The following is a 43,106-nucleotide window of genomic DNA, read 5'->3' on the forward strand; positions in this document are numbered from 1 at the left end:
ACCGTGAATGTTGATAGGGTCATCCATTAATCCTTGCGCATCGCAATTATCGATGATGAGTTCCCCTTTACAACCCATAAAGTGCAACCCATCATCATGTCCACTTAGGTAGCGATTTTTATGAGGATTAGGAATCATATTGACATTTCTCATTTCTATATTTTCACAGTATTGGGATAAGATGCCCAAACCAGAAGTATGATAGACATTAATGTTCTCTAGTTTGGTGTTTTTACTATGAAATAAAAACATGCCAGCGTGATCGCGAGTACCATGTCTTAGTACAAGGAAGTTCCCAACAGCAGGAGTTTTGGTAAAGTTTCCTTGCATTAAAACCAAACCAGGTTTTACTTCACTGTATTTTACATTTTTTAAATCCCCTTTGACACAACCATTATCTCCAGTATTGGCTGGAATAATATGATTTTTGTCAAACTCAATTAACCATGAACCACTGGATAAGGCCCAGTTTTCATTGGCTCCTTCACCTACGAAAGTCAAACCTTTTTCGTGGATTTTATAGGGAGATTGTGTGATGTCAATTTTCATCAAAATATGATTTTGATCGGCCTCTATCACTTCACTTTCAGACGTTAAAGGAACATCCCAATCAATGTTCACATTTTTGATTGTGATGTTTTGTGAATTATCTAAAGTGAAAGGTTGTATGTGCTGGTGGTACACAAAATCAGACTGCTGGGCATCGATGGTGATGTTTTTTTTGTCTTTGATTAGTATAGCCAATTTTCGTGTGTCTGCATCGTAGGTATTACTCTCGTAATAAGTTCTATAGTACTTTGGATCAGGATAGAAATCATAGCGTCCTTTTGGAAAAATGATTTGTACCGATTCGTTACCCAACCCTTCGATGAGCTGATTGACCTTGGCTGTTAGATTTTCTTTCGTATTGGCCACAATACCATAATCTGTAACATTTATTTTTTTGACCTTATTTTGGGCGGTACAAATCGTTAAAAGAGAGAATAGGGTGAAGGTGAGAAAATGTTTTGTCATCTGGGTTTATTTTTTTTGCTTTTTGGATGGTTAATTTTAAAATAGTTAAGTTGTGTACTAAAGACCGATATTGGTCTTTAGTACACTCCCTATTTGATTCTAATGGTAAAGAACTGACGAACTATTTTTGATTACTAAATCTTTTGATCAGTGGTGTTATATGCTTTTTAGTGTCTTGGTCTAGTGCGGATAAAGCTTGATCTGCCTCAGCTGCGGAATACTTAGTTAACCCTGTTATACCTGCTGCAATCACATTGTAAGATTCATTTTTGATACTTTCCTGCATCAAGGCTTTATAGGAGGCATCACCCGTTGCAGCCAATTTTACAATTGCCGCTGCTCTGCTAGCGGTTTTCTTATCATTTTGGGCAATAGTGAGTAAACTTTTTAAAGCTGTTTCTTTAATTTGGGTATCGCCTAAATCAATGGCTTTAATACTTAGTATTCTTAAGTCATCTTGTTGATCTTCTAAACCAGCTAATAATATAAGTTGGGCCTCATGACTTTTTTCTTTTGCCGCAAATTTTATCGCTTCAATTCTGTTGTAATACGTAGGAACATTTTTGTATTGATACAGATAATCGGCTATTTTTTTGTTGTCGTTCACTTGACCTACTAAAATTTTATCGGGATCAAGATCTATAAAATTGGGTTGAGCAGGAACATCAAAACTAAAATTCTGTTCTCTTTGATCAATCAAAATATCCTTTCTTATTTTGGTCCCATTTACATAAAAATCAACTTTTAATGGTAAACTGAAGGTTTGTATAGAAGTGTCTTGTGTTTGTTTTACTCCGATGCTTGCTTTTCCGTTGGCATAACCATATTCCACATTCAAAATAGGATTACCTCCCACGTAGTACCATTGGTTAAAGTAAGGATTCCAATCTTTTCCAGTTACTTCCTCCATTGCCAAACGCAATTGATGTGTCTCTCCTGATTTAAAGGCATTGGTGGTTAAGTAACGATTTAGCGATTTAAAAAAGGCAGCATCTCCCATTTGATTTTTGATGGCATACAAGATAATTGAACCTTTCGAATAACTGATATTATCAAACATATCGTCCCTATTTTGGTAATGAAAACGAGCCAATGGCGGACTTATCCCATTTTTAGAAGAACGCAAACAGTTTTGTAATTTTTCATAACGAGATCTGTCCTCTGCATCTTGACCAGCATCATGTCCATGTCAAAGTACTTCACCGAAAGTAGCAAATGATTCGTTCATCGTTAAGTTTGACCAAGATTCTGCTGTTACATAGTCCCCAAACCATTGGTGAAAAAGTTCGTGAGCTATAGTACTTTCCCCATTATCATCGAGCAATTCTCTAGCTGTTTTTTGCACCTGCTCACCATGTAAAGTGGCTGATGTATTTTCCATCGCACCCGAAACATAATCTCTAGCGACTATTTGGGCATATTTGACCCAAGGATAGTCTACCCCCAACATCTTGCTGTAGAAATTCATCATATCGGGGGTCTTTCCGAAAATTTGCTTGGCATAAGGCGCATATTTTGGTTCGAGGTAATAACTTACTTCTTTTCCATTATAACTGTCTTTGTATATTTTAAAATCCCCTACGGCCATCATGAATAAATAGGGAGAATGCGGTACATCCATCTTCCATGTATCGGTGCGAGTGCCGTTTTTGTTTGCTTTTTGTGAGGTTAATTTTCCATTAGACAACGAGGTGTATTTGGCATCAACAGTCATGGCAATTTCAGCGGTTGTTTTCTGATTGGGTTTGTCTATTGTAGGGAACCAAGCCGAAGAAGACTCCGTTTCACCTTGTGTCCAAATTTGAATTGGTTTGTCGTCTTTGCCATCTGGATTGATGAAATACAATCCTTTAGCATCGGTAATGGCAGCACTTCCTTTGGCTTTTAGCTCATCTGGTTTTGCAGTATACTCAATAAAAATAGTATAGGATTCTGAACCTTTATAGGTTTTGTTTAAGGTAATGAAAAGCTGCTCGTTGTCATAGGTGTATTTAAGAGGCGTTTTTATCTTTCCATTGATGATCGCAATTTCTTTAAAATCCATCCCTTTGGCATCTAGTGTAAGAGAATCGGTTGTATAAAAGTGTGGTTTGAGTGTAAGCCAAGCTTTTCCGTATAAATAGCGCTTACCATAATCAAAAGAGACGTCCAATTTGGTGTGTACTAAATCGTGAACTTTTTGAGGAGTAACTCTATAAATAGCCAATTCATCTTTGTTTTGATTTGCTTGCTGCGCGACTGTTGTTTGACAGGCTAAAGCAACCATACTCATAAGGGTACATTTAAAAAAAAGTGTATTCATTTTGTTTGATTTACTAGTATTATTCTTTGATCGACCAAAAGGTCTTTTTTCTTTTTTGTTTACTTATTGTTGTAAAGCTTCAATAATGCGAACCTCTCCATCTTTTTCATCTTCTGTTAAGTTAGGGCTTAGTTTTTTAGTATAAACGGCTAAACACCACTGCACAATTTTATGGTTAGGATACGCATTGGCTTGCTCTTGTAACCACTGTTGCGCTTTAGAAGCAGTAGCCGTTTTTTCGATCGCCCAAGCGGAAACGAGTTGATTGGCGGGTAAGAAATTCATCACTGTATTGTCAACTTTAGGCTTGAAAACAATGATTTTTTGCAATGATTGGAGCGCTCTTTCTTGATCTTGTAGACCACTGTAACATTGATAGTCCAACCAATTTTCAAGTCTTTCATCAATATCGGTTTCATAGGGTTTTCCCACACCTAAATTTTCAGGCCATAATTTGGCATCGGCAATAAATTGTAGGGCTTTTTTGTATTGCTTGTTTTTGATTTCTTTCACAGCTTGCATCAGTTTAGCTTCATGATACAATTGTCTTCCTGCTGTAGCTCCTTCAAAAGGAAGGATTTCTAATCGGGTTAGAAAAGCATCAGCTACAACGTATTTTTTGTTTAACAACAATGCTTTGGCATATAACATTCCCATGACATAATTTTCGGGGTGTTTTTTATAAAAACGCTCTGAAATAGTCAAAGCCTTGTCGTATTGTTTCTGTAGGATGTAATGCTCGGCTAAGAGTTTTTGATACCTCCATCCTTGAGGAGCCAGTTCAATAGCTTGTTGAAGACTCTTCAATACCAATGCTGCATCCTCTTTCATCAAGGAAGCCTTGGCTGCATAAAAAGCAGGGTCATTGGGCTGCGTACCACATTGTAAAAACAATTCTTTTGCTTTTACAGTGTTGTTGCGATTCCATTCGATTAAGGCCAGATGGTATTTGAGTTGCCATTGCTTATTGTTAGGCAATAAATTTTCCAAAATAAGGGCCGTTTCTGCGCGAAAAGGGAAACTAATTCCAGGTTGAATACTACTTAAATCAACAGTTTTATTGGTCAAGTAGGCTCTCCAGTAGAGAACTTCAGCATTGGGAACTGCAAGAGAAAAGATTTTTAAAGCTTCTTCTTTTCGTCCCAATTGCTGATACCATATTCCTAATTCTAAATAGGTTTGTTCCGGCATTTCGTTTCGTATGTTGGAGGTGAAATGCAGTTGTGATGCAGGAGAAGACTCCCAAAGAAATTTTTCAAAAGCAATAAAATGATTTAAAGGATCAATAGTACTGATCTTATGGGCTATTTCGGCTGCTTTATCAGCATTGTTTTGTACGCGATACAGTACGGCTAACAATTGTAAACTTTCTATATTATATTGATTGTTGAGTAGACTTTTTTGTGCATATTCGATCGCTTTTGTAAGGTCGTTTTCAGTAAAATAAAGTTTACTCAAGGCCGTATAAGCAGTACTGCGATATTCAACACTTGAAGCGGCAATATCAAATCCGTCTTTAGCATCAGTGCGGTTTCCTAAATGTAAATTAGCAAGACCGTAATAATAATTTGCCGCAGGGTCGTAGGTGTTTATAGCCAAGGCTCGACTGGCCAAAGCAAGGGCTTCAGCGTATTGTAAATTTCTAATGCGTAAGCCTGCTAAGTCCGATAAAGCTGGAGCGTAGTAGGGATCTTTTTTCAAGCAGTCCGTCAGAAACTGAGCTGCTTTTGTATCGTCTTTAAAACTGATGTAATTTTTTCCTTGTAGATACAGACCATAAACCGAATTGTTATCAAAATCTTTTGGCATTTCTACGGGGCGGGCCAAATCTCCATCTTCTGGAGCTGAATTCCAAACAAGTTTGTTGCCTCCCAAGATGAGTTTTAATTTATTGGAATCAACGGCAATGCGAATCGAGTCTTTGAATGTTTCTAAGGTTTTTAGCACTATGTCTTTAGAGTAGACTTTTTGATCACCATTGAAAATTTCTAATTTTTCATTTAATTTTTGTAGTGGAGAAAAATAGATTTTCAACCATCCATCTTCATTAATCACATTGGCTGCACCATAGTCATTGGCTTTTACAAAGCCTTTAGTTTGTTTTACAGGAAACCAATATTCTGTCCAAGAATCGGTTTGATATGGGGCAAATGAACGTTGTTTAAAAGGGGTGTAGATACTAGTCTCACCAGCTTGATTAAATAATCTTCCACTTTGTACCTCTACATATTGACCATCAGTATCGGTTAGTAATTTTTCCCAAATCATACCCTGGCCAGAGAGTCCCCAAATCCATATTTTTTTACCTGGTTTGTCATCATGATTGCTGTATCTTCCCATTCCAAAGTCTTCGTCATGGTAGTATCCACCAAAGAAATCGTTGTATTTACCAAATACATGGTAGGATTTGTAACCCCCAAAATTATTGTTTTTATAAAAGGATAAATCTTTATTCGTTTCCTTGTCAATTGGCCAGGCACTGTATTCACCATTATGACCTAAATACTTTTTTCCAGGATAAATAAATTGCAAATCTTTTCCCGCTTTAATACCCGTATTCATCCAGGTGTAATAAGGCTGTTCCATTTCAGTGGAATTAAACCAAAAGGAAGAGGTGGTAAAATAGGCTTTGTCTTTGGGTAAGTTAATGTCTAATTTCCAAGAGGTACGGGTGAGTAAATCCAAAACGCCAATTATACAGCTGACGCTTCCGTCTGCTCTGGTTATGGTGGTGTAATCCACAGGAGTAGCACAATTGGGCGTATGACCAATAATGCCATAATTGCCTTCCACACCGCCGCTGGTCCAAGGACCACGCATGGCAATATCTCTGAACTTGATAACATGATTGTTATAAACAATGTCTTTTCCTGTTGCTTTTTCTATTGCAGACCAAACTTTTCCGCCCACTTCTGGCAGTATCGTAAGCTTGATATAATCGTTCTCCAACTCAATTACCTTCCATTCTTTTTGTACGGCTTTAGCAGTAAAACCATCAAAACGGTAGTACGGGTAAATTTTGGTGTCCGGCTTTGGAATCGGATCTGGATCCGAAAAAGGATAAGTAGTAAATACTTTTTTGTATTCCTTTATGGTGGGGTTGTTTTGCGCATGAATAAACAGACTTCCAAAGAGCATGATCGATAAAAGTGGTCTAAGTTTCATATGGAAGTATGGATTAGGGTTAGGGAAGAGTATAATTTGGTTGCTTTTTAGTCCGATAAAAAGCAACCAAATGGAGTGGGAGAAGGGGTTATTGTTTAATAATAAGCAACCATCCTTTTCCTTTTGTTACAGGTAGTTCGTCCTTTACAGTAAAGGTTTGCGCTGATTGGAAATTTTTCACTTCAGGAGCCACTATGCTTGCTTTAGCAGGATTGATTCCTAATTTTTTCCAATCGATGTTTAGTTTTACTTTTACATCTGTATCGGCCCAGCTTGCAATAGAGATTAAGGCCGTTCCGTTCTTTTTATAAACCGTTGCGAGTACTTTGTCATTTGATGTTTTTACCGGACAGTTTTCGCTCCAATATCCAATCATTTCAGAACCTTTGATACCGAAATCATCCCATAATTTCCAGATTGGTCTTGGATCTGCATTATGACTCCAAGGCATTCTGTTGGTCATTCCGTAAACCATTCCTCTCCAAGGATTACCGCCATCTTGTAGCATTTCACCCATTAATCCAAAAGGGATTCCGCTTACTTCAGTTAAGAAAAAGTCAGGTTGGTTCTTTTCGTAATCAAAATATTCTCCGAACCATAGTTTATTGATGTATGGAAAGTGCTCCATATATAAGTTGGCACTATTGTTAAATCCGTCACTTTTATTGTATTGATTAGCACTGTGTAAGTCGATAATTCCAGCGTGACCATCTTTAGTAAGAACTCTTTTGATACGTTTCATGGTGATTCTATCAAAAGCCACATCGTCTAGATAAATACCGTCAATACCCACGTTTTGTGTTAACCAATTCATACCTTCAACATAATAATTATGCCAACGATTCATACCACTGTTGACAATGGCAGCATCTTTAACTTCAGGAACAAACCATGCAGCAATATAATCATCACCTACGTGTTCTTGCAACCAGGAGAATCCACCACCTTTACCAGGAGAATAAATTTCGTGACCTAAACTTTTTAAGGCAAAAGTTTCATAGGCTTTATTGGAAACTTCTCTTACCGTATTGTAGATTTTTACTTTTAAGCCTTTTTCATGAGCCTCATCGATATATGTTTTCATCTTTTTATATTCAATAAAAGGATAATTTATATAGGGGTTGATGGCATTACCATGATGAATATTAATGATAGAAGCTCCTGTTTTAACAATAGTATCTATGCTACTGTAACTGTGATAGAATTTAGTGTTCCATTGAAAATCAGTATCTATTTTATGGAATGGGGTAATCAATAAATTAAAGTTGTAATACAAGACCTCTCCTTTTTTCATCGTACGAGCTCCACTATAAGCATTGACTAAAACGGACTTTTGGTTGGGCGTAATGCTAATTCCTCCTTTGTTTTCATTGCCCCATGAAGTAGGTAATAATAAAGGTTTTTGTAAATAGAAATTCGTGTTTAAGGGACGGCTGTATTTTTCATCTCTTAAAGAAAATTGCAATCCTGAATTAACGTTCCCGATCCAGGCACCATCTTGATTTTTATTGGCTACATCCCATTTCCAGTCGAAAGTGGCAGGACGATCGCCACCTTTCTGCCCCAATCCCATCATGTATTTTGCAGAAGTAGGAGCCATAGGTAGTTGAAAATTAATATCATTAAAAGTGACTTCTTCTAAAGCTGTAACTTTAACGGTATAATGTACAAAACCGTCAAATTCAACAACAGCATTGACATCCATTTGAACCGATGGAGTCGTAGAGGTACTTTCCCAAGCTACAGTTCCGGCTTCTTTTTTAGTGAATTTTAATCCTGAATTTTTCCATTGTGTCACTTCTTTTCCTGAAGCATCTATAAAATGAAATGCCACTGGAGCAGTCAAAATATTGTTGGCTTTTGTACCGATAACGGTCATTTCTGGAGTAAAGAAAGTTTGAATCTGTGTTGGGAATCCATTTGGACCGACCGTTAATTTTCTACCTAGTAAAGCTATTTCGTTGTCTTTAACTACAAGGTCAGTATAAGGGGCAATAACGGTATTTTCTTGCGCTAAAGTAGAATTCAGCCATTTCAAACGTGTCATTTTCTCTGGAGAATCAATTCCACCATTTTTAGTAACTTCATTAGTTACTGTAATTTGAAGCGTAATTTCTTTTGATTTACCATCAGCATTTACGACAGCTTTTCCCGTGTAAGTACCCGCAGTAGCTGTTTGTGGAACATCGATTCCACACCACATCGCCTGTACTTTTCCTTTTGATACCAAAACGGTATTGTTAAAATCAGACCCATCATATCGTGTACCATCGGTATTGATGCAGCTAATATTCTTGGCTGCAATGATCTCTCCAGTACTACTCTTTAAGTCAGAAAAACTAATCTTTACATTGGCTAAATCCGTTAAGGCATAAATACCTAATTGAAAGGCTAAATATTCTCCTTTTAAGGCCGTATCTGAAAACGTATTTTGGACTCCTTTTTGAATCCATCTTTGCGGTAAATCGTTTTTCATTCGGATAGAATATACTCTGTCCTCAGGGAAAACTAAAAAGGAATTGCCACTATTTTTGGCAATAATGTCTTTTGTTTCTGCTGCAGTAGCAATGACATCCATTGGGTAAAAGCTGTTGAACGCATTTATACTTTGAATTTCTGTAAGTGAACAGTTATTGGCTAAATTAGGTTTGATTTTCGACAACCATTGTACGTCTGCTTTATTTTCTGGTTTTACATAAACCCCTTTAAGATAGTTGGCGTCCCCTTCATCAATATAAGGCATATAATAAACATAATAAGTTCCGTTACCTGAAACAGGCTCAAAGAAAATAGTACCGTTTTCTCTATTGATATCTATTGTCTTGATATTGGTTATGGTGTTACCGGTTTTAGCATCTTGAACAATGATTTGTTTTTGCTCCGGATTCGGATCTCTTCTACGCCATTCGATAGTGGTCTTGGCCACCGGTCCTTTACCCGTAAATTGCACGACAGCGCGATGGTTTCCAAGTTGATTCGGATTCCAACTGTCATTACCATCGGTATATTTGATTTGTTGTGCCGCTAAGGGAATACTAAAAATGATCAAACATAGGATCAATAGTCTACTCAAAAGCGGTCTGTTTTTTAGGTGTGGTCTCATTTTTATGATGTTCAAGTTAAAAAGTGTACAGGTATTTTAATCGTTAGTAAACGGCCTTCCAACCCATCTTTTTCCAGTAGGCGATAATGGGTTTATAAGGACCGTATTTGTGTTGTTCTTTTGAAAAAGGATCGACAAAAGGAGTGTGAGCGTAGTCAATAGGTTTGCCCATTTTATCCGGATAATCTAAGGTTTTAGGATTAGGTCTTGTATGTAGAGCATCATCATTTACGAAGGCCGCAATGTCCAATGCTTGAGCATCGGTAAGATAAGGTTTTCCTAGCGTTACTTTGTCATAAGGCATATTGCCTTTTAGCCATTGCGCTTGTTTGATTACGCGGTGCATACTTGATCCTGGTTGGTAAGCATATTTGCCCCAAAGAGGAGGGTAGGTGTAGCCAGACTGATCCGCATTGTATATTCCTTCACCATTATTGCCATGGCAACGTGCACAGTTTTCGACAAAAAGAGCTTTTCCTCTTTCCGAGCTAGCCGCTACGTCTGGAAATGCTACTTCTAAGTTTTTGGCTCCTTTGAATTGTCCATCTTTAGGAACAAATTTGCTGATCCACTTAAAGTACGATAAAAAAGCAACCATTTCTTTGGAGTCAAGTGGAAGTGGTTTCCCAGAATGTGGACGCATGACACAGTTATTAACACGCTCGGCAAGTGTGAGCACCTTATCTTCTCTACCGCGATATTGAGGATAATTATCGTGTGAAGACATTAAGTTGAACGCATGCGGTTTGGTACCAGCCTCTTGATGGCAGTTGGTACAATTCATTTTGTTACCTAAATATTTTCCATTAATACCATTTGGACCTATATAGTAGGCTGTTTTTAGCATTAGTTCTCTACCGTAACGCACCGATTCTCCAAATTGATCATTTGGGATCTTCGCCGTATCAATAGTAATATATCCTTCAGTATCCGCCTCAGTAGTTTTTGCAGCTAAAGTTTGCGAATTTGACTTTTGGCAAGAATTGAAAACAACAATCGGTAATGCGGCAAACAGACCTATAAGAATTATTTTTTTCATGTTTAAAATTTTTAATCGGACCCTCGGACTAGTAAAAAATCAATCTCGATGGTCAATGTTTTTAATTTAGAAGGAAAGGTTTCATTTTTTCCTCCGGGATAAACTGGGTGCGGTAAGGCGGGATTTCAGATTCTAAGGCCCAAAGTAAAACGCCTTTTCTATTGGTTAAAACCGTTATGTGTCTTTTAGAAGAACAAACTAATAGGGCATCTTTAGCAATCATATAAGCACTACCCATTCGGTCATTGTAAATATCGGTAGGTAATTTTATTTGAAAATCCAGTTTTACGCTTTTTCCTTTTTCGTCTATTTTCAAAGCAAAAACGGAGGATTGTTTTTTATCGACTCCATTATCAAAAAACAGTAAACTACCTTCTTGATCAATATGTGCGGCATGGGCTTGAGAGAAATAGCTATCTTTAGTCATCGTCAGTGTTCCCCCTTTTCCTAATTTCCAGATTACTTTTCCAGTTTTGGCATCCACTTTCCAAATTTGACCATTGTTATAAAAAGAAATCAGGAAATTACCATCTTTATCATAATTCAAGCTGTTGGCGTGCATCCAATCTTTTTTGGTGGTCAGTAGTTTTTTGTCTTTCATAGGATCTAAATCATCAAAAACACTCCATTTCCAGAGCTGTTTTCCTTTTCTGTCCAAAATCAAAATGCCGTCTCCATTGATGGTATCTTGCTTTTTTCCTCCAATTGCCGTCAAATCGCTTATCCTTTGATCCACAAATAAGGTGACGATTTCGTTGGTTGATTTTTTGATAATTTCATGATGAATCACTTGTTTAAAATCACCTTGTCCTTTTTTTAGGTGTGTTAAGGTATCGCCTTGTAAATTAATTTCTAAAATTTCGCTACCATAACTTGTTGGTTCATCGTTGGTTCCTAAAATAGCCAGTACAGTTTGATCATTCGTAAAATGGGCCACCTTAAATCCAGTGTCTTCTACGGTATGATACCATCTCAAATTCCCTTTGTAATCTACAATATAGGCCACTCCGGGAGTTTCTCTTTTGGCCAAGAGCATGAAACCTTTTTTGAAATTCTCAGGTAAGAGTTCTGGTTTTGGACAATTGGCTTTGAATTGATTTTGCAGCCATTCGGGTAATTTTCGTGATTTAAACGTATATACTTTACTGGTGTCTTTTACTTGGTCCTGAACAGTAACCAATTGATAACTGTAATTGGTTTCTGGAACAATGTTGCAGAGCACTAGTGAATGTGAACGACCTATTTTTGAAATTGGAGAAACTATCTTGTTTTTAGTTCCGTTTTTATCAGACCAATATGTGGCATATACCTGTACATCGTCATTCGTACTAACATCGATTTGAATCTTCAATTCGTTGTTGCTATGAGTCCCAATGTGGATATTTGTTATATAATTGCCCTGCTTTTTAGAACAACTTGCCAGTGCAAGTAGTACCCAAATAAAACTCCATTTTAAAATTAATTTTTTAATCATCATAAGGCTTCTTTAATGAAACAGCAAAGTAGTTCTTTTATAAATAATCAAGAACAGGCAGCCATAGGCTGGCCTATTCTTGATTGGGTATTCTTTATTCTCTATCGGCGTTGCTTAACTTAGGGTTAAGGTTTACCTGACTTAATGGATAGGTGTAATATTTGTTTTTCGGCATCTGGATTTGTGCTGCTTCACCCACTCTAAGGTGGTAAGCATTAACCAAAACATCGTATTTGTTCATTCTAATTAAATCTTGACGACGTTTTCCTTCGTAGAATAATTCCCATCCTCTTTCTTGTAAAATAGCATCTCTTAAGCTAGATTGATTATGATCGGCTAAAACCAAGAGTTTCGCATGTGATCTACCTTTAACTTGATTGATAAGACCAATAGCTTCAGAAGTTGGACCGCTAATTTCATTTATTGCTTCAGCTCTGCTTAACAATACATCAGCATAACGCAAGATATTGACACTATGACCATCATAATAGGTGGTGGTTTCGTCATCTGCATATTTTCTGGTGGCTACATCGGGCATGTACAATTCACCCTTTGGTGGTTGAGCACCTAGAGTAGGAGCTTGTTTGTGCAATAAACCATCAGAACCCATGAATTCAGGGAAAAAGCATTGTTTTCTTTCGTCTTCATTACCAAAAGTGTTGTAGAAATCCCAGTTCACCGTATAATACTGCCATCTGTTTTGAACAACAGGATGATCAGTTGGACCAAAGTGATTCAATAACTCCGTTCCGTTTACATTAGCATCACTTAGGGAAGAAAAGATGTTTTCGCTACACCATTTGTTGCTTTCTTTGAATAATCCCAAATAAGATGGGAAAAGACTGTATTGATTCAGGTCCATTACTTGTTGGGTAAGGCTAACCACTTTTGCCCAATCATGTTTGCGTAAATACAACTTGGCTAATAAAGTTAACGCAGCTCCTTTGGTAGCGCGACCTACATCATTACTGCTGTAAATAGCATTGGATACGTAATTTTTAGGCAATACATCAGCTGCGTCAGTCAAATCTTTGATTAAGAAAGCATCAATTTCATCCACTGAGGTTGGAGCAGTTTGATCTAAATAATTTGGATTGGCCAAATTGGCTTCGGTTACTAAAATAACAGGCCCCCAAGCATCTGTTAAATCCATATAAGCGGAAGCTCTTAAAAACTTAGCCTCAGCTATAAATTGCGCTTTCTCTGCCGCAGTAATCCCCTGCATTGGTGTAATGTTGAAGATCGAGAAGTTGGCATTAGCGACCAGCTTGTACATCGCATTCCAATCTTCTAGAAGCAAACCATTACTAGAACTCCATGTTCCTAATGATAGTTGTCCTGGATCGCCTCCAAACTGACAATGCCCTAAATCGGTAGCAATGTCTGTTAGTGCGAAGTGTCGTGTTGCCCAATAGGAAAAGTTATCTCCTACAGAAGGTCCTTTAAGTCTACCATAAATGGAATTGATAGAGGCTATCGCATCCGACTTGGTCTGAAAACCATTGGTATTGGTTAAACTACTGTATACCTCAGGATCAAGATCCTGATTGCACGAAAATTGTGCACTGGCAGTAAGTAAAAGAAATAGTATTGTGTATTTTTTCATTTTGATAAATTTAGTGTTACTAAAAAAGCTTTTAGACTAATGTATGGTCATTTTGATCCCTAGAATAAACGTTCTTGATGCTGGGAATGAGTTAAAATCAATTCCTCCACCTAAGTTTTGTTTTGTTGGATCGCTAGTAAAATGTCCATTTACTTCGGGATCATTTCCGGAATAATTGGTAACAGTCAGTAAGTTTTGTCCAATGGCATACAATCTAATGTTTTCAATGAATTTGGCTTGTTTTAATGCACTTTCCGGGATCGTATATCCGATTGAAACGTTCTTCAAACGAAGATATGAGGCCTCTTCAACAAATTTTGAATTGACATAACTACCGTATTTACTTTTGTAGTAACCATCTCTTGGGATATCCGTGTTTTCATTTGTACCGGCAACCCAACGATTTAATGCATCTGTACTAGTAGTCGATTCACCCACCATAGCGGTCATATTATAAACCGAGTAATCAAAAGCACCTTGGAAAAAGATGTTCATATCAAAATTCCCTAATTTAAAATCATTGTTAAATCCACCAGTAAAGTGCGGTGTTGAATTGCCTAAATAAGTTCTGTCATCTGCACTAATTTTTCCATCTCCATTGACATCCACATATTTTGGATCTCCAGGAACAGAAAGAGGTTGTGGTGCATAGGTTTCTCCTGTTTTAACAACTCCAGCATATTTGTAACCAAACAGTACGCCCATTTCTTTTCCTGGTTCTAATCGGGTGAATTCTTGACCAGAAACTGTTCCACTAGGGTTAGAGGTATTGTTACTAATGATTTTTACATTGTCTGCAAGAGATATAATTTCTTGTTTGTTGTAAGCCATATTCAATGAAGTGGTCCAAGTAAATTTATCAGTTCTAAAATTAGTACTGCTAATACCTAATTCAATCCCTTTATTGTCAATAACGCCTGAGTTAATTCTTTGGGTGCTAAATCCCCACCATCCACCAACAGGCACATTAAGTAGCGCATCAGTAGTTCTTTTTTTATACACGTCAATAGTGGCAGTAAGTTTGTCATTAAAGAATCCCAGATCTAAACCAATGTTGGTTTGTGCCGTTTCTTCCCATTTTAGGTTAGGGTTAGCTAAATTTGCAGGCTCATTACCTCCATTAAAACTACCATCTCCAATGGTAACTCCCCAAGGTGTTAATCGGTTCATGAAGGCATAATCGTCAATTCCATCACTACCTGTAATACCATGACTCACTCTTAGTTTAAGATCAGAGAAAGTGTTTAAATTTTCAATAAATTTTTCATTAGACAATCTCCAAGCAATAGCTCCAGATGGGAAATAACCAAATTTATTGTTTGGACCAAAACGAGAAGATCCATCTTTTCTAATGGTAAAAGAAGCTAGATATTTATCGCTATAAGCATAACTTAACCTTCCAAAATAAGAAGTTAGTTTGGTTTCTAGTTTTTGAGTTTCAGGTTTTAAATAAACCGCTGCAGCCTCCAGTCTGTGGTAGGTTAACAAGTCGTTCGAAAAACCAGTACCCGCGGCTTTTACTCTTTCATAAGTGTCTTTTTGATTAGAAGTTCCAATCATAGCCGTTATAGAATGTTCTTTGATGTCGAATTTATAGGTTAAATATTGATCCGTATTCCATCTAAAATAGGTTTTGTTTTCTTTTGATCCAGAACCTTTTAGAGCCGCTCCAGCCACCAAAGTACTAGGAGTATATTTTCCTTGAATATTTTCCTGCCACTCAGCACCTGCACCAAAATGATAGGTTAGGCCTTTGATGATTTGATAGTCTAAAAACATATTCCCGTTCACTACTCTGTTGATCGTATGATCAGTAGGCTCTAACAAGAGTGCTAAAGCGTTATCTCTTCCTTTGAATTTATAATAAGAACCATCCGCATTATAAATGGGAAGTGCAGGAGCAGCGGTTTGAATGGAGAACATCGGCGATAAGATATTGTCTCCAAAATCGCTGTTGTTTCCTTCACTTGCAGCACCGTAAAAATTGGTACCTACGGTTAGTTTTGGACTGAATTTCTTCTCGCCACCCATTCTAACACTATATCTTTCGAAGTTGGTGTTTTCAATTGCACCCGTTTGTTTGATGTAATTTCCAGAAAGGAAAAATTTAGAAGTAGCATCACTTCCACTAAAAGTAAGACTTCTGTTTAACACTTCTCCAGGGCGAGTTGCCGCTTTAAACCAATTGGTATTAGCTATAGGAAAACTTGTTGGAAAAATAGGAGGTCTCCCGTTTTCAGCTTCGATGGCATTTTGAATATTGGCATATTGTTGTCCAGTTAAAGTAGAAGGTTCTTTGATGATGTTTTGAAAACCATCGGAGATTTCAGCTTCCACTTGCATTTTCCCCGCTTTCCCTTTTTTAGTGGTAATCATGATAACGCCATTTGCACCTCTAGATCCGTAAATTGCCGTAGCAGACGCATCTTTCAAGACCTGAATATTTTCAATATCATTAGGACTAATAGAAGCTCCAGTACTTGTAATAAAACCATCTACCACATACAAAGGGGCATTAGATGTATTAATGGAGTTTCCTCCTCTGATGACAATAGAAGGACTGCTTCCAGGAGCATAACTGTTTTGTTGCACTTGAACTCCAGAGGCGCGTCCTTGCAAGGCTTGACCTACATTAGAAATAGTTCCGCCTAAGTTTAAATTGTCTTTACCAATGGAGCTCACCGAGCCAGTAAGATCTTTTTTCTTTGCTTTACCGTATCCGATTACGATTTCTTCTAATTTTTGTCCTACTTCTTTCAAGACAATTTTTAGAGGAGCGCTTCCAACGGTAACTTCTTGATCTTCCATACCAATGTAAGTCACAATAAGTTTGGTAACATTATCACCTACAGTGATTACAAAACTTCCGTCAACATCGGTTTGTACACCTGTGGAGGTGCCTTTTACAATTACATTAGCTCCTGCTATTGGTAGTCCGTTTTGATCGACGACTTTACCTTTTACCGTTTTTTCAACAATCAAGGAAGTGCTGATCTTGTACGGTGTTGGAATTGATGAAGCTGCAGAAACTTGAAATGTCAAGGCTAACAAGGAAAGAACAGTAAGTTTGACTTCTTTACTTGATAGATTGTTAATCCGAAAATCCCTAGGTTTTTTTTGGGTTAATAATTTCATACTTTTAATGGTTTTGGTTAATAATACTTATTTTTAGTTTGTAGGATTTAGGCTTCTTTTTTTTGGATTTGAGGATTTAGGTTTGGTTTTATTTGGTTTTTAATGGAATGGCTTTTTTTTTAAATAATCCAAATGTTTTCAATTTTAGAATCAAGTATGAGCTCCATTTTTAGTCATTTTTAGAATGTCAAAATGATTTTGTGAAGCTGTAATTAACTTAATTTTAAGATTATTGTCTAACGAAACTATTGATTATATTTTTATTAAACAAGAAAAAATCACAAAATATGTGCTCGAACACACATAAAATATGTTATCGAGCACATAAAAGTGCGATAAATCTTTTTTTAACCTTAAAAAGTTAGGAAGTTTATAAAATATTTTAAAAATATTAGCCCTAGTAAAAATGCGCTTTTTTGAATGTAAACTGTTTAAATACGTGTTATGTATAGTGTTTTTGTTAAAGTTTATTATTTTTGTGGTGCCGATAGTGTGTGGAAAAAGGAATTAAACAGGCTTTTCCTATTGTTTTGTTTTTCTCCAAGAAGAATTATTTTTCTATACTTTTAAACTATCTTAGTAATCTGAAAAAAAAGAAGGAAAAAGAGGCGATTTTTTAGATCGTTTTCCATTTTTTCCTAAAACATAAATTAACATAATTTAAGAATTTAATTGTGAAAGAGTATCAAGTAGTTTTAGTCGATAAAAAACAGCAAAATGCTGACGGATTTTTAGAGAGCCTTTTATGGGAGAAAGCCAATTGTTTAACAGATTTTTGTTCTCCTTGGGAAGAGGAAGCTTTTTCTAAAATGGAATTTAGAGCCCTTTGGGATCTAGAAAATCTGTTTTTTAAATTTAGGGTTTTTGATACAGACCTATACATTGACAAAAAAGACGATAGTATTGATTCAATTGGCAACTCGGATCGAGTAGAGCTGTTTTTCAGAACAGATAAGGAACTAAGTCCGTATTATTGTCTGGAAATGGATACAGCGGCTAGGTTAATGGATTTTAAGGCTTATCCAGATAAGAATTTTGATTTTGATTGGAAGTGGCCTAAAGAAGATTTGGAATTAAAAGCTTCTCAAGATGCTGTTTCTTATAGCGTGGAGGGGAGGATTAGTTTGAAATCGTTGCAATCGTTAAATCTAGTTCATAACAATAGTATTGAGACTGGTGTTTTTAGAGCAAAATTCAGTCCTGATGAGCATCAAGAGTATCAGCCGACTTGGATGCCTTGGGTGAACCCAAATACAGAAACACCCAATTTCCATATTGCTTCTTCTTTCGGGAAATTTATATTGATGTCTTAAGTTGTATGTAATGATTGCTTGGCGTATAAGGTGTTGGTGTATGCCGGTGGTGCTGTTTGTATGCTAAAGACGCTTTAATTTTAAGTGAATCCTTAACTTCTTTGAATGATTTAACTAGTCGCTTTTCTTTGTTTTTTTGATAAAGAAAAGCGACTATTATTTTTTGTATGGAGAAGGGCCAATGGTTTAAGTGTGAAATTACCCGACGTAAAAAGAAGCATTTTCTACATTGATGATGTCGATCGGTAGTAAGATTGTCTCTGGTATTGCTTTGCCAAATAAAAAGTGTTCAACAAGTGCGCAAAGCCCTAAGTAAACTTGTCTTTTTTGATTTTGATGGATTAAAAACTGAATGGAAGCTTGATTGAGGAAGTTTACATTCTTTTCAATTAAATCGTAGCCAATAATGGCAATTTTTTTCTCTTTTACAGTAGCTAAAATGGAGGCAATTTGATACGCTTTAGAAGTAGTAATAAAAATGCCCTTTAAATTAGGGTTTTCTTCTAAAAAATGAAGCAACTTGCTTTCTACGTTTTGATGTTTTAATTTTAAAGTAATTAAGGAGAAAGTGGAACTGCTTTTTTCTTCAAAATAATTTCGAAAGCCTTTTTCTTTTTCTTGCATGTGAACAGCATTTTTAAGGCTCTCGTCTATATGGATAATGGCAATTTGACCAGAAGATAAAATTAGTTGCATTAAACTCGCTGCTACACGACCACTCTTGTATAGATCTTGTCCAACAAAACTTTTAATAGAAGGAGATTCAACTTGATTGTTGAAAGTACTGACCATGATACCTAGTTCATCGTATTGTTTTACGATTTCTAAGGTCTCTTTGTGGAATAAAGGAGCTAGTAAAACAGCATCTGGCGCTTTTTGGATAATGGTCTCATTTGTTTGTAAAAAGGACTTGGTACTTTCTGGATTGAAATACAGCGTTTCAATAATAATGCTATAGGCTTTGAATTCATTTTTGGTATCTTGAATACCATTGATACAAGGAAGCCAATAGGGATCGATTTCAGGATCGGGTAACAAGACACAAATACGATAGACTTTATTGTTTTTTAAATTCCGTGCAATTAAGTTGGGTTCGTAGTTGATAACGTTTAAAATCTCGTTTATTTTTGCAAGTGATGTAGGAGAAACCTTTCCTCTCTTGTGCAAAACCCTGTCTACAGTTCCCTTAGAGACTCCAGCCATTTTTGCAATATCTTTGATGGTGTATTTTTTGTCCATGTAAACAAATATAGGACTTTGATTTAATTATTGAAAAAAATTTATGCAAATCATTTAATGTGCTCGAGAACAAATAAAAAGTGTGTTCGAGCACATTTTTTATTTTTTTCTTGTTTTATAAAAATATAATCAATAGTTTCGTGGAGTTGAAAAACCAAAAATAATACTTAATTTATAACCAAAATATTTTGTAATTTATTGAATTACAAAAGATTAATGTCCTTTTTAAATGAGAAAAATTGTATCATTAGCTCCAGGTCGAACGTGTCTCTTTGGGGATCACCAAGATTATTTAGGATTGCCTGTTATAGCCTGTGCTATAAATCGAAATATAAAATTAACAGCCCAAGAGAATCAGACGGGTACTTTTGTATTGAATATGATTGATATCAACGAAATTCGTGTTATCGATATCAACGCTACTTTTGAAAAATTAGAATCTCGCGATTATTTTGCATCCTCTTTGCGTGTTTTACGCAGACACGGTTGTATACCAACAGTGGGGTATGATATTACCATTACTGGAGATATACCGATTAATTCAGGGACATCAAGTTCTTCTGCTCTGCTGATGGCTTGGATACAGTTTTTAATTACGGCTTTCGGTGTAAAGGATGAAGTGACTCCTGATTTTATTTCACAAATGGGTTATGCTTCTGAGGTTTTGGAACATGGAGAGCCAGGTGGAATGATGGATCATTTTAGTATAGGTGTTGGGAATATTGTTCACATTACCACTAAAAAACCTTTTTCATATAATGTCGTTGGAACAGGATTAAAAGGACTTATTACTGGGGTTTCAGGAGTGCCAAAAGAAACCATTGGTTTGATTGGAGAGCTCAAAGGAAATGCTTTAATTGCTATTGATACGGTGAAACAAAATTTCCCGGATTTTGATTTGAATGCTGCCGAGATAGAAGATTTAGATCGATACCGTAGCTGTTTGCCAGATCGATTGATTCCGTATTTTGAAGCGGCTATCAAAAATTACCATTATACCAAAGGGGCTTTAATAGAGTTTGAAAAGCCTACTTTAGACCTTAAGAAAATTGGAGAATTGATGAATGAGCATCATGCAGTTTTGCGTGATTTGTTGAAAATTACAGTTCCTCGTATTGATGATATGATTAATGCTGCTTTACGTGCAGGTGCTTACGGTGCAAAAATCGTTGGTTCTGGTGGAGGAGGAAGTATCGTAGTGATTGCCGATCCTGCAAAAGAAGATGCAGTGATTGAAGCAATTTTAAAAGCTGGCGCACAAGAAGCGTACGGTGTAACGGTTGATCCAGGTGTGAGAATTATAGAAAATATTGAAATTTAAAAAAATAAAGATGCATAATAATTTAATTATTCTAGCAGGAGGAGCCTCTTCTAGAATGAAAAAGGAAGCGGTTTTAGATAATTTGACTGCGGATGAAATTGCTCAAGCAAACGAAAGAAGTAAAGGTTTAATCGGGGTAGGTGCAAGTGGACGACCTTTGTTGGATTATCTTTTGTTAAATGCAAAAAAAGCAGGGTATAAAAATGTTTATATCATCATTGGAGAGCAAGGAGAGTTGTTTAAGGAGTTTTACGGAACTCAAAATAAAGACAATGATTTCCATGGATTAAATATTTCTTTTGCAGTACAGTACATTCCTGAAGGAAGAGTAAAGCCTTTTGGAACAGCAGATGCTTTGTTTCAAGCAGTAGAACAATTTCCAGAGTTGAATCAGCAAGTGTATTCGGTTTGTAATAGTGATAATTTGTATTCTGCCAAAGCGTTGTTAGCGCTTAGAGAAACAGCTAGTCCTAATGCTTTTATCAGTTATGATAGAGATGCATTGGAATTCCCTTCTGAAAGAATTTCGCGTTTTGCTATTGCTAAGCTGGATCAAAATAATCAGTTATTGGATATCTTAGAGAAACCTACAGCTGAGGATTTGGAACATTATAAAGATGTAGAAGGAAAAATAAGAGTGAGTATGAATGCCTTTAAATTTAACGGTACTATTTTATATCCACATCTTAAAAATTGTCCTGTTAATCCAGAAAGAGATGAAAAAGAATTACCTACTGTACTTTTAAATGCGGTGAAGGTAAATCCAAATACGACTTTAGGAATTCCATTTTCTGAACATGTGCCAGATTTAACAGCAAAAGAGGATATTGCCGATGTAAAAGACTATCTTCAAAAGCATTATCCGGTGTTGGACTGGGAGGCATAATGCAAAAAATTTAACAAAATAGTCATTTTAATTTGCAAATAAGTGGAACTTATTTCAATATTTTTGCATCGTATTGCAAATTAAACGCATATATTTGCGCTAAAATTGCAAAGAGAACAAGAAGTATTGATGCTATTTTAGATGATAAACCATAGAATCTATTAACAATCAACCAAAAAAAAATATGTCAAACATTGAAACTGCAATACAAATGGAAAAGAGGAGTGCTATTATACCGATGGTCATCTTAACCGCATTATTTTTTATTCTTGGATTTGTAACTTGGTTAAACGGGCCTTTAATTCCCTTTTTTGAATTAGCCTGTGAGTTGACTTCTTCTCAAGCGTACTTTGTAACTTTTGCTTTTTATATCGCGTATTTTGTAATGGCGGTTCCTTCTTCGTGGGTTATCGAAAAAGTAGGATATAAAAATGGTATATCATTAGGTCTATTGATCATTGCGGCAGGAGCTTTTATGTTTTATCCAGCAGCGGAAAGTAGAACCTTTCTATTGTTTTTACTCGCTTTATTTATCATGGGTACCGGTTTGGCAATTTTGCAAACTGCAGCCAATCCTTATGTAGTGGTTATCGGGCCTAGAGAAAGTGCAGCAGCTAGAATTAGTGTTTTAGGTATTGCTAATAAAGTGGCAGGATTTGTTGCGCCGCTTATCTTAACGGCTTTGGTTTTGTCTAATATGCAGGAGTTTACGGCAGATAAAATTGCCCTTTTGGATGCAACAGCAAAATCAAATGCATTAAATGCATTGGCTTTACAATTACAAAGACCTTATCTTTATATGGGATTAATTATTGTAGTTTTAGCCGCATTGGTAAAACTGTCTCCACTTCCAGAAATTGATTTGGATGAGGAAGGGGATATCACTACGATGAGCATTTTTACGCAGATTAAAAATGCCTTTAAACGCCCTCAGTTGGTTTTAGGAGTAATCACTTTAATGTTGTATTTGTCAGCGGAAGTTTTAGCTGGAGATTCCATTGGAGGTTTTGGAAAACAATTAGGTGTTTATGGTGCGGAAGGAAACTTTTATTTGAAATTAACATCCTTTACCATGTCAGCCATGGTGGTTGGGTATATACTAGGAATAACATTAATCCCGAAATACTTATCACAGGTAACGGCTTTAAAAGCATCAGGAGTTTTAGGAGTAATTTTAGTTTTGGCTATAGTTTCGATTTCTCCAACAATAATGGTTCAGTTACCAGGAATTCCAAATTTACCAGTAGTAATTCTTTTAGTAGCACTACTTGGATTAGCCAATGCACTTTGTTGGCCAGCAATTTGGCCAATGGCACTTGAGGATTTGGGAGGTTATACGAAGATTGCAAGTGCAATTTTAATCATGGGTATTATTGGAGGAGCGATTTTTCCTTTGTTTTACGGAATGATTACAGAATCTATAAATGAAGCAAATATTGCCCAAGGAACTCAAGCAGTTTCTAAAAGTGGTAACCAATTGGCTTATTTGATGTTGTTACCTTCTTATCTAATGATTCTTTTTTATGCTATCAAAGGGCATAAATACAGAAGTTGGAGTAAATAATCGACAGGAATTTAAAAAAAATATATCATGTTAAAAAGTACAATCGACAAAGCAACAGGCTTCGAAAAACGATTTGAGAACATCAATACGGTTGTTTTCGAAAATTCAACAGAAGCATCAAAAGCAGTAGCTAAAGAAATTGCCGCTTTGATTCAAAGCAAGCAAAATGAGAATAAGCCTTGTATATTAGGTTTGGCAACTGGTTCTTCTCCAAAAGGATTGTATGCAGAATTAGTACGTTTGCATAAAGAAGAAGGTTTAAGTTTTAAAAACGTAATTAGTTTTAACTTGGATGAGTATTATCCAATGGAGCCTAATTCGATCAACAGTTACGTTCGTTTTATGAAGGAATTGTTGTTTGATCATGTCGATATTTTACCTGAAAACTATCATGTGCCAGATGGTCTTTTGTCAAAAGAGCAGATTGCACAGTATTGTGCCGATTATGAAGCTAAAATTGAATCCTTAGGAGGTATTGATTTGCAAATTTTAGGGATTGGTGGTAATGGACATATTGGTTTTAATGAGTCAGGTTCATTGCAAAACTCTAAGACACGTTTAGTAGCTTTAGATCACATTACAAGAGTAGCGGCAAGTAGTGACTTTTCAGGGTTAAGCAATACGCCTAGAACTGCAATCACACTTGGAGTTAAAAAGATAATGGAAGCCAAACAAGTTATTTTAATGGCTTGGGGTGAAGGAAAAGCGAACATTATTAAAAAATCGGTAGAAGATGAAGTGACGAATCTAATTCCAGCTTCGTTTTTGCAAGAGCATAACAATGCGGTTTTTGTTTTAGATAAAGAAGCTTCTTCTAAGCTAACGAGAATCAACAGTCCTTGGTTGGTTGAAAAAGTAATTTGGACTGATAAGTTGACTAGAAAAGCAGTTTTAGGATTAGCCTTAGAGCTTAAAAAACCAATTTTAATGTTAACCGATGCGGATTATATTGAAAACGGAATGAGCGATTTATTGGCTGATTCAGGTCCTGCATATGATATCAATATTAAGATATTTAATAAATTACAAAATACCATCACGGGTTGGCCAGGTGGAAAACCAAATGCTGATGATGCAAATCGTCCAGAAAGAGCAGAGCCAGCAAAAAAACGTGTTTTACTTTTTAGTCCACATCCTGATGATGATATCATTAGTATGGGAGGTACTTTCATGCGTTTGCAAGAGCAAGGACATGAAGTGCACGTAGCGTATCAAACCTCAGGAAACATTGCAGTTGCTGATGATGAAGCATTGCGTTTTGCAAGGTTTGTGATTGATTACAATGAGAAGTTTGGAATCAAAAGCGCTGAAGCGGATAATATCTATCAAAAAGCGCAAGCTTTCTTAGTTAATAAAAAGAACAGTGAAATTGATATTCCTGAAGTACGTTATATCAAAGGATTGATTCGTAAAGGAGAAGCTAGAGCAACAAGTCATTTTGTTGGTTTACCTGACGAGCAAATTCATTTTATGGAATTGCCATTCTACGAAACTGGTACTATTGAGAAAAAACCAATCGGAAAGGAAGATATTCAATTAACGATGGATTTAATTGAAAAAATTAAACCGCATCAAATTTATGCTGCGGGAGATTTAGCAGATCCACACGGAACGCATAAGGTTTGTTTGGATGCTATTTTTGAAGCAGTGAAAAACTTGAAATCTAAATCATTTATGGATGATTGTTGGTTATGGTTGTATCGTGGAGCTTGGCAAGAATGGGGAATTGACGAGGTTGAAATGGCAGTTCCAATGAGTCCTGATCAGGTTTTAGCGAAACGTCATGGAATTTTCAAGCACCAATCACAAAAAGATGGTGTTGTTTTCCAAGGAACCGATGCTAGAGAATTTTGGCAGAGAGCTGAAGATAGAAACCGTGAGACGGCTGCTATGTACCAACAGTTAGGTTTAGCGACTTACGCTGCAATGGAAGCTTTTGTGAGATGGCATTATTAAAAAATGCTCGAAGCTAAGTTCGAAAAAAGATAGTAATTTTAGTTTTTCATAAAGTTTGGTGGAGGTGATTGGTTATAAAAATCAACTCCGCTTTGATGAAAAAGTAAAAAAATAGAATAGCTTTGTATCAAATTAGAAGCAAGGAAAGAGAATGGGTCTAAGTTCTTTTTTCTTGCTTCTTTTTTATTTTAAAAATGGAACAAGACAAAAAACAGCTCATCAAATTAGCGCATACCAAAATGCCTTTCGGGAAGTACGAAGGCCGTTATTTAATTGAATTACCTGAATATTATGTGGTTTGGTATCATAATAAGGGGTTTCCAAAAGGAGAATTGGGACAACAGTTAGCATTGATTTACGAATTAAAGTTAAATGGATTAGAAGAATTGATTTGGAATATTAAAAAGCAATATCCTAAGCCTAAATAAGGGCAGGAGGTAGAGAAAACAGCCAATTAAAAGTTAAAATTAATGATTGCGTAAACGGCTAATGGGAGCATTTAAAAATTTGCAAATTATCTCATTCTCTAATTGATAAATTATCTAATTAAATTTGTACTTTTGCCAAGTTTTTTACACAACTACAATACAAACAACAACAGAATGAATCAAACGAAATATATTTTTGTTACAGGTGGTGTGACTTCTTCTTTAGGAAAAGGAATTATTGCAGCATCTTTGGCGAAATTGTTACAAGGAAGAGGTTACCGTACAACTATTCAAAAATTTGATCCCTATATCAATGTCGATCCAGGTACTTTGAATCCGTACGAACATGGAGAGTGTTATGTAACAGATGATGGAGCAGAAACAGATTTAGATTTAGGTCACTACGAGCGTTTTTTGAACGTTCCAACTTCTCAGGCAAACAACGTAACGACAGGAAGAGTATATCTTTCAGTTATTGAAAAAGAGAGAAGAGGAGAGTTCTTAGGAAAAACAGTTCAGGTAGTTCCTCATATTACCAATGAAATCAAAGACAGAATGCAATTGCTAGGAAAATCTGGTGATTATGATATTGTCATTACTGAAATTGGTGGAACTGTGGGTGATATTGAATCATTACCTTATATTGAATCTGTTCGTCAATTGGTTTGGGAGTTGGGAGAAAATAACGGAATTGTTATTCACTTGACTTTGGTGCCTTATTTGGCTGCTGCAGGTGAGTTAAAAACAAAACCGACACAACACTCTGTGAAAACATTGATGGAGAGCGGTATTAAAGCTGATATCTTAGTTTGTAGAACTGAGCATGAGCTTTCGGATGAATTGCGTAACAAATTGGCTTTGTTTTGTAATGTGAAGAGAGAAGCGGTGATTCAATCTATTGATGCTTCTACTATATATGAAGTACCTAATTTAATGCTGGAAGAAGGATTAGATGTAGTGGCTTTAAAGAAATTAGATTTACCTAAAAAAGCAGCTCCGGATTTAAAAAACTGGAATACTTTTTTACGTCGATTAAAAAATCCAAAACATACTGTAAACATTGGTTTGATTGGAAAATATGTAGAAATGCAGGATTGTTACAAATCTATTTTAGAGGCGTTCATTCATGCAGGAGCTTCAAACGAAACTAAAGTAAATGTTATCTCGATTCATTCAGAGCATATCAACAGTGATAACATCGCCGATAAATTAGGATCTCTTGACGGAGTTTTAGTAGCACCTGGTTTTGGAGAAAGAGGTATTGAAGGTAAAATTGAAGCGGTTCGTTATGCACGTGAGAACAATATTCCATTCTTTGGAATCTGTTTGGGTATGCAAATGTCGGTTATCGAATATTCTAGAAATATTTTAGGATATGCAGACGCCAATTCAACAGAGATGAACGATAAAACGGCTCATCCAGTGGTGAATTTAATGGAAGAGCAAAAAACCGTGACTGATAAAGGAGGTACTATGCGTCTTGGAGCTTGGAAATGTGATATTAAACCAAATACATTGGCACATAAAATCTACGGACAAACGACTATTTCAGAGCGTCACCGTCACCGTTATGAGTACAATAACACGTATAAAGAGGAGTTGGAAAAAGCGGGTTTAATGGCTTCTGGAATCAATCCGGATACAGGTTTGGTAGAAATCGTAGAGCTTGAAAATCACCCGTTCTTTATTGGAGTACAATACCACCCTGAATACAAAAGTACGGTAGCAAATCCACATCCAATTTTCGTGAATTTTGTAGCTGCTGCTGTAAATGCACATAAAAAATAATAATTAATATTCTAAAGGATGTAACTTTTGGGGCAAATGCATCACTAATAATCTTTAACGAATACCTTTTTTAAAATTATAATGGAAGAAAAAAAATTTGACTTTAATTCAATCATTGGTTTTGCATTGATATTTGGAATTTTGATTTGGATTATGTACCAAAATCAACCTTCTGAGAAAGAAATTGCCGCAGAAAAAGCTAAAAAAGAAATAGTAGCGAAACAAGAAGCGCAAGCTAATGTAGCTAAAACAGCTACTGTAGCGGTTGCTGCTGTTACCCCTGGTGATGCAGTTCAGTTGGCGCAATTACAAAAAACATTAGGAGGTTTTGCTTATTCGGCTACACTTCCTTCTGCAAAGGATACTGTTACTACTATTGAAAATGATAAGTTAATACTAAAAATCTCCAATAAAGGTGGGTATATAGTAGAAGCTACTCTTAAAGAATTCAAAAGATTTGAGAAAAATTCTGGACAATTAGTAGAATTGATTAAAGACAATAATGCTCATTTAAATATCCAGTTGCAAACTACGGATAACAGAACTTTAAACTCTAAAGATTTGTTTTTTGAGCCAACCTTGACTAAAAACGGAGAGGATCAAGTATTGACTATGCGTTTGAAAGCGGGTGCTAACGAATTCTTAGAATACAAGTACATCTTAAAACCAAATGATTATTTAGTTGGTTTTGATATTCGTTCTCAAGGATTGAATAAAGTTTTGAATTCTTCTAAGCCATTGGATTTGGTTTGGGATATGAAAACCTACAGAAACGAGAAAAGTATTTCGTATGAAAATCGTTATGCTCAAATTGAATATGAGTATGGTGATGAGAAATACAGCGCAGTAAGCGACGGTGTAGGTAAAGAAGATACTCCTGAAAAAGTAAGTTACGTGGCTTTCAAGCAACACTTTTTCACGACTATTTTAGCCACTGATAAGGCATTCGAAAAATCTAGATTACAATCAGATAATTTAGTTAAAGACGAAAAGATAGATACGGTTTTTACCAAACAATTTAAAGCTACTGTTCCTTTAGCGTTTACAAACGGAGAAGTAGATTATAAAATGAGTTGGTATTTTGGACCTGCTGATTATAAAATCTTAAAGTCATACGATAAGAACTTCGAAAAAATTATTCCATTAGGTTGGGGGATTTTCGGATGGATTAACAAATGGATCTTTATTCCATTATTTGGATTCTTGAGTTCAACAATTGGATTGTCATTTGGTATTGCCATTATTATCTTTACAATTCTTATTAAATTGGCTATGTCGCCAATTACCTATAAGTCATTCTTGTCTCAGGCTAAAATGAAAGTTTTGCGTCCAGAGATTACAGAGTTGGGAGAAAAGTTCAAGAAAGACCCAATGAAGAAACAACAGGAAACGATGAAGTTGTATAATAAAGCAGGAGTTAACCCAATGGCAGGATGTATTCCGGCCTTGATCCAACTGCCGTTTATGTATGCCTCGTTCCAGTTCTTTCCATCGGCTTTTGAGTTAAGACAAAAAGGTTTCCTTTGGGCAGATGATTTGTCTTCATTTGATGCAATTGCAAAATTGCCTTTCCATATTCCATTATACGGAGATCATATTAGTTTATTTCCAATTTTGGCTGCCATTGCGATTTTCTTTTATATGAAAATGACTTCTGGAGACCAACAGATGGCTGCGCCTCAACAAGACGGTATGCCGGATATGGCTAAAATGATGAAAATCATGATTTATGTATCGCCATTAATGATGTTGATTTTCTTCAATAGTTATGGTGCTGGTTTGAGTTTGTATAACTTTATCTCGAACTTAATTACCATCGGAATTATGTTTGTCATTAAAAACTACATTGTAGATAGTGATAAGATTCATGCTCAAATTCAAGAGAATAAATTAAAAGAGCCTAAAAAGCAAAGTAAGTTTCAACAACGTCTTCAAGATGTGATGGAACAACAAGAAGCTGCTAAAGCTCAGAATAAAAAGAAATAAAACAAGTAAAAAAATCTCGATTTATCGGGATTTTTTTATATCTATACGATACTTTATCAAACTGATTTTCGTTTAAGATTAAAACTAACTATACCATGATTTATAAAAAAATAGTGATCGGATTGTTGTTCTTGCAGACCGTTTTAGTATCAGGGCAAGAGGTGAATAGAGTGGACGCAAGTGGAAAGAAAGATGGACTTTGGAAAGGTACCTATGAGTTGTCTAAGAGAGCTCGTTACGAAGGTACTTTTACCCATGGGAAAGAGTCGGGGATCTTTAAGTTTTTCGATGACACCAAGAAAGGAGATGTTGTGGCGACCCGTGATTTTACGGCTAATGATGGCAGCTCGTATACCATTTTTTATGATCAGAATAAAAATAAGGTAAGTGAAGGAAAAGAAATAGGCAAAGCGCGAGTAGGCCAATGGAATTATTATCACAAGGCATCCAAAGTGGTGATGACCATTGAGAATTATGTAAATGGGAAGTTGGAAGCAATGCGATCGGTTTATTATCCAGATGCAAAAATTGCCGAAGAGATGACCTATAAGAATGGATTGAAAGAAGGGACTTATAAAAAATACGGACAGAATGGAATTCTTTTAGAGCAAAGCACTTATAAAAATAATGAATATAATGGTGATGCTATTTTTTATGATGCGGATGGCGTTGTGGCTTCTAAAGGAAAATTTGTAAACGGAAAAAAGGCGGGTATGTGGCAATTTTATATGAAAGGAAAATTGATCAAAGAAGTCAATATGAGCGATCCTAGAAGTAATTATCAGGCAGATTCAAAACCTAAAGCTAAATAAGCAGCGGCCGAAAATAGAAGCCGTTTCGATAAGAATAAGTTTTATCTACCCCTAGATTATATAAACTAATCGAAACCACCACCATTATCTAAAAATATGACTTATCTTTGCAGCCTTGTAAAAATATAAAAGATTTAGCATGAAACGTGTAGTTGTTGGACTTTCTGGTGGAGTAGATTCTAGTGTTGCGGCCTATTTATTGCAGCAGCAAGGGTACGAAGTTATTGGCCTTTTTATGAAAAATTGGCACGATGACTCGGTTACTATTTCAAATGAATGTCCTTGGTTAGAGGATAGCAATGATGCTTTATTAGTAGCTGAGAAACTCGGCATACCGTTTCAAACTGTTGATCTAAGTGAAGAATACAAAGAGAAAATTGTGGACTATATGTTCAATGAATACGAAAAAGGGAGAACTCCAAATCCTGACGTACTTTGTAATCGCGAAATCAAATTCGATGTTTTCATGAAAATTGCTTTAAGTCTTGGCGCTGATTATGTGGCTACAGGGCATTATTGTCAAAAAAGTGAAATTGAAGTGGATGGAAAACCTATTTATCAATTAATTGCAGGAGCTGATACCAATAAAGATCAATCCTATTTTTTATGTCAATTGTCTCAAGAACAATTATCAAGATCTTTGTTTCCAATTGGTGCGTTAACCAAACCAGAAGTGCGTGAGATCGCAGCTGAAATGGATTTGATTACGGCTGATAAAAAAGACTCTCAAGGATTGTGCTTTATCGGAAAAGTGCGTTTACCTGAATTTTTGCAACAAAAATTGCAACCTAAAGAAGGTAAGATTGTGCAAATTGATAAAAACGATGCTATTTACACTGTGGAAATACCAACGGGTTTATCCTTGGAAGAGGAGCTAAAATTAGAAGCTCAAAAAAGAAACTATCTGCCTACTATGGGAAAGGTAGTGGGAAAACATCAAGGAGCTCATTATTTTACCAATGGTCAACGAAAAGGCTTGAACGTGGGTGGAACTACAGACCCATTGTTTATCATCGCTACAGATGTACAGACCAATACTATTTATACTGGTTTGACTAGTCAGCATCCAGGTTTATTCAAAAAAGCCTTATTTATCGAGAAATCGGAAGTGCATTGGATTCGTACAGATTTGACTTTGAAAGTAGGTGAAAAAATGGAGGTTATGGCAAGAATTCGCTATCGTCAACCCTTAGAGAAAGCTATTTTACATCAATTTGAAGACGGTATGTATGTGCAGTTTGAGCAACCGCAATCTGCGATTACCGAGGGGCAATTTGTAGCCTGGTATTTTGATAATGAATTAGTTGGTTCGGGAGTAATTTCATAGCTTTATGCTTTTTTACAAAGGTTTTCCTTTAAAAAAAGCAAAACATGAAGCGCTATTTCACATTACTGTTAGGGGTGTTTTCTGTTGTGATGTTTTCGCAGGAGGAGGCATGGGTCTATTTTAATGGGAAACCAAGCGCACAAACTTTTTTGGAGCATCCCTTAAACATGCTTAGTGCTCGTGCCTTAGAGCGTAGAGACCATCAACATATTGCGTTGGATTTTACAGATGTTCCAATAGAAGAATCCTATGTCAATCAAATAAAAGCGAGATCCGGAATTAACGTTATGGCCAAATCAAAATGGTTGAACGCACTTCATATTCGGGCCGTGCAAAGCGATGTTCTCGCTTTGCAATCACTATCCTTTGTCGAAAAAGTTGTTTTTGCTAATAAGGCATTAAATACGACTGCTAAAAAAGTAGGCGAGAATGAACGATCGCAAGTCAACCATAAACTCAAAACAAAGAGTGATTATGCGTATGGATCTTCCGGTAATCAAATTGAAATGCTCAATGGGCAGGTATTACATGAGCATAATTATAAGGGTTCGGGTAAGTTAATTGCTGTTCTGGATGCTGGTTTTCCAGGCGTAGATACTGCGGAACCTTTTCACCATCTTGTGGTTAATGGACAGATTTTAGGAGGCTATGATTTCGTCACCAGAAAAAATAATTTTTATACAGGAGATGATCATGGCACTATGGTATTATCAGCCATGGCTGCTTATAAGGAAAATGCTTTGGTGGGGACTGCCCCTGAAGCCTCGTATTATTTGTTTATTACCGAAGACGTAGTAACGGAAAAGCCGGTGGAAGAATCCCTTTGGGTGGAAGCCGCGGAGAGAGCCGATAGTTTGGGTGTGGATATCATCACCACTTCACTGGGGTATTTTGAATATGATGATCCCAATTATAGTCATGCCTATAGTGAGATGAACGGTTCGACGACTTTTAGCTCCAGAGGAGCTCAATTGGCCTGTAGTAAAGGTATGATCGTTGTGGCTTCAGCAGGAAACGAGGGTGCTACTGCCGAGCCTCACATTGGAAGTCCGGCCGATGCCGTATCGGTGGTTAGCGTTGGTTCTGTTGCCCCATCAAAAGAAAAGACTAGATTTAGTGCCATAGGACCTAGTTATGATGATCGGATCAAGCCTGAAGTGATGGCTCAAGGAGCTGGGGTGGTTGTAGCAAATGCTTCGGGTTCTATTATAAAAATGGACGGCACTTCATTTTCCAGCCCTATTATAGCAGGCTTGGTGGCTTGCTTATGGCAGGCTTTTCCCTCTAAAACCAGTGCGGAAATTAGGCAAATGATTCTTGAATCTGCCGATCGATACGCGAATCCTAATAATAATTATGGTTATGGAATTCCCAATTTTGCTTCTGCTTTAGGGGCTGAAAGTGTAGACAGTACTGTCGTTTTTGTGGTATACCCCAATCCAGTGGAATCAATCGTTTCGTTTTCTTTTTTTAAGGAAGGCAGTACTGCGACAGTTTCAATTTATTCAGTTTTGGGACAAAAGCTTATCGAAGAAGAAATAAGCAAACAAAATCCAATTATTTCTTTGCAATCGTTAAATAGCGGATTGTATTTTTATACATTTGATGCTATAGATTTGCATAAAAGAGGTAAAATAATCAAACAATAAGAGCATTTTTGAATGAACAAGATTACAGCACTTTTCAATATTAAATATCCAATTATTCAAGGTGGAATGATCTGGAACAGTGGTTATAAATTGGCAGCTGCAGTGAGCAATGCCGGAGGACTTGGACTCATAGGGGCGGGCTCAATGTATCCTGAAGTTTTGCGCGAGCACATTCAGAAATGCCAGAGAGCCACAGATAAGCCTTTCGGGGTCAATATTCCCATGTTGTATCCCAACATTGAAGAAATCATGAATATTGTGGTGGAAGAAGGAGTGAAAATTATTTTTACTTCGGCAGGAAACCCAAAAACCTGGACCTCCTTTTTAAAGGCAAAAGGCATTACGGTAGTCCATGTGGTCAGTAGTAGTGTTTTTGCGCTCAAGGCACAAGATGCTGGAGTGGATGCTATTGTAGCGGAAGGTTTTGAAGCAGGAGGACACAATGGACGAGACGAAACGACTACCTTGACGTTAATCCCGATGGTCAGAGAAAAAATTCAGATTCCACTTATTGCTGCCGGTGGTATTGCAACGGGAAGAGGGATGTTAGCTACGATGATTTTGGGTGCTGATGGGGTTCAAGTCGGCAGTCGCTTTGCTGCTTCTGTAGAGTCGTCGTCTCATGAGCATTTCAAACAAACCATATTGAAAGTACAGGAAGGGGATACGCAATTGACTTTAAAAGAGCTAGCTCCGGTGCGATTGATCAAAAATAAATTTTATCAGGATGTTCAAACCTTATATGAAAAGTGTCCAACCAAAGAAGAATTAGCGCAGCTGTTAGGTAGGGCTAGGGCCAAAAGAGGGATGTTTGAAGGGGATCTTGAAGAAGGTGAACTTGAAATTGGGCAAATAGCGGGATTGATTCATGAAATACTGCCCGTAGAACAAATTGTTAAAGAAATGATGGCTGATTTTGAACTTGCTTGTCAAGAAAAAGCTAAATTTGAGTTTTAATTATCCGCAAGAAATAGCAAATGAATTCTATACGCACTTACATAATGGTCCTTTTTTTGGCAATGGGTTTACAACAGGTTCAAAGTCAGTCTTATCGTTTTAAAACATCAGGTTTTAGTGTTTTAGAGAAAAAATCGAAAGACAAATGGGGAGAATGGTCCAAACTTGATTTGGTTAACCTCTCGGTGATTTTGGATACTGATAAACATCGTATTGTGGTGTATTCTCAAGAAATTCAGCTTTTCAATATAGCAGATTATATAGAACGTGAAGAAAATGATACCGATATCGTGTACTCTTTTATGTGTAAGGACAATAACGGGATAGATTGTAAACTGTCTATCATTACACGTAAAAAGCAAGACCATCGCAAGCAGCTGTATATCAATTACGACGATCATATAATCGTTTACAATATTTTTAGTGTATAATTTTTAAAAATAAGGCAGTTGAGTATAAATGGTAAAAACAGAAAAATAACAGCCAAAGGATTGTGCGCATCGATAGTCGCATTCCTAGCTTGGTTTGCACTTGTTTTTCAGCTTTGTCTTACCCAAGGAAGTATTGCTAATTACTTTAGTTATTTTACGATATTGTCTAATTTATTGGTAGCCTTGAGTGTGACGTTTTCCATGTTTTTACCCAAAACAAAAACGGGAATATTTTTTTCAAGTTTATCTGTGCAGGCGGCTATTGCCTTGTACATCTTGATCGTGGGATTAGTTTATAATGTTATTTTACGAGGAATATGGGCCCCAACAGGCTGGCAGTTACTGGTCGATAATCTGTTGCATGTTTTAAATCCAATAGTATATCTTTTGTATTGGTTGTATTATGCTGAAAAAGAAAAGTTAAATTGGAAAGAGGGCATTTATTGGACAATTTTCCCTTTTCTATACCTCATTTATTCCTTAGTGAGAGGATCAATTACAAATTGGTATCCTTATCCTTTTTTAAATGTCACTCAATTGGGATTTGACAAGGTTTTGGTGAATATTTGTGTTCTGACGGTATTGTTTTTTGTAGCCGGTTTAGGATTGATCGCACTTAACAATAAGTGGAGATCTAATAGAGTTTAGTGGGACAGGGTAACGCTTTAATCAAAGATTCCATTTCAGGAAAATGTTGTTTTTTTGATTTATACCCTGAGTAAGGCGGGTAACGCTGATAAAGAAAAAGCGACTAAGAAAAGAGGTCTTTACTTAATCGCTATTTCCATATGTTTTCAAAGGATAGGTTGATCTCTGTGAGCTTAGATATTCCTAAAGTTTAAAATGAAAAACTATTGGACATCTTTAATGAATTCATCATATTCTAAGTAGAACATTTCCAGAGCATTCATTTTTTCGAAAAAGAAATCAAAAATAGTATCCCAGTTGTTTCGGTTGCTAAAACCAACTCCTTGTTTTTCTACCCAAATTCGGCTGATATTTTTACCGCTTTCTAAAGTATGTTCTTTTTCGAAAATCAGATCTTTGACGAATTCTTCTTCGAGAATATTCTTTAAAGCTTCTAATTTTTCAAAATAAGCCGCTCGTTTTTCATCGTTCCTAGGTTCGATATCAATTAGAACCTGCGCTTTTTTGTTGTCAACATAAAACTTGAAAGAGAAATCCTTAATTTTAGTATCATAAAGCACCCATTTACGAGGATATTTTTCGGCGAAAGCGACCCAAAATTCTCTTTTTATTTTCTGTGATTCTTCTTTACTGTACATTTTTATGGCTTTGGGTTTAGAAAACTTGTAGAACCGCCTTTTCTAGACTATATTTATATTTTATTTGAAAGTACAAAAATAAACTTTGAATATGGATTTTCAAGATTTTTTGCAATATGTTCCTAATTTAATTCCGGTTGAGTTGCCAGCAGCATTAGCACATATGAAAATGGCTCCAAAAGAAAGAATGGAAGCATTAAAAGAGTTCGATTTGAGCGCAAAAAATCCAAGAATTGCCGCCGTTATGATGTTGTTTTACCCCAAAAAAGGGAGAACACATCTGGTTTTAATCGTTAGAAATGCTTATAATGGTGTTCATTCTGCACAAATTGCTTTCCCCGGTGGAAAATATGAAACAACTGATGCCGATTTTGCGGAAACAGCTTTAAGAGAAACACATGAGGAAGTCGGGATTGCACCAGAGAAAATCAAGGTCGTCAAGTCTTTTACGCCTATGTATATTCCGCCAAGTAATTTTATGGTCCATCCCTTTTTAGGGATTGCTCAAGAAGAACTCTCATTTTATCCCGATGCAAAAGAGGTAGCTGGTATTATTGAATTGCCATTATCTGTTTTTTTGAATGATGAAATTATTATAGAAGCCACTTTATCAACTTCTTATGCCAATAATATTTTAGTTCCAGCTTTTAATATTCAAAATCATATTGTTTGGGGGGCAACTGCCATGATATTAAGTGAATTGCGAGAGGTGCTGAAAATGGCTTTTAAAGAAAATTCGTAGAAATAAAAAATTAATGAAGTGATATTCATTAGAATGGCAGTTTCTTTACGAGATTGTTAGTTGACCTTACAAAAAGAATAAATTTTGTATGTTTGCGCCCTAATAAAAAAATACAATACACAGTTATGGGATTGTTTAAACGAAATCCTTTCGGACACATATTATTCATCAAAAAATGGTTAATCCGTATTTTGGGGGCCATGACGCACCGAAGATATAGAGGTTTTAATGAGTTGCAGATTGAAGGATCTGAAATAATCAAAACCTTACCAGATACCAATGTGTTGTTTATTTCGAATCACCAGACGTATTTCGCTGATGTGGTGGCTATGTTTCATGTGTTTAATGCTAGTTTAAGCGGGCGCCAAGACACGATCAAGAATATTGGCTACTTGTGGCAGCCAAAAATGAATATTTATTACGTAGCGGCAAAAGAAACGATGCAGGCGGGTTTACTACCTCGTATATTAGCTTATGTTGGAGCGATTACTGTAGAAAGAACTTGGAGAGCTAAAGGAGTTGATGTGACAGAAAAGCGTGAAGTGAACCCAAACGACACAGAGAATATTAGAATTGCCCTTGAAGATGGTTGGGTGATTACCTTTCCACAAGGAACCACTAAATCATTTAAGCCTGTTCGTAAAGGAACAGCGCATATTATCAAGCAACACAGACCCATTGTTGTGCCAATTGTAATCGATGGTTTCCGTCGTTCGTTTGATAAAAAAGGTTTGCGAATGAAAAAGAAAGGCATACTACAATCTTTCATTATCAAAGAACCTCTTGATATTGATTATGATAACGATACTATTGAACAAATCGTGGAAAAAGTAGAATTTGCTATCGAGCAACATCCTTCATTTTTGAAAGTAATTCCGGCCGAAGAAATTAAGGCGGAAGAAGAACTTAACAAGTTGAGAAGATGGGATTACTAAACAAAAGCAGATCTCTTTTTTAGATCAAGTTCTTTAGAATACTAGCCTAGTTTTTTTGTTTTTTACAAATCGATCTTTTTCAATTCCCTGTAGTTATCATGTAATCTGCGTAATAGCGTTCCGTATACCAATCTGTAAATACACCAGAAGAGTCCGAATAAACCTAATATAATCAAGATTAGGATTCCGATAGTGAAAAATACTGTTTTTCCATTGGCGGCTAATTGATCTCTTAGAAATGCCATGTCAGGATTGTAAACAAAAGCCACAAAATAACCTAAGATGGTAGAGACCACAATCATGGCTAAGTTGTACCATACAAAGTATTGAACCGTTTTTCTGGTTTTTAAAATGGCACTCATTAAGGATTTTGTAGCTACTGTGGTCGAAATTGTTCGATAATTTTTGTAAAAAAGATAAAGAAAAATTAGGGTTATTATATAGTTAAGGTAGGTAATGTAATCAAGGGCTAATACAATTTCCGGGTGATTCATTTTTTGATATAACTCATCTGTATTGATGAATATGTTCGAAAAAGTCCAAAACAAAACCTCTACTATACTGATAATTAAAATCCACTTCACGATAGAAGATGATTTTTTATGAATCATTTTATAGATTTCGTTTTCAGAAATTTGTTGAAAAGAACCCGAGTTCTTTTGCCAGTCTTTTTTTAATAAATCCAGTTCTTTCATAATTCTTTTAAGGATTTAATATTTTTTTAAGTTTCCCTTTAATTCTATTCATTTTCACACGAGCATTCACTTCGCTGATCCCTAAGGTTTCGGCTATTTCTTGATAATCTTTGTCTTCTAAGTACATGTAAACCAACGCTTTTTCGATGTCATTGAGCTGATAAACGGCTTTGTACATCAATTTAATTTGTTCTTCCTCTTCATAGTTATAGTCAACATCTTTCATAAAATGCTGATGACTTTCATATTCTACCGTTGATACGGTGCGTTTTGTTTTTCGGTATAAAGTAATGGCTGTGTTTAAGGCAACGCGATACGTCCAGGTTGAAAATTTACTATCGCCTCTAAATTTTGGATACGCCTTCCATAACTGTATGGTAATTTCTTGAAACAAGTCTTTGTGAGCATCTTCTCCAGCAGTATATAATCTACAAATCTTGTGGATTATATTCTGATTTGCTTGCAATTGCGCAACAAATGACTGTTCTAGATTTTCGCTCATATTAGTATTAGTAGTATTGAAGTCGATTTTGTTACAAACTGGTTTTGTTTTTTTTACTACAGCTTGGATTGATCTTATTTTTTTAAGTTACTTATTGGGTTTCGAGGACTTCCTTTTAAGACTAGGGGAAAGCTGATTATAAGGGTTTGGTTTTGTAATAATTAATCATTAAATCAACAAACTTACTATAGCTGTCCATGCCTTCTTTTTGCTGATTTATTTTTAAGAAATTATCATAGAAAATATGAAAGCCTGTTTCAACAAAAGTTTCATATTGCTTCCAGAAATCCTGACTCTCTTTATAGTTTTTTAGAATTCCGGGATGGACGGTTTTTAGTGTTTTTTTAAACAGTTGTTCATCTTTTGCTTGTAGGATGCCTAAGCAATAGCGTAAAGCCATGCTGTAACCGGAATACTGAATATACAAATTGTCATTTTTCACCGAAGCCATGAATCCAATAAAGTTACATTCGCTCTCACTGGCGTATCCCATTTGATGAGCCATTTCGTGATTGGTAGTCATAGGGAAGCTATAGAGTGGGCCCAAGTCGTTGACTTGAGCTTCATTGGTAAAAGGGTTCAGGTAGCCGCCGAATCCCATATAGGTTAAGGGGAGGCTGAATAATGATTTTTTTACACTTAGACGGGAGTAGGTAAAATAGGGATATTCGGCAGCGAGATGTTCGTAGCCGTTCAGATTCATTTTAAAAACTTGCTCTTGTGAATAAGGAAACACCACTTTAAGATTGTTGTGTTTTGTTATTTGTGAGTGAACAGAGTTGGTCTTGGTGATGATTTTTTGAGTGAAGGCCAATAAATCGGCGTCTGAATATTCTCTTTGAATCTTCATTTTCTCAAATAGTGGTTCCCGGTAATAATTGAGTGCCCAGAGGAGATGGAAAAAGAAGTAAAAGATTGAAAGAACACTTAATATTTGGAGTAACTGATCTTTCCAATTGGTTTTCCAATATTTTCTGGTTGTCCAAATCCATCTTATCAATAGTACAATCAAAATCGCGTAGAGGCAATCGCCAACGGAAAAGGAGATGCTGCCCAAAGCTATTCTCAAAAACTGAGAAATTTTCAAGTACAATCCATTGCTGTAAAACTGCTCAATAGCTTCAGGGAAAAAAGGAATAATCTTTAAAAGGATAATCTGTAAGAGAAGTAATAAAGGTAAAATGTATTTTGATTTCACAGCATAAAATTTGAATACGTAAATATAAATACAATATCAATTAGTATCGAAAAAGAATTTAAACTTTGTAACTTTGAAGTTGGAAAATGTTAAACTTCAAACAAAACATAATGAGTCAAGAAATAAGAAATTTAGAACCAAAAGCGCTTTGGAATAAGTTTGCCGATTTAAATGCAGTACCTCGTCCTTCTAAAAAAGAAGAGCGTGTTATTGAGTTCATGAAAAACTTCGGTACCAGTTTAGGATTAGAAACTTTTGAAGATGAAATTCGCAATGTAATCATTCGAAAACCAGCCACACCAGGAATGGAAAATCGTAAAGCAATTGTTTTACAAGGACATTTGGATATGGTTCATCAAAAAAACGCCGACACAGTTTTTGATTTTGATACACAAGGGATTGACATGTATGTTGATGGGGATTGGGTTCGTGCTCGCGGTACTACACTAGGAGCAGATAATGGACTTGGAGTAGCGACGATAATGGCTATTTTAGAGAGTAAAGATATTCCGCATCCAGCAATTGAAGCTTTGTTTACCATAGACGAAGAAACTGGTATGACAGGAGCATTAAATTTAAAAGGAGGAATTCTTCAAGGTCAGATTCTATTAAATTTAGATACTGAAGAAGATGATGAAATTGATATTGGTTGTGCAGGAGGAATTGATGTAACGGCTACAAGAGCTTATAATGAAGAAGAAGTTCCGGAAGGTTCTGTTGGACATCTTATTACCGTAAAAGGTCTTAAAGGAGGTCATTCAGGTATGGATATTCATAAAGGATTGGGTAACGCGAATAAAATAATGAACCGTTTGTTGTTTGATGCATTTGAAAACTTCGGATTACAAGTAGCGGAGATCAACGGAGGAAGTTTAAGAAACGCCATTCCAAGAGAGAGTGTTGCTAAAGTGATCATTTCAGAAATGTTTGATGAAGCGTACATTTTTGACATGCAAGAAATTATCAATGATATTAAAGCAGAGTATAAAACCACTGAACCTAATCTTAGTATAGAAATCGTAAAATGCGATTTACCTAAAAAAATAATGGACTTAGGGGTTCAAGAAGGAATTATTCGTTCTATCTATGCTGCTCACAATGGGGTTTATAGAATGAGTGCGGATATGGATGATTTAGTTGAAACTTCAAACAATATTGCTCGCGTTATTGTAAAAGATGGTGAGATTATGGTAGGTTGTCTAACTCGTTCTTCTGTAGAAACTTCTAAATTTGATTTGGCTAATTCTTTGCGTTCTGCTTTTGAATTAGTTGGATGTGAAGTAGAGCTTTCAGGAAGTTACCCAGGTTGGACTCCGAACGTAAATTCTGAGATATTAGATGTTTTGGTAGGAATCTATGAAAAACAAAATAGTGAAAAACCAAAAGTTGTGGCTTGTCACGCTGGTTTGGAGTGTGGAATTCTAGGAACAAATTATCCAGATATGGATATGATTTCTTTTGGTCCAACCATTCATGGAGCACATTCACCAGACGAAAGAGCTAGTATTTCATCTGCTAAGAAATATTGGAAATTTGTGTTAGAAATTCTAGCCAATATCCCGGTTAAATAAGTAAAGGTATTTATTTAAATAAGTGAGAAACTACCCCCAAGAAGTTAAAAGCTCATTGGGGGTATTTTTTTATAATGCAAAGGTGGCATTTCTATTGAATTGATGATGCTCATTATGACCGACATAACCCAATTGATTGGTGATTAATTGAGTAGTACCTATCTGAAATTTGTCTACATTAGAATGATGGTGACCGTAAAGCCAGTAATCTATGCCGCTTTTTTCTATATAATCCGTTAAATCCGTTCTAAAGCCCTCGTTGATTGGACTATTAACATACTGCAGGGGATAATGTAGAGAAGTAGGGACATGATGAGTGATGACTACTTTTTTTTGAGCTTTTAATCCCGCCACAGTTTCTTGAATAAACTGTAAACTTTCTTGATGCAACAAAGTGTAATGCTCTGCATTGAATAAACGATCGTGGTCTTTTATGACTTTAAAATCAGACATACCTCGTTCGATCGCGGATTGTTTTTCTGGAGAAATATGGGACCATAGGGTGGAAAATATCAAATGAATTCCAGAAATTTCTTTTACGCAGTTGTTTACTAAAAAGACATTCTCTCGTATCTTTTCGTCTACTACACCAGTTCGGATATTGATGTCAGAATGGTAATATTCATGATTGCCTGGAAGCCAGTAAACGAGTTTAAAACGATCCGAGACATAATCTAGAAAATCTTGATGTCTGTCTAGTAAAGCAAAAGGAATAATGTCTCCAGCTAGAATCAAAATATCAGCTTGAGGATCAATCGGATTGGCAATTAGGTATTGTTTGTTCTCTCTAAATTCAAGGTGCAGATCGGAGCAATATTGTATTTCCATAAAATGCTTTTTTTAAAATTAATAAAAATTGATGGTTAAATTTTTAAATACAACAACTAATAAAGAAAGGCCAATTAAGTATAGCTTCTGGGATGGGTGTAAAATTGTTCTTCGTTAAACTCGTTTTTAAAAGTCTGTGTACGTTTTTTTTCAGCGTCAATGTGGGGATTCCTTTGGTTGGTGTAGTCATAATTTTGTTTTTTTTAAATTGTTAGATGTCCGAAAAATTGTATTTTTGTGTAATGCGTTGCAAGTAAGTATTAGATTGTGCCGTACCGAACCAATCGGACTTGTATCTTACCAATGCGGACTTGTATTTTACCAAACTGAATATTTTTTGTGAATTTTTAAATATCTTTGAACTATGAGCACAGCAACAAAATCAAAACACATAGGCAGAAATATCAGCCGAATTAGAGAGCTTAGAGGAATGAAACAAGAAGCGCTTGCTATTGCTATTGGTGTAAGCCAGCAGTCTGTTTCTAGTATAGAAGGAAGTGAAAGCGTTGATGAAGATAAATTAAATGCTATTGCAGAAGTTTTAGGAGTTACTGCTGAAGGAATCAAAAGTTTTTCAGAAGAAGCAGTGTTTAATATTATTGGGAATACCTATCATAATACCAGTAGTGATAATTCTACATTGATTGCAAGTTCAATGAATTATCAGCCAACTTTCAATCCTTTAGACAAGCTTGTTGAAGCTTACGAAGAGAACAAAAAACTATACGAGCGTTTGGTACAAGCCGAAAAAGAAAAAAATGAATATTTAGAAAAATTACTAAAGGTGAAATAGTCTTTATTAAAGATATTAAGTGTGGGAACTGTCTAAAATTTTTTAGGCAGTTTTTTTTTTG

31 protein-coding genes and 1 pseudogene (1 of these 32 running past the window's edge) are annotated in these 43,106 nt (G+C 36.0%); 18 read left to right on the forward strand and 14 right to left on the reverse strand.

Translation table 11 applies throughout. The features are described from left to right. From AC51AA_RS18445 to AC51AA_RS18480, 8 genes and pseudogenes are all read right to left on the reverse strand, one after another. Window positions 1-1,014 carry the 5' portion of an alpha-1,3-galactosidase-related protein gene (locus tag AC51AA_RS18445; protein ID WP_500703661.1) on the reverse strand. Its footprint begins 864 nt before the window's first position, so only the first 1,014 of its 1,878 coding nucleotides appear in the window; it begins with the start codon at window positions 1,012-1,014; the stop codon falls past the left edge of the window. A 121-nt stretch (window positions 1,015-1,135) separates the two neighbouring features. Beyond that, a pseudogene (locus tag AC51AA_RS18450) lies at window positions 1,136-3,316 on the reverse strand (M1 family metallopeptidase). 63 nt (window positions 3,317-3,379) lie between these two features. Next, entirely contained in the window at window positions 3,380-6,481 is a 3,102-nt protein-coding gene (locus AC51AA_RS18455) for a DUF5107 domain-containing protein (protein WP_500703662.1), read from the reverse strand. 88 nt (window positions 6,482-6,569) lie between these two features. Continuing rightward, window positions 6,570-9,584 carry a glycoside hydrolase domain-containing protein gene (locus AC51AA_RS18460; protein WP_500703663.1) on the reverse strand — a complete coding sequence of 1,005 codons (3,015 nt, stop codon included), beginning with the start codon at window positions 9,582-9,584 and terminating at the stop codon, window positions 6,570-6,572. A 43-nt stretch (window positions 9,585-9,627) separates the two neighbouring features. Next, window positions 9,628-10,623 (reverse strand): c-type cytochrome, encoded by a 996-nt coding sequence (locus tag AC51AA_RS18465; RefSeq protein WP_500703664.1) that lies wholly within the window; start codon window positions 10,621-10,623, stop codon window positions 9,628-9,630. Between the two features lie 61 nt (window positions 10,624-10,684). Further along, window positions 10,685-12,100: an aryl-sulfate sulfotransferase gene (locus AC51AA_RS18470; protein WP_500703665.1), complete on the reverse strand. Its 1,416-nt coding sequence runs from the start codon at window positions 12,098-12,100 to the stop codon at window positions 10,685-10,687. A 91-nt stretch (window positions 12,101-12,191) separates the two neighbouring features. Continuing rightward, window positions 12,192-13,703 (reverse strand): RagB/SusD family nutrient uptake outer membrane protein, encoded by a 1,512-nt coding sequence (locus AC51AA_RS18475; protein WP_500703666.1) that lies wholly within the window; start codon window positions 13,701-13,703, stop codon window positions 12,192-12,194. A 36-nt stretch (window positions 13,704-13,739) separates the two neighbouring features. Further along, window positions 13,740-16,838, reverse strand: coding sequence for a SusC/RagA family TonB-linked outer membrane protein (locus AC51AA_RS18480; protein ID WP_500703667.1), 3,099 nt, complete (start codon window positions 16,836-16,838; stop codon window positions 13,740-13,742). Between the two features lie 674 nt (window positions 16,839-17,512). Between AC51AA_RS18480 and AC51AA_RS18485 the strand changes: the two genes are divergently transcribed. Beyond that, window positions 17,513-18,151 (forward strand): sugar-binding protein, encoded by a 639-nt coding sequence (locus tag AC51AA_RS18485; RefSeq protein ID WP_500703668.1) that lies wholly within the window; start codon window positions 17,513-17,515, stop codon window positions 18,149-18,151. Between the two features lie 198 nt (window positions 18,152-18,349). On the opposite strand, the gene AC51AA_RS18490 is transcribed toward AC51AA_RS18485, so the two are convergent. Continuing rightward, window positions 18,350-19,390 (reverse strand): LacI family DNA-binding transcriptional regulator, encoded by a 1,041-nt coding sequence (locus tag AC51AA_RS18490; RefSeq protein ID WP_500703669.1) that lies wholly within the window; start codon window positions 19,388-19,390, stop codon window positions 18,350-18,352. A gap of 229 nt (window positions 19,391-19,619) precedes the next feature. Between AC51AA_RS18490 and AC51AA_RS18495 the strand changes: the two genes are divergently transcribed. The 13 genes from AC51AA_RS18495 (at window position 19,620) to AC51AA_RS18555 (ending at window position 35,143) form a co-directional block, all read left to right on the forward strand. After that, window positions 19,620-20,711, forward strand: coding sequence for a mevalonate kinase family protein (locus AC51AA_RS18495; protein WP_500703670.1), 1,092 nt, complete (start codon window positions 19,620-19,622; stop codon window positions 20,709-20,711). Between the two features lie 10 nt (window positions 20,712-20,721). Continuing rightward, window positions 20,722-21,597 (forward strand): sugar phosphate nucleotidyltransferase, encoded by an 876-nt coding sequence (locus AC51AA_RS18500; protein WP_500703671.1) that lies wholly within the window; start codon window positions 20,722-20,724, stop codon window positions 21,595-21,597. Between the two features lie 184 nt (window positions 21,598-21,781). Beyond that, window positions 21,782-23,161 (forward strand): sugar MFS transporter, encoded by a 1,380-nt coding sequence (locus AC51AA_RS18505; protein WP_500703672.1) that lies wholly within the window; start codon window positions 21,782-21,784, stop codon window positions 23,159-23,161. 27 nt (window positions 23,162-23,188) lie between these two features. Further along, entirely contained in the window at window positions 23,189-25,117 is a 1,929-nt protein-coding gene (nagB, locus tag AC51AA_RS18510; RefSeq protein WP_500703673.1) for a glucosamine-6-phosphate deaminase, read from the forward strand. Between the two features lie 194 nt (window positions 25,118-25,311). Continuing rightward, on the forward strand, window positions 25,312-25,545 hold the full coding sequence (locus AC51AA_RS18515; protein WP_500703674.1) for a DUF3820 family protein: 234 nt from the start codon (window positions 25,312-25,314) through the stop codon (window positions 25,543-25,545). Between the two features lie 174 nt (window positions 25,546-25,719). Continuing rightward, entirely contained in the window at window positions 25,720-27,333 is a 1,614-nt protein-coding gene (gene pyrG / locus AC51AA_RS18520) for a CTP synthase (protein ID WP_500703675.1), read from the forward strand. An 81-nt stretch (window positions 27,334-27,414) separates the two neighbouring features. After that, entirely contained in the window at window positions 27,415-29,319 is a 1,905-nt protein-coding gene (yidC, locus tag AC51AA_RS18525) for a membrane protein insertase YidC (RefSeq protein ID WP_500703676.1), read from the forward strand. 95 nt (window positions 29,320-29,414) lie between these two features. Then, entirely contained in the window at window positions 29,415-30,131 is a 717-nt protein-coding gene (locus tag AC51AA_RS18530) for a toxin-antitoxin system YwqK family antitoxin (protein WP_500703677.1), read from the forward strand. 139 nt (window positions 30,132-30,270) lie between these two features. Further along, window positions 30,271-31,458 carry a tRNA 2-thiouridine(34) synthase MnmA gene (mnmA, locus tag AC51AA_RS18535; RefSeq protein ID WP_500703678.1) on the forward strand — a complete coding sequence of 396 codons (1,188 nt, stop codon included), beginning with the start codon at window positions 30,271-30,273 and terminating at the stop codon, window positions 31,456-31,458. Between the two features lie 44 nt (window positions 31,459-31,502). Next, a complete protein-coding gene (locus AC51AA_RS18540; protein WP_500703679.1) occupies window positions 31,503-33,107 on the forward strand; it encodes a S8 family serine peptidase in 1,605 nt (534 codons plus the stop codon). A 12-nt stretch (window positions 33,108-33,119) separates the two neighbouring features. Further along, window positions 33,120-34,064: an NAD(P)H-dependent flavin oxidoreductase gene (locus tag AC51AA_RS18545; protein ID WP_500703680.1), complete on the forward strand. Its 945-nt coding sequence runs from the start codon at window positions 33,120-33,122 to the stop codon at window positions 34,062-34,064. Between the two features lie 20 nt (window positions 34,065-34,084). Beyond that, the gene (locus AC51AA_RS18550) at window positions 34,085-34,495 is read left to right on the forward strand and encodes a hypothetical protein (RefSeq protein ID WP_500703681.1); all 411 of its coding nucleotides are present in this window, start codon (window positions 34,085-34,087) and stop codon (window positions 34,493-34,495) included. An 18-nt stretch (window positions 34,496-34,513) separates the two neighbouring features. Next, window positions 34,514-35,143: a Pr6Pr family membrane protein gene (locus AC51AA_RS18555; RefSeq protein WP_500703682.1), complete on the forward strand. Its 630-nt coding sequence runs from the start codon at window positions 34,514-34,516 to the stop codon at window positions 35,141-35,143. A gap of 203 nt (window positions 35,144-35,346) precedes the next feature. Here AC51AA_RS18555 and AC51AA_RS18560 read toward each other — a convergent pair whose 3' ends face one another. Next, window positions 35,347-35,781, reverse strand: coding sequence for a DUF4268 domain-containing protein (locus AC51AA_RS18560; RefSeq protein ID WP_500703683.1), 435 nt, complete (start codon window positions 35,779-35,781; stop codon window positions 35,347-35,349). Between the two features lie 91 nt (window positions 35,782-35,872). Between AC51AA_RS18560 and AC51AA_RS18565 the strand changes: the two genes are divergently transcribed. Both AC51AA_RS18565 and AC51AA_RS18570 read left to right on the forward strand, forming a co-directional pair. Further along, complete coding sequence (locus tag AC51AA_RS18565) at window positions 35,873-36,523, forward strand: NUDIX hydrolase (RefSeq protein ID WP_500703684.1); 651 nt, start codon at window positions 35,873-35,875, stop codon at window positions 36,521-36,523. 125 nt (window positions 36,524-36,648) lie between these two features. Next, window positions 36,649-37,458: a lysophospholipid acyltransferase family protein gene (locus AC51AA_RS18570; protein ID WP_500703685.1), complete on the forward strand. Its 810-nt coding sequence runs from the start codon at window positions 36,649-36,651 to the stop codon at window positions 37,456-37,458. 62 nt (window positions 37,459-37,520) lie between these two features. Here AC51AA_RS18570 and AC51AA_RS18575 read toward each other — a convergent pair whose 3' ends face one another. The 3 genes from AC51AA_RS18575 to AC51AA_RS18585 form a co-directional block, all read right to left on the reverse strand. Further along, a complete protein-coding gene (locus AC51AA_RS18575; protein ID WP_500703686.1) occupies window positions 37,521-38,153 on the reverse strand; it encodes a DUF8845 family protein in 633 nt (210 codons plus the stop codon). A 7-nt stretch (window positions 38,154-38,160) separates the two neighbouring features. Beyond that, window positions 38,161-38,655 (reverse strand): RNA polymerase sigma factor, encoded by a 495-nt coding sequence (locus tag AC51AA_RS18580; RefSeq protein WP_500703687.1) that lies wholly within the window; start codon window positions 38,653-38,655, stop codon window positions 38,161-38,163. A gap of 136 nt (window positions 38,656-38,791) precedes the next feature. Continuing rightward, on the reverse strand, window positions 38,792-39,853 hold the full coding sequence (locus AC51AA_RS18585; protein WP_500703688.1) for a DUF3810 domain-containing protein: 1,062 nt from the start codon (window positions 39,851-39,853) through the stop codon (window positions 38,792-38,794). A gap of 110 nt (window positions 39,854-39,963) precedes the next feature. Between AC51AA_RS18585 and AC51AA_RS18590 the strand changes: the two genes are divergently transcribed. Continuing rightward, entirely contained in the window at window positions 39,964-41,424 is a 1,461-nt protein-coding gene (locus AC51AA_RS18590; RefSeq protein WP_500703689.1) for an aminoacyl-histidine dipeptidase, read from the forward strand. A 69-nt stretch (window positions 41,425-41,493) separates the two neighbouring features. On the opposite strand, the gene AC51AA_RS18595 is transcribed toward AC51AA_RS18590, so the two are convergent. After that, complete coding sequence (locus tag AC51AA_RS18595) at window positions 41,494-42,252, reverse strand: metallophosphoesterase (RefSeq protein WP_500703690.1); 759 nt, start codon at window positions 42,250-42,252, stop codon at window positions 41,494-41,496. Between the two features lie 364 nt (window positions 42,253-42,616). On the opposite strand from AC51AA_RS18595, the gene AC51AA_RS18600 reads away from it, so the two are divergent. Then, a complete protein-coding gene (locus tag AC51AA_RS18600; RefSeq protein ID WP_500703691.1) occupies window positions 42,617-43,045 on the forward strand; it encodes a helix-turn-helix domain-containing protein in 429 nt (142 codons plus the stop codon). The last annotated feature ends 61 nt before the right edge of the window (window positions 43,046-43,106 follow it).

It is taken from the genome of Flavobacterium sp. OHVDL-2026-0007 (assembly GCF_059882335.1).

Excerpts from the sequence above, each read along its gene's own strand:
- AC51AA_RS18580 (WP_500703687.1), bottom strand. The coding sequence starts at position 38,655 with ATGAGCGAAAATCTAGAACAGTCATTTGTTGCGCAATTGCAAGCAAAT.
- mnmA (WP_500703678.1), top strand. The coding sequence starts at position 30,271 with ATGAAACGTGTAGTTGTTGGACTTTCTGGTGGAGTAGATTCTAGTGTT.
- AC51AA_RS18570 (WP_500703685.1), top strand. The coding sequence starts at position 36,649 with ATGGGATTGTTTAAACGAAATCCTTTCGGACACATATTATTCATCAAA.
- pyrG (WP_500703675.1), top strand. The coding sequence starts at position 25,720 with ATGAATCAAACGAAATATATTTTTGTTACAGGTGGTGTGACTTCTTCT.
- AC51AA_RS18575 (WP_500703686.1), bottom strand. The coding sequence starts at position 38,153 with ATGAAAGAACTGGATTTATTAAAAAAAGACTGGCAAAAGAACTCGGGT.
- AC51AA_RS18600 (WP_500703691.1), top strand. The coding sequence starts at position 42,617 with ATGAGCACAGCAACAAAATCAAAACACATAGGCAGAAATATCAGCCGA.
- AC51AA_RS18495 (WP_500703670.1), top strand. The coding sequence starts at position 19,620 with ATGAGAAAAATTGTATCATTAGCTCCAGGTCGAACGTGTCTCTTTGGG.
- AC51AA_RS18460 (WP_500703663.1), bottom strand. The coding sequence starts at position 9,584 with ATGAGACCACACCTAAAAAACAGACCGCTTTTGAGTAGACTATTGATC.
- AC51AA_RS18515 (WP_500703674.1), top strand. The coding sequence starts at position 25,312 with ATGGAACAAGACAAAAAACAGCTCATCAAATTAGCGCATACCAAAATG.
- AC51AA_RS18480 (WP_500703667.1), bottom strand. The coding sequence starts at position 16,838 with ATGAAATTATTAACCCAAAAAAAACCTAGGGATTTTCGGATTAACAAT.
- AC51AA_RS18490 (WP_500703669.1), bottom strand. The coding sequence starts at position 19,390 with ATGGACAAAAAATACACCATCAAAGATATTGCAAAAATGGCTGGAGTC.
- AC51AA_RS18540 (WP_500703679.1), top strand. The coding sequence starts at position 31,503 with ATGAAGCGCTATTTCACATTACTGTTAGGGGTGTTTTCTGTTGTGATG.
- AC51AA_RS18505 (WP_500703672.1), top strand. The coding sequence starts at position 21,782 with ATGTCAAACATTGAAACTGCAATACAAATGGAAAAGAGGAGTGCTATT.
- nagB (WP_500703673.1), top strand. The coding sequence starts at position 23,189 with ATGTTAAAAAGTACAATCGACAAAGCAACAGGCTTCGAAAAACGATTT.
- AC51AA_RS18550 (WP_500703681.1), top strand. The coding sequence starts at position 34,085 with ATGAATTCTATACGCACTTACATAATGGTCCTTTTTTTGGCAATGGGT.
- AC51AA_RS18565 (WP_500703684.1), top strand. The coding sequence starts at position 35,873 with ATGGATTTTCAAGATTTTTTGCAATATGTTCCTAATTTAATTCCGGTT.
- AC51AA_RS18595 (WP_500703690.1), bottom strand. The coding sequence starts at position 42,252 with ATGGAAATACAATATTGCTCCGATCTGCACCTTGAATTTAGAGAGAAC.
- AC51AA_RS18560 (WP_500703683.1), bottom strand. The coding sequence starts at position 35,781 with ATGTACAGTAAAGAAGAATCACAGAAAATAAAAAGAGAATTTTGGGTC.
- AC51AA_RS18455 (WP_500703662.1), bottom strand. The coding sequence starts at position 6,481 with ATGAAACTTAGACCACTTTTATCGATCATGCTCTTTGGAAGTCTGTTT.
- yidC (WP_500703676.1), top strand. The coding sequence starts at position 27,415 with ATGGAAGAAAAAAAATTTGACTTTAATTCAATCATTGGTTTTGCATTG.
- AC51AA_RS18545 (WP_500703680.1), top strand. The coding sequence starts at position 33,120 with ATGAACAAGATTACAGCACTTTTCAATATTAAATATCCAATTATTCAA.
- AC51AA_RS18530 (WP_500703677.1), top strand. The coding sequence starts at position 29,415 with ATGATTTATAAAAAAATAGTGATCGGATTGTTGTTCTTGCAGACCGTT.
- AC51AA_RS18500 (WP_500703671.1), top strand. The coding sequence starts at position 20,722 with ATGCATAATAATTTAATTATTCTAGCAGGAGGAGCCTCTTCTAGAATG.
- AC51AA_RS18475 (WP_500703666.1), bottom strand. The coding sequence starts at position 13,703 with ATGAAAAAATACACAATACTATTTCTTTTACTTACTGCCAGTGCACAA.
- AC51AA_RS18470 (WP_500703665.1), bottom strand. The coding sequence starts at position 12,100 with ATGATGATTAAAAAATTAATTTTAAAATGGAGTTTTATTTGGGTACTA.
- AC51AA_RS18465 (WP_500703664.1), bottom strand. The coding sequence starts at position 10,623 with ATGAAAAAAATAATTCTTATAGGTCTGTTTGCCGCATTACCGATTGTT.
- AC51AA_RS18590 (WP_500703689.1), top strand. The coding sequence starts at position 39,964 with ATGAGTCAAGAAATAAGAAATTTAGAACCAAAAGCGCTTTGGAATAAG.